This window comes from Pantoea sp. X-Soil-ISGK-259, from assembly GCF_059730705.1.
On sequence record NZ_AP035986.1, the window covers coordinates 3616165 to 3669594 of the forward strand.

The 53430-nt window shown below is 53.2% G+C and carries 72 protein-coding genes and 1 pseudogene (1 of these 73 only partly in view); 13 read left to right on the forward strand and 60 right to left on the reverse strand.

Features of this window, described 5'->3' with window-relative positions; all coding sequences use genetic code 11:
* Positions 1-4 precede the first annotated feature (4 nt).
* The 3 genes from rsmB to mscL all read left to right on the forward strand — a co-directional run bounded on the left by rsmB (position 5) and on the right by mscL (position 3236).
* Positions 5-1306, forward strand: coding sequence for a 16S rRNA (cytosine(967)-C(5))-methyltransferase RsmB (gene rsmB, locus AC6I77_RS17175; RefSeq protein ID WP_003852352.1), 1302 nt, complete (start codon positions 5-7; stop codon positions 1304-1306).
* Positions 1307-1324: 18 nt separating this feature from the next.
* Positions 1325-2701 (forward strand): Trk system potassium transporter TrkA, encoded by a 1377-nt coding sequence (trkA, locus tag AC6I77_RS17180; RefSeq protein WP_008927128.1) that lies wholly within the window; start codon positions 1325-1327, stop codon positions 2699-2701.
* A 124-nt stretch (positions 2702-2825) separates the two neighbouring features.
* A complete protein-coding gene (mscL, locus tag AC6I77_RS17185; protein WP_039660534.1) occupies positions 2826-3236 on the forward strand; it encodes a large-conductance mechanosensitive channel protein MscL in 411 nt (136 codons plus the stop codon).
* Here the strand turns inward: mscL and AC6I77_RS17190 are convergent.
* The 32 genes from AC6I77_RS17190 to rpsJ form a co-directional block, all read right to left on the reverse strand.
* Positions 3183-3470 carry an alternative ribosome-rescue factor A gene (locus AC6I77_RS17190; RefSeq protein WP_008927129.1) on the reverse strand — a complete coding sequence of 96 codons (288 nt, stop codon included), beginning with the start codon at positions 3468-3470 and terminating at the stop codon, positions 3183-3185. The two genes, mscL and AC6I77_RS17190, sit on opposite strands and share 54 nt — an antisense overlap.
* Before the next feature lie 59 nt (positions 3471-3529).
* On the reverse strand, positions 3530-3946 hold the full coding sequence (zntR, locus tag AC6I77_RS17195; RefSeq protein WP_039660532.1) for a Zn(2+)-responsive transcriptional regulator: 417 nt from the start codon (positions 3944-3946) through the stop codon (positions 3530-3532).
* Entirely contained in the window at positions 3947-4318 is a 372-nt protein-coding gene (locus AC6I77_RS17200) for a DnaJ family domain-containing protein (protein WP_039660531.1), read from the reverse strand. It abuts the gene before it with no gap.
* A 95-nt stretch (positions 4319-4413) separates the two neighbouring features.
* Positions 4414-4800: a 50S ribosomal protein L17 gene (gene rplQ / locus AC6I77_RS17205; RefSeq protein WP_003850180.1), complete on the reverse strand. Its 387-nt coding sequence runs from the start codon at positions 4798-4800 to the stop codon at positions 4414-4416.
* Positions 4801-4840: 40 nt separating this feature from the next.
* Positions 4841-5830 (reverse strand): DNA-directed RNA polymerase subunit alpha, encoded by a 990-nt coding sequence (locus AC6I77_RS17210; protein WP_003850179.1) that lies wholly within the window; start codon positions 5828-5830, stop codon positions 4841-4843.
* A 25-nt stretch (positions 5831-5855) separates the two neighbouring features.
* Positions 5856-6476: a 30S ribosomal protein S4 gene (rpsD, locus tag AC6I77_RS17215; RefSeq protein ID WP_008927131.1), complete on the reverse strand. Its 621-nt coding sequence runs from the start codon at positions 6474-6476 to the stop codon at positions 5856-5858.
* 33 nt (positions 6477-6509) lie between these two features.
* Positions 6510-6899 (reverse strand): 30S ribosomal protein S11, encoded by a 390-nt coding sequence (gene rpsK, locus AC6I77_RS17220; protein WP_004160563.1) that lies wholly within the window; start codon positions 6897-6899, stop codon positions 6510-6512.
* 16 nt (positions 6900-6915) lie between these two features.
* The gene (rpsM, locus tag AC6I77_RS17225) at positions 6916-7272 is read right to left on the reverse strand and encodes a 30S ribosomal protein S13 (protein ID WP_003850176.1); all 357 of its coding nucleotides are present in this window, start codon (positions 7270-7272) and stop codon (positions 6916-6918) included.
* 146 nt (positions 7273-7418) lie between these two features.
* Complete coding sequence (gene rpmJ / locus AC6I77_RS17230; RefSeq protein ID WP_004160566.1) at positions 7419-7535, reverse strand: 50S ribosomal protein L36; 117 nt, start codon at positions 7533-7535, stop codon at positions 7419-7421.
* A gap of 32 nt (positions 7536-7567) precedes the next feature.
* Entirely contained in the window at positions 7568-8899 is a 1332-nt protein-coding gene (secY, locus tag AC6I77_RS17235) for a preprotein translocase subunit SecY (RefSeq protein WP_003850175.1), read from the reverse strand.
* Positions 8900-8906: 7 nt separating this feature from the next.
* A complete protein-coding gene (gene rplO, locus AC6I77_RS17240) occupies positions 8907-9341 on the reverse strand; it encodes a 50S ribosomal protein L15 (RefSeq protein ID WP_003850168.1) in 435 nt (144 codons plus the stop codon).
* A gap of 3 nt (positions 9342-9344) precedes the next feature.
* Positions 9345-9524: a 50S ribosomal protein L30 gene (rpmD, locus tag AC6I77_RS17245; RefSeq protein WP_003850166.1), complete on the reverse strand. Its 180-nt coding sequence runs from the start codon at positions 9522-9524 to the stop codon at positions 9345-9347.
* A gap of 5 nt (positions 9525-9529) precedes the next feature.
* Complete coding sequence (gene rpsE / locus AC6I77_RS17250) at positions 9530-10030, reverse strand: 30S ribosomal protein S5 (protein ID WP_003850164.1); 501 nt, start codon at positions 10028-10030, stop codon at positions 9530-9532.
* 14 nt (positions 10031-10044) lie between these two features.
* Positions 10045-10398, reverse strand: a complete 354-nt coding sequence (gene rplR / locus AC6I77_RS17255; protein ID WP_003850163.1) for a 50S ribosomal protein L18 — start codon at positions 10396-10398, stop codon at positions 10045-10047.
* Positions 10399-10407: 9 nt separating this feature from the next.
* The gene (gene rplF / locus AC6I77_RS17260) at positions 10408-10941 is read right to left on the reverse strand and encodes a 50S ribosomal protein L6 (protein ID WP_003850161.1); all 534 of its coding nucleotides are present in this window, start codon (positions 10939-10941) and stop codon (positions 10408-10410) included.
* Positions 10942-10954: 13 nt separating this feature from the next.
* On the reverse strand, positions 10955-11347 hold the full coding sequence (gene rpsH, locus AC6I77_RS17265) for a 30S ribosomal protein S8 (protein WP_003850158.1): 393 nt from the start codon (positions 11345-11347) through the stop codon (positions 10955-10957).
* Between the two features lie 32 nt (positions 11348-11379).
* Positions 11380-11685: a 30S ribosomal protein S14 gene (rpsN, locus tag AC6I77_RS17270; protein ID WP_008927132.1), complete on the reverse strand. Its 306-nt coding sequence runs from the start codon at positions 11683-11685 to the stop codon at positions 11380-11382.
* A gap of 14 nt (positions 11686-11699) precedes the next feature.
* Positions 11700-12239 (reverse strand): 50S ribosomal protein L5, encoded by a 540-nt coding sequence (rplE, locus tag AC6I77_RS17275; protein WP_003850155.1) that lies wholly within the window; start codon positions 12237-12239, stop codon positions 11700-11702.
* Between the two features lie 14 nt (positions 12240-12253).
* Positions 12254-12568, reverse strand: coding sequence for a 50S ribosomal protein L24 (rplX, locus tag AC6I77_RS17280; protein ID WP_003850150.1), 315 nt, complete (start codon positions 12566-12568; stop codon positions 12254-12256).
* 10 nt (positions 12569-12578) lie between these two features.
* Complete coding sequence (gene rplN / locus AC6I77_RS17285; RefSeq protein WP_006120590.1) at positions 12579-12950, reverse strand: 50S ribosomal protein L14; 372 nt, start codon at positions 12948-12950, stop codon at positions 12579-12581.
* Between the two features lie 248 nt (positions 12951-13198).
* The gene (locus AC6I77_RS17290; protein WP_039660528.1) at positions 13199-14551 is read right to left on the reverse strand and encodes an 8-oxoguanine deaminase; all 1353 of its coding nucleotides are present in this window, start codon (positions 14549-14551) and stop codon (positions 13199-13201) included.
* A gap of 388 nt (positions 14552-14939) precedes the next feature.
* Positions 14940-15194 carry a 30S ribosomal protein S17 gene (gene rpsQ, locus AC6I77_RS17295; protein ID WP_003850147.1) on the reverse strand — a complete coding sequence of 85 codons (255 nt, stop codon included), beginning with the start codon at positions 15192-15194 and terminating at the stop codon, positions 14940-14942.
* Entirely contained in the window at positions 15194-15385 is a 192-nt protein-coding gene (gene rpmC / locus AC6I77_RS17300; protein WP_003850146.1) for a 50S ribosomal protein L29, read from the reverse strand. The genes rpsQ and rpmC overlap by 1 nt, the downstream gene beginning before the upstream one ends.
* Complete coding sequence (rplP, locus tag AC6I77_RS17305) at positions 15385-15795, reverse strand: 50S ribosomal protein L16 (RefSeq protein ID WP_008927134.1); 411 nt, start codon at positions 15793-15795, stop codon at positions 15385-15387. The genes rpmC and rplP overlap by 1 nt, the downstream gene beginning before the upstream one ends.
* A 12-nt stretch (positions 15796-15807) precedes the next feature.
* Positions 15808-16506, reverse strand: coding sequence for a 30S ribosomal protein S3 (rpsC, locus tag AC6I77_RS17310; RefSeq protein WP_008927135.1), 699 nt, complete (start codon positions 16504-16506; stop codon positions 15808-15810).
* Positions 16507-16523: 17 nt separating this feature from the next.
* Positions 16524-16856 carry a 50S ribosomal protein L22 gene (gene rplV / locus AC6I77_RS17315; protein WP_008927136.1) on the reverse strand — a complete coding sequence of 111 codons (333 nt, stop codon included), beginning with the start codon at positions 16854-16856 and terminating at the stop codon, positions 16524-16526.
* A 13-nt stretch (positions 16857-16869) separates the two neighbouring features.
* The gene (gene rpsS / locus AC6I77_RS17320) at positions 16870-17148 is read right to left on the reverse strand and encodes a 30S ribosomal protein S19 (RefSeq protein WP_001138115.1); all 279 of its coding nucleotides are present in this window, start codon (positions 17146-17148) and stop codon (positions 16870-16872) included.
* Positions 17149-17164: 16 nt separating this feature from the next.
* The gene (rplB, locus tag AC6I77_RS17325) at positions 17165-17986 is read right to left on the reverse strand and encodes a 50S ribosomal protein L2 (RefSeq protein WP_008927137.1); all 822 of its coding nucleotides are present in this window, start codon (positions 17984-17986) and stop codon (positions 17165-17167) included.
* A gap of 17 nt (positions 17987-18003) precedes the next feature.
* A complete protein-coding gene (gene rplW / locus AC6I77_RS17330) occupies positions 18004-18306 on the reverse strand; it encodes a 50S ribosomal protein L23 (protein ID WP_003850708.1) in 303 nt (100 codons plus the stop codon).
* Entirely contained in the window at positions 18303-18908 is a 606-nt protein-coding gene (rplD, locus tag AC6I77_RS17335) for a 50S ribosomal protein L4 (protein WP_003850711.1), read from the reverse strand. The genes rplW and rplD overlap by 4 nt, the downstream gene beginning before the upstream one ends.
* A gap of 10 nt (positions 18909-18918) precedes the next feature.
* Complete coding sequence (gene rplC, locus AC6I77_RS17340) at positions 18919-19548, reverse strand: 50S ribosomal protein L3 (protein WP_003850712.1); 630 nt, start codon at positions 19546-19548, stop codon at positions 18919-18921.
* 32 nt (positions 19549-19580) lie between these two features.
* Complete coding sequence (gene rpsJ / locus AC6I77_RS17345) at positions 19581-19892, reverse strand: 30S ribosomal protein S10 (protein WP_001181005.1); 312 nt, start codon at positions 19890-19892, stop codon at positions 19581-19583.
* 393 nt (positions 19893-20285) lie between these two features.
* Between rpsJ and AC6I77_RS17350 the strand changes: the two genes are divergently transcribed.
* Positions 20286-21059, forward strand: a complete 774-nt coding sequence (locus tag AC6I77_RS17350) for a prepilin peptidase (protein ID WP_003850715.1) — start codon at positions 20286-20288, stop codon at positions 21057-21059.
* Here the strand turns inward: AC6I77_RS17350 and bfr are convergent.
* From bfr to fkpA, 11 genes are all read right to left on the reverse strand, one after another.
* The gene (gene bfr / locus AC6I77_RS17355; protein ID WP_008927139.1) at positions 21046-21519 is read right to left on the reverse strand and encodes a bacterioferritin; all 474 of its coding nucleotides are present in this window, start codon (positions 21517-21519) and stop codon (positions 21046-21048) included. The two genes, AC6I77_RS17350 and bfr, sit on opposite strands and share 14 nt — an antisense overlap.
* Before the next feature lie 99 nt (positions 21520-21618).
* Complete coding sequence (bfd, locus tag AC6I77_RS17360; protein ID WP_008927140.1) at positions 21619-21813, reverse strand: bacterioferritin-associated ferredoxin; 195 nt, start codon at positions 21811-21813, stop codon at positions 21619-21621.
* Between the two features lie 171 nt (positions 21814-21984).
* Complete coding sequence (tuf, locus tag AC6I77_RS17365; protein WP_105099977.1) at positions 21985-23169, reverse strand: elongation factor Tu; 1185 nt, start codon at positions 23167-23169, stop codon at positions 21985-21987.
* Between the two features lie 68 nt (positions 23170-23237).
* On the reverse strand, positions 23238-25352 hold the full coding sequence (gene fusA / locus AC6I77_RS17370; RefSeq protein ID WP_003852908.1) for an elongation factor G: 2115 nt from the start codon (positions 25350-25352) through the stop codon (positions 23238-23240).
* An 87-nt stretch (positions 25353-25439) separates the two neighbouring features.
* Positions 25440-25910, reverse strand: coding sequence for a 30S ribosomal protein S7 (gene rpsG, locus AC6I77_RS17375; protein WP_003852909.1), 471 nt, complete (start codon positions 25908-25910; stop codon positions 25440-25442).
* Positions 25911-26006: 96 nt separating this feature from the next.
* Positions 26007-26381, reverse strand: a complete 375-nt coding sequence (rpsL, locus tag AC6I77_RS17380) for a 30S ribosomal protein S12 (protein WP_003852912.1) — start codon at positions 26379-26381, stop codon at positions 26007-26009.
* Positions 26382-26505: 124 nt separating this feature from the next.
* Positions 26506-26793 carry a sulfurtransferase complex subunit TusB gene (gene tusB / locus AC6I77_RS17385; RefSeq protein WP_003852914.1) on the reverse strand — a complete coding sequence of 96 codons (288 nt, stop codon included), beginning with the start codon at positions 26791-26793 and terminating at the stop codon, positions 26506-26508.
* A gap of 9 nt (positions 26794-26802) precedes the next feature.
* Positions 26803-27162: a sulfurtransferase complex subunit TusC gene (gene tusC, locus AC6I77_RS17390; RefSeq protein ID WP_008926258.1), complete on the reverse strand. Its 360-nt coding sequence runs from the start codon at positions 27160-27162 to the stop codon at positions 26803-26805.
* Positions 27162-27548 carry a sulfurtransferase complex subunit TusD gene (tusD, locus tag AC6I77_RS17395; RefSeq protein WP_008926259.1) on the reverse strand — a complete coding sequence of 129 codons (387 nt, stop codon included), beginning with the start codon at positions 27546-27548 and terminating at the stop codon, positions 27162-27164. Before tusD ends, tusC begins: the two co-directional genes overlap by 1 nt.
* Positions 27548-28270 (reverse strand): helix-turn-helix transcriptional regulator, encoded by a 723-nt coding sequence (locus AC6I77_RS17400; RefSeq protein ID WP_003852919.1) that lies wholly within the window; start codon positions 28268-28270, stop codon positions 27548-27550. The genes tusD and AC6I77_RS17400 overlap by 1 nt, the downstream gene beginning before the upstream one ends.
* A gap of 166 nt (positions 28271-28436) precedes the next feature.
* Positions 28437-29282 (reverse strand): FKBP-type peptidyl-prolyl cis-trans isomerase, encoded by an 846-nt coding sequence (gene fkpA / locus AC6I77_RS17405; RefSeq protein ID WP_497817168.1) that lies wholly within the window; start codon positions 29280-29282, stop codon positions 28437-28439.
* Positions 29283-29551: 269 nt separating this feature from the next.
* On the opposite strand from fkpA, the gene AC6I77_RS17410 reads away from it, so the two are divergent.
* Positions 29552-29770 (forward strand): SlyX family protein, encoded by a 219-nt coding sequence (locus AC6I77_RS17410; RefSeq protein ID WP_497817169.1) that lies wholly within the window; start codon positions 29552-29554, stop codon positions 29768-29770.
* A gap of 95 nt (positions 29771-29865) precedes the next feature.
* Here AC6I77_RS17410 and slyD read toward each other — a convergent pair whose 3' ends face one another.
* From slyD to kefG, 4 genes are all read right to left on the reverse strand, one after another.
* On the reverse strand, positions 29866-30432 hold the full coding sequence (gene slyD, locus AC6I77_RS17415; protein WP_003852924.1) for a peptidylprolyl isomerase: 567 nt from the start codon (positions 30430-30432) through the stop codon (positions 29866-29868).
* A 197-nt stretch (positions 30433-30629) separates the two neighbouring features.
* A complete protein-coding gene (locus AC6I77_RS17420) occupies positions 30630-30824 on the reverse strand; it encodes a YheV family putative zinc ribbon protein (protein ID WP_003852926.1) in 195 nt (64 codons plus the stop codon).
* Between the two features lie 23 nt (positions 30825-30847).
* Positions 30848-32656, reverse strand: coding sequence for a glutathione-regulated potassium-efflux system protein KefB (kefB, locus tag AC6I77_RS17425; RefSeq protein ID WP_003852928.1), 1809 nt, complete (start codon positions 32654-32656; stop codon positions 30848-30850).
* The gene (gene kefG / locus AC6I77_RS17430) at positions 32657-33208 is read right to left on the reverse strand and encodes a glutathione-regulated potassium-efflux system ancillary protein KefG (RefSeq protein WP_003852930.1); all 552 of its coding nucleotides are present in this window, start codon (positions 33206-33208) and stop codon (positions 32657-32659) included.
* A gap of 112 nt (positions 33209-33320) precedes the next feature.
* Here kefG and AC6I77_RS17435 point away from each other — a divergent pair, with 112 nt between their 5' ends.
* Complete coding sequence (locus tag AC6I77_RS17435) at positions 33321-35225, forward strand: ABC transporter ATP-binding protein (RefSeq protein WP_003852931.1); 1905 nt, start codon at positions 33321-33323, stop codon at positions 35223-35225.
* A gap of 30 nt (positions 35226-35255) precedes the next feature.
* Here the strand turns inward: AC6I77_RS17435 and tauD are convergent, their stop codons facing one another.
* Genes tauD through tauA form a run of 4 tightly spaced genes read right to left on the reverse strand, consistent with a single transcriptional unit; the run spans position 35256 to position 38670 of the window.
* Positions 35256-36095, reverse strand: a complete 840-nt coding sequence (gene tauD / locus AC6I77_RS17440; RefSeq protein ID WP_003852933.1) for a taurine dioxygenase — start codon at positions 36093-36095, stop codon at positions 35256-35258.
* Positions 36092-36919, reverse strand: coding sequence for a taurine ABC transporter permease TauC (gene tauC, locus AC6I77_RS17445; RefSeq protein ID WP_110410952.1), 828 nt, complete (start codon positions 36917-36919; stop codon positions 36092-36094). The genes tauD and tauC overlap by 4 nt, the downstream gene beginning before the upstream one ends.
* Positions 36916-37683, reverse strand: a complete 768-nt coding sequence (gene tauB, locus AC6I77_RS17450) for a taurine ABC transporter ATP-binding subunit (RefSeq protein ID WP_039660809.1) — start codon at positions 37681-37683, stop codon at positions 36916-36918. Before tauB ends, tauC begins: the two co-directional genes overlap by 4 nt.
* A gap of 9 nt (positions 37684-37692) precedes the next feature.
* On the reverse strand, positions 37693-38670 hold the full coding sequence (gene tauA / locus AC6I77_RS17455) for a taurine ABC transporter substrate-binding protein (RefSeq protein ID WP_082040849.1): 978 nt from the start codon (positions 38668-38670) through the stop codon (positions 37693-37695).
* A gap of 236 nt (positions 38671-38906) precedes the next feature.
* On the opposite strand from tauA, the gene AC6I77_RS17460 reads away from it, so the two are divergent.
* Complete coding sequence (locus tag AC6I77_RS17460; protein ID WP_105099974.1) at positions 38907-39887, forward strand: LacI family DNA-binding transcriptional regulator; 981 nt, start codon at positions 38907-38909, stop codon at positions 39885-39887.
* Between the two features lies 1 nt (position 39888).
* Here the strand turns inward: AC6I77_RS17460 and AC6I77_RS17465 are convergent, their stop codons facing one another.
* Positions 39889-40491 (reverse strand): LysE family translocator, encoded by a 603-nt coding sequence (locus tag AC6I77_RS17465; protein WP_003852942.1) that lies wholly within the window; start codon positions 40489-40491, stop codon positions 39889-39891.
* 57 nt (positions 40492-40548) lie between these two features.
* Between AC6I77_RS17465 and AC6I77_RS17470 the strand changes: the two genes are divergently transcribed.
* The 3 genes from AC6I77_RS17470 (at position 40549) to AC6I77_RS17480 (ending at position 42719) form a co-directional block, all read left to right on the forward strand.
* Positions 40549-41565 carry a hydrolase gene (locus AC6I77_RS17470; protein WP_154926859.1) on the forward strand — a complete coding sequence of 339 codons (1017 nt, stop codon included), beginning with the start codon at positions 40549-40551 and terminating at the stop codon, positions 41563-41565.
* A gap of 4 nt (positions 41566-41569) precedes the next feature.
* On the forward strand, positions 41570-41788 hold the full coding sequence (locus tag AC6I77_RS17475) for a YheU family protein (RefSeq protein ID WP_003852945.1): 219 nt from the start codon (positions 41570-41572) through the stop codon (positions 41786-41788).
* Between the two features lie 61 nt (positions 41789-41849).
* Complete coding sequence (locus AC6I77_RS17480; RefSeq protein WP_003852946.1) at positions 41850-42719, forward strand: phosphoribulokinase; 870 nt, start codon at positions 41850-41852, stop codon at positions 42717-42719.
* Positions 42720-43232: 513 nt separating this feature from the next.
* Here the strand turns inward: AC6I77_RS17480 and AC6I77_RS17485 are convergent.
* The gene (locus AC6I77_RS17485) at positions 43233-43637 is read right to left on the reverse strand and encodes an OsmC family protein (protein ID WP_003852949.1); all 405 of its coding nucleotides are present in this window, start codon (positions 43635-43637) and stop codon (positions 43233-43235) included.
* A gap of 303 nt (positions 43638-43940) precedes the next feature.
* On the opposite strand from AC6I77_RS17485, the gene crp reads away from it, so the two are divergent.
* Positions 43941-44573: a cAMP-activated global transcriptional regulator CRP gene (gene crp, locus AC6I77_RS17490; protein ID WP_003852956.1), complete on the forward strand. Its 633-nt coding sequence runs from the start codon at positions 43941-43943 to the stop codon at positions 44571-44573.
* A gap of 57 nt (positions 44574-44630) precedes the next feature.
* Positions 44631-46706 (forward strand): YccS/YhfK family putative transporter, encoded by a 2076-nt coding sequence (locus tag AC6I77_RS17495; RefSeq protein WP_497817170.1) that lies wholly within the window; start codon positions 44631-44633, stop codon positions 46704-46706.
* A gap of 1 nt (position 46707) precedes the next feature.
* On the opposite strand, the gene argD is transcribed toward AC6I77_RS17495, so the two are convergent.
* The 5 genes and pseudogenes from argD to ppiA form a co-directional block, all read right to left on the reverse strand.
* The gene (gene argD, locus AC6I77_RS17500) at positions 46708-47928 is read right to left on the reverse strand and encodes a bifunctional acetylornithine/succinyldiaminopimelate transaminase (protein WP_003852959.1); all 1221 of its coding nucleotides are present in this window, start codon (positions 47926-47928) and stop codon (positions 46708-46710) included.
* Between the two features lie 81 nt (positions 47929-48009).
* Positions 48010-48585, reverse strand: coding sequence for an aminodeoxychorismate/anthranilate synthase component II (locus AC6I77_RS17505; RefSeq protein ID WP_008926263.1), 576 nt, complete (start codon positions 48583-48585; stop codon positions 48010-48012).
* A 44-nt stretch (positions 48586-48629) separates the two neighbouring features.
* Positions 48630-49220 (reverse strand): annotated as a pseudogene (locus AC6I77_RS17510) (putative adenosine monophosphate-protein transferase Fic); the annotation flags it as partial.
* Complete coding sequence (locus AC6I77_RS17515) at positions 49210-49380, reverse strand: YhfG family protein (protein ID WP_003852968.1); 171 nt, start codon at positions 49378-49380, stop codon at positions 49210-49212. The pseudogene AC6I77_RS17510 and the gene AC6I77_RS17515, both read right to left, overlap by 11 nt.
* A 99-nt stretch (positions 49381-49479) precedes the next feature.
* Complete coding sequence (gene ppiA / locus AC6I77_RS17520) at positions 49480-50052, reverse strand: peptidylprolyl isomerase A (RefSeq protein WP_337028770.1); 573 nt, start codon at positions 50050-50052, stop codon at positions 49480-49482.
* Between the two features lie 261 nt (positions 50053-50313).
* Between ppiA and tsgA the strand changes: the two genes are divergently transcribed.
* Positions 50314-51492, forward strand: a complete 1179-nt coding sequence (gene tsgA, locus AC6I77_RS17525) for an MFS transporter TsgA (protein ID WP_003852972.1) — start codon at positions 50314-50316, stop codon at positions 51490-51492.
* A gap of 35 nt (positions 51493-51527) precedes the next feature.
* On the opposite strand, the gene AC6I77_RS17530 is transcribed toward tsgA, so the two are convergent.
* Together AC6I77_RS17530 and trpS are read right to left on the reverse strand one after the other, a co-directional pair.
* A complete protein-coding gene (locus AC6I77_RS17530) occupies positions 51528-52805 on the reverse strand; it encodes a cytosine deaminase (protein ID WP_497817171.1) in 1278 nt (425 codons plus the stop codon).
* A gap of 404 nt (positions 52806-53209) precedes the next feature.
* On the reverse strand, positions 53210-53430 hold the final stretch of the coding sequence (gene trpS, locus AC6I77_RS17535; RefSeq protein WP_003852975.1) for a tryptophan--tRNA ligase. Its footprint extends 781 nt past the window's final position; 221 of the gene's 1002 nt are visible here — the last part of the coding sequence; its start codon lies off the right edge, out of view; the stop codon is at positions 53210-53212.

The following is a 53430-nucleotide window of genomic DNA, read 5'->3' on the forward strand; positions in this document are numbered from 1 at the left end:
CCCTATGACTAAATCAATCAACCTGCGTAGCCTCTCCGCCCAACTTATTGAGCGCGTTGTCGACAAGGGCGAATCCCTGAACACGGCACTGCCTGCCGCTCAGAAAAAACTCTCTGACAAAGATAGCGCGTTAGTGCAGGAGATCTGTTTTGGCGTGTTGCGTACATTACCGCAGCTTGAAGCGCTAATCGGTAAACTGATGGCGCGTCCCCTTACCGGTAAACAGCGGGTTCTGCACTATCTGATCATGGTCGGGCTTTACCAGCTGGAATATACACGCGTGCCTGCTCACGCCGCACTGGCAGAAACTGTCGCAGGGGCCGAAGTCCTGAAGCGCACCAGCCTGAAAGGCTTATTAAATGGTGTATTACGCCAGTTTCAGCGCCAGCGCGAAGAGCTGCTCGCCAGCATTCAGGATGGCCCGCAGCGGTATCTGCATCCGGGATGGCTGCTAAAGCGATTGCAGCATGCCTGGCCAGAACAGTGGCAGCAGATCGTCGAAGCCAATAACCAGCGTCCGCCGATGTGGTTGCGGGTTAACCAACAGCACCACGAACGTGATGCATGGCTGGCCCTGCTGACTGAAAGTGGCAGGAATGCACAGCCTGCTGACGATGTGCCGGATGCACTGCGGCTCGATGCCCCTGCTCCGGTCAGTCAGTTACCAGGCTTCGGGCAGGGTTGGGTGACCGTGCAGGATTTGTCCGCTCAGCGCTGTGCTTTGCTGCTTGAACCCCAAAACGGCGAACAGATTCTGGATCTATGTGCTGCACCCGGCGGTAAAACGACCCATATTCTCGAAATCGCGCCGGAAGCAGAAGTCATGGCCGTCGACGTAGATGCACAGCGCCTTAAACGCGTTGAGGAAAATCTGCAGCGACTGGGCATGAAAGCAGATGTTAAACAGGGTGATGGACGGACGCCGCAGCAGTGGTGCGGTGATCGGCAGTTTGACCGAATTCTGCTGGATGCCCCCTGCTCTGCTACCGGCGTGATCCGACGTCATCCAGACATCAAGTGGCTGCGTCGCGATCGTGATATCGCCGAGCTGGCAAAGCTTCAGTCTGAAATTCTTGATGCTGTCTGGCCGCACCTGAAACCAGGCGGTACGCTGATTTATGCTACCTGTTCCATCCTGCCTGAAGAGAATCATCAGCAGATAGATGCTTTCCTGCAGCGCCAGCACGATGCACAAGCCGTTCCCCTCAGGGATGCACTCGCGAATGGCCTACAGGTATTCCCGCAAGCCGAAGGCGGAGATGGTTTCTTCTACGCTAAGCTGATAAAGAAATCGGGTACAAACTGAGATGAGTATTGATAAGCGATGAAAATAATCATTCTGGGCGCAGGTCAGGTTGGCGGTACCCTGGCAGAAAATCTGGTCGGTGAAAACAACGATATCACGGTGGTGGATACCGACTCTTCACGCCTGCGTCATCTGCAGGATAAATTCGATCTGCGCGTCGTGCAGGGTCATGGTTCTCATCCGCGCATTTTGCGGGAAGCAGGCGCGGAAGATGCCGACATGCTGGTAGCCGTTACCAACTCCGACGAAACCAACATGATTGCCTGTCAGATTGCTTATTCGCTTTTCAATACGCCGAACCGTATAGCCCGGATTCGCGCGGCCGACTATCTGCGTGATGCGGACAAGTTATTTATTCCTGAAGCGGTGCCCATTGATCACCTGATCTCACCGGAACAGTTGGTCATCGAAAATATCTACCGTTTAATCCAGTATCCTGGCGCGTTGCAGGTGGTTAACTTTGCTGAGGGCAAAGTCAGCCTTGCGGTGGTGAAAGCCTATTATGGTGGACCACTGGTGGGCAATCCGCTCTCCATCATGCGTGAGCATATGCCACACATCGATACCCGCGTAGCCGCTATCTTTCGTCAGGACCGGCCCATTCGTCCGCAGGGCTCAACCATTGTAGAAGCGGGTGATGAAGTCTTTTTCATCGCCGCCAGCCAGAACATTCGTGCCGTAATGAGCGAGATGCAACGGCTGGAGAAACCCTACAAGCGGATTATGCTGGTGGGTGGCGGTAACATTGGTTTCGGTCTGGCACAGCGTCTTGAGAAACATTACAGCGTTAAGCTGATTGAACGTAATGCTCAGCGCGCAGCCGAACTTGCAGAACATCTGCATGACACGGTAGTTTTTTATGGCGATGCGTCCGATCAGGAGTTGCTGGCGGAAGAGCACGTTGAGCAGGTTGATCTGTTTATTGCCGTCACCAATGATGATGAAGCCAACATCATGTCAGCCATGCTGGCAAAAAAGATGGGGGCGAAGAAAGTTATGGTGCTTATACAGCGTCGTGCGTATGTCGATCTGGTGCAGGGCAGCGTCATCGATATTGCTATTTCACCTCAGCAGGCCACTATCTCTGCTCTGCTGGGCCATGTGCGCAAAGCAGATATCGTGGGTGTATCGTCACTGCGACGCGGTATTGCAGAGGCAATCGAAGCAATAGCGCATGGTGACGAATCCACTTCACGCGTGGTCGGCCGTTCAATTGATGATATCAAATTACCGCCAGGGACCATTATCGGCGCAGTGGTTCGCGGTGACGATGTGATGATTGCCAATGATAATCTGCGTATTGAACAAGGAGATCATGTCATCATGTTCCTCACCGACAAGAAATTTGTCTCAGACGTTGAACGTCTCTTTCAGCCGAGTCCATTTTTCCTGTAAATGCCGCATTTACAGGCATAAAAAGTACGAGACGCGTGAAAGTGCCGCTTAAATCGCTGAGTTGATGGCAAAAACAGTAAGGTTTGTTAAACTTTATGGCATTGGCTTAGGCAAGGAGATAAGTATGAGTTTAATCAAAGAGTTTCGCGATTTCGCGATGCGCGGTAATGTGATGGATCTCGCCGTCGGTGTTATCATCGGTGCGGCCTTCGGGAAAATCGTTTCATCGCTGGTCGCCAACATCATTATGCCACCATTGGGCTTGCTGATCGGTGGTGTCGACTTTAAATCATTCCAGTGGGTACTTAAGCCCGCAGTTGGTGATGCGCCAGCCGTTGTAATGCAATACGGTATCTTCCTTCAGACCATCTTCGATTTCGTCATCATCGCTTTCGCAATCTTCATGGCGATCAAGTTAATGAACCGTCTGTATAAGAAAAAGGAAGTTGAAAAGCCCGTTGCGAAACCAACGAGCGAAGAATTACTGCTGACTGAAATCCGCGATCTGCTTAAACAGCAAAACACGCGGGTATAGTTGATAAGCCGCCGCACAGGCGGTTTTTTTAACCGTAAAAGCAGAAGGGCAGTGATAAGACGCTTTCTTATCACTGCCCTCCCATCCCGTCCCCTTTCCATGTTTCTCTTTCCGTTTAAAACTGCCTTTACCCTTTTGCTTCTGCTCGATGCGCTGCCGAAATAACGGGTCGTGTAAGAGGGCCTGAATCGCGTTGTCGCGAATTTGCCCTTTGGTGTGCTGATATTTACTCATGATGCCTCCTGTTTATAAGGCCTGATACTTTATTCTTTTGCAGCAAAATAACAATATCCTTATTTGCTTAAAGCCTCTCCCCGCTCCAGTGCCTCAAGAATTGAGCACGAAACGCTAGTGTGGCTGTCTCCACAACAGGCATCCGAGAGATGTCGCAGAGAACGCTGCATCGTTTCTAATTCTGCGATCATTTGAGCAACTTCATTCAGCCGTTTTTCAACGATCGCTTTTGATTCCTGACAGGTGTGATGCACAGGATCGACCCGGATCGAGAGCAGCTCTCTGATGGCTTCAAGGCTAAAGCCGAGTTTGCGCCCGTAGCGAATAAATTTCAGACGCTGAAGATCACTCTCGCTATAAAGTCGAAAACCGCCTTCTGTCCGACCATCATGATCCATCATCTGTTGTTTTTCATAGAAGCGAATCGTGTCTGGCGTGACATCTGCAAGCTTAGCTAGCTGGCCAATGCGAAACATTTACTTCTCCTCACGGAAATGATTGTGGATGGCTGCGGCATAACGGCCATGAAGAAAATCGGTGCTCATTCCAGCCTGGCGTAATCTCAGTGTCAGCACCTGAAGTCGATTACGCTGATCCTGATATCGGGGATCGGCAGGATCGAGCTGACAAATAAGATCGTTAACTTCCATGGCTTCGCGTCTTAACTCAAGTTCAGGCGGCAGAAATCCTGAATTTTTGAGCAACCGGTAACCTGCTCTTAATTCGGGCGGAACATGGCTGTCATCATCCAGCTGCAGTGGCTTACCTGAGCCAGGAAGATTACTCAGCTCGCCTTTTTCTAACGCTGCTTTGATATGCTGTTCAGCAAGTTCATCAACCAGCCACATAGTTAGCTCCTTTGAACATGAAAGACTACGTTCTAAGGTAATAAATTGCAGGCAATAAAAAACCCGCCGAAGCGGGTTTTTTACGTTGCTACAGATTACTCTGCAGCTGCTTCTGCTTGAGCTTCTGGACGATCAACGAGCTCGATGTAAGCCATCGGAGCGTTGTCACCAGCACGGAAGCCACACTTCAGAATACGAGTGTAACCACCGGCACGGCTCGCGAAACGCGGGCCTAACTCATTAAACAGTTTTGCCACGATCTCGTTATCACGAGTACGGGCGAATGCCAGACGACGATTAGCTACGCTGTCGGTCTTGGCAAGAGTAATCAGCGGCTCAACTACGCGACGCAGTTCTTTGGCTTTCGGCAGAGTCGTTTTGATGATCTCATGACGAACCAGAGAACCGGCCATGTTGCGGAACATAGCCTGACGATGGCTGCTGTTGCGGTTCAGTTGACGACCACTCTTACGATGGCGCATGACCTTATCCTTCTCAGTGAAACCTTAACCTGTGATCTGATTATTCATCAGCAATGCTTGCTGGCGGCCAGTTCTCAAGGCGCATGCCCAGAGAAAGACCACGCGAAGCCAGCACATCTTTAATCTCGGTAAGAGATTTTTTACCAAGGTTAGGCGTTTTAAGCAGCTCAACCTCGGTACGCTGTACCAGATCACCGATGTAGTGGATAGCTTCTGCCTTAAGGCAGTTAGCAGAGCGGACAGTCAATTCCAGATCGTCAACAGGGCGCAGCAGGATCGGATCGAATTCTGGTTTCTCTTCTTTAACTTCCGGCTGACGTACATCACGTAAGTCAACGAAAGCTTCAAGTTGTTCAGCCAGAATGGTTGCCGCACGACGAATCGCCTCTTCAGGATCGATTGTGCCGTTGGTTTCCATTTCGATGACCAGCTTGTCCAGGTCGGTGCGCTGCTCTACACGCGCTGCTTCAACATTGTAGGCGATACGGTCTACAGGGCTGTAGCAAGCGTCAACTAACAGGCGGCCGATTGGGCGCTCATCTTCTTCCGAATGAATTCGGGCAGAAGCCGGCACATAGCCACGTCCACGCTGAACTTTGATACGCATGCTGATAGCAGCGTTCTCATCGGTCAGATGGCAAATGACATGCTGAGGCTTGACGATTTCGACATCACCATCATGGGTAATGTCGGCTGCAGTCACAGGGCCAATGCCAGATTTATTCAGGGTCAGAATAACTTCATCTTTACCCTGAACTCTTACCGCCAGCCCTTTCAGGTTGAGCAGGATTTCCAGGATATCTTCCTGTACGCCCTCTTTGGTGCTGTACTCATGAAGTACACCATCAATTTCAACCTCGGTCACCGCGCAACCCGGCATGGATGAAAGCAGAATACGGCGCAGTGCGTTACCAAGAGTATGGCCAAAGCCACGCTCTAAAGGCTCAAGGGTCACCTTGGCGTGCGTCGAACTCACTTGCTCGATATCTACCAGGCGCGGTTTTAGAAACTCTGTCACAGAACCCTGCATTGTGTCCTCTCTTTGGTACTAAGCCTTACTTGGAGTAAAGCTCGACGATCAGGTGTTCGTTAATGTCCGCAGACAGATCAGTACGTTCAGGAATACGCTTGAACACACCTTCCATCTTAGTCGCATCAACTTCCAGCCAGGTTGGCTTTTCACGCTGCTCAGCCAGCTCCAGAGCGGCCTTCACGCGAGATTGCTTTTTGGCTTTCTCACGGATGCTAACGACATCATTCGGAGATACCTGATAAGAAGCGATGTTAACAACGCGGCCATTTACCAGAACAGACTTATGGCTCACCAGCTGACGTGCTTCTGCACGAGTGGCACCAAAGCCCATACGATAAACTACGTTGTCCAGACGACCTTCCAGCAGAGCCAACAGGTTTTCACCGGTGTTGCCTTTCAGACGAGCTGCTTCTTTATAATAGTTACGGAACTGACGCTCCAGCACGCCGTAGATACGACGAACTTTCTGCTTTTCACGTAACTGACCGCCGTAATCAGACAGACGCGGTTTACGCGCACCATGCTGACCAGGGGCTTGTTCAATCTTACACTTGGAATCAATCGCGCGAACGCCAGACTTAAGGAATAAGTCAGTGCCCTCACGACGGCTCAGCTTGAGCTTAGGACCCAAATATCTTGCCATTTTCTTTCTCCAACTATCCTAAAAAAACGGGCGTTATACGCGACGTTTTTTCGGCGGACGACAACCGTTATGAGGGATCGGAGTCACATCAGTAATATTAGTGATGCGGAAACCAGCGGCGTTCAAAGCACGAATCGTAGATTCGCGTCCTGGACCCGGACCCTTTACCATAACTTCCAGGTTCTTAATTCCGTAATCTTTTACCGCTTCTGCACAGCGCTCTGCAGCGACCTGAGCAGCAAACGGAGTGGATTTACGTGAACCGCGGAAACCGGAACCACCGGCGGTTGCCCAACCCAGTGCGTTACCCTGACGATCAGTAATGGTAACGATGGTGTTGTTAAAAGAAGCATGGACATGAGCCACGCCATCTGAGACTTGTTTTCTTACACGCTTGCGTGCACGAACTGGTGCCTTTGCCATTATTTACTCACCCCGATTATTTCTTGATCGGTTTACGCGGACCCTTACGGGTACGTGCGTTGGTCTTAGTACGCTGACCGCGAACCGGAAGACCACGACGATGGCGCAAACCACGGTAGCAACCAAGGTCCATAAGACGCTTGATGCTCAGGGTGATTTCACGGCGCAGATCACCTTCTACAACGAATTTCGCAACTGCATCACGCAGCTGATCAATTTGTTCTTCAGACAGCTCACTGATCTTAACATTTTCAGCAATACCCGTTGAAGCGCAGATGGCTTTTGAACGGGTTTTACCGATACCGAAGATCGAAGTTAATGCGATAACGGTATGTTTTTGATCAGGAATGTTAATGCCTGCTATACGGGCCACTATGCACTCCTATAATTAAACAAGCACGTCCCATGCTGAAAAGCCCGTTTTCAGGATACTCAAATGGAAACGCACTGACATACAAAAGATTGGCTGGCTAATCTAGCCAGCTCAACCCGACTTTGCAAGAAAAATATGTGACAAAATCAGCCTTGGCGCTGTTTATGCTTAGGCTCGGCGCTACAAATCACACGGACGACACCGTCGCGACGAATGATTTTGCAGTTACGACATAATTTCTTGACGGAAGCACGAACTTTCATTTTTACTCTCCGTAACTTCTCAACCAACTGAATTAACGGCCGTAGCCTTTCAGGTTAGCTTTCTTCAGTGCCGACTCGTACTGACTTGACATCATCAGAGTTTGCACTTGAGCCATAAAGTCCATGATGACGACAACTACGATAAGCAGTGACGTACCGCCAAAGTAGAAGGGAACCTTCATCGCATCACGCATGAACTCCGGGATAAGGCAGATAAACGTAATGTACAGGGCGCCGATTAAGGTCAGTCGCGTCATTACTTTATCAATATACTTCGCCGTTTGCTCTCCCGGACGAATTCCCGGTACGAATGCACCAGACTTCTTCAGGTTATCTGCTGTTTCACGTGGGTTGAAAACCAACGCCGTATAGAAGAAACAGAAGAAGATGATTGCAGTCGCATAGAGTAGCACATAAAGCGGCTGTCCTGGCTGCAAATACAGCGAAATTGTTGTCAGCCAGTTCCAACCGGTACCGCCCCCAAACCACGATGCAATCGTTGCCGGGAACAGAATAATGCTGGAAGCGAAGATAGCTGGAATAACACCCGCCATGTTCACTTTCAACGGTAAATGTGTGCTCTGTGCAGCGTAAACGCGACGACCCTGCTGACGTTTTGCGTAGTTCACCACAATGCGGCGTTGACCACGTTCAACGAAGATAACAAAGAAGGTCACTGCGAATACGAGTACTGCAACCAACAGCAACAGAAGGAAGTGCAGGTCGCCTTGCCGCGCTTGCTCGATGGTATGGCCAATGGCCGGCGGGAGACCCGCAACAATACCTGCGAAGATAATGATCGAAATACCGTTACCGATACCACGTTCAGTAATCTGTTCGCCCAGCCACATCAGGAACATCGTTCCCGAGACCAGACTCACAACAGCGGTAAAGTAGAAAGCAAAGCCTGGATTCATTACCAGGCCTTGCATCCCTGGCATATTCGGCAGACCGGTAGCAATACCGATCGACTGGAATATGGCCAATACCAACGTACCGTATCGGGTGTACTGGCTAATCTTACGACGGCCAGCCTCCCCTTCTTTCTTAATTTCCGCTAACGCTGGATGAACCACCGTTAATAACTGGATAATAATCGATGCCGAAATATACGGCATGATGCCCAGTGCGAAAATAGAAGCACGGCTGAGAGCACCACCAGAGAACATGTTAAACATTTCAATGATGGTGCCACGCTGTTGCTCAAGCAGTTTGGCAAGTACAGTGGCATCAATACCAGGGATTGGAATAAAAGAGCCAATACGGAAGACAATGAGTGCGCCGATTACAAACAGCAGTCTGCGTTTCAGCTCACCAAAGCCACCTTTGGCACTTTGAAAATCTAATCCCGGTTGTTTAGCCATCTGCTACTTATTCCTCGATTTTACCGCCAGCAGCTTCGATTGCAGCACGTGCACCTTTGGTGACACGCAGACCGCGAACCGTTACCGGTGTAGAAACTTCACCAGACAGAATTACTTTAACGAATTCAATCTGAACACCGACAATGTTGGCTGCTTTCAGCGCGTTCAGGTCGACGATACCGCCTTCAACTTTCGCCAGATCAGACAGACGAATCTCTGTGGTGATCATTGCTTTGCGAGAGGTGAAACCGAACTTCGGCAGACGACGGTACAGAGGCATCTGACCACCTTCGAAACCGCGACGTACGCCACCGCCAGAACGTGAGTTCTGACCTTTGTGACCACGACCACCGGTTTTTCCGAGGCCAGAACCGATACCACGACCCAGACGCTTGGTAGCGTGCTTAGACCCTTCGGCCGGAGACAGAGTATTTAAACGCATCTCTTACTCCTCCACTTTAACCATATAGGAAACCGCGTTGACCATACCGCGTACTGCTGGCGTGTCTTCACGCTCAACGGTGTGGCCAATACGACGCAGACCCAGGCCAACCAGAGTGGCTTTATGCTTAGGCAAGCGGCCGATTGAACTACGGGTTTGAGTGATTTTAATAGTCTTAGCCATCGTGATTACCCCAGAATTTCTTCAACGGATTTACCACGCTTAGCAGCGACCATTTCCGGAGATTTCATATTGCCCAGGCCATCGATAGTTGCACGAACCACGTTAATCGGGTTTGTAGAACCATACGCTTTTGCCAGTACGTTATGAACTCCAGCGACTTCCAGAACGGCGCGCATTGCACCACCGGCAATAATACCGGTACCTTCTGAAGCCGGCTGCATGAACACGCGGGAACCCGTGTGTGCACCTTTAACTGGGTGCTGCAGGGTGCCGTTGGTCAGCGCGACGTTAACCATGTTGCGACGGGCTTTCTCCATCGCTTTCTGGATCGCTGCTGGAACTTCACGCGCTTTACCGTAACCAAAACCTACGCGACCATTACCATCGCCTACCACAGTCAGTGCTGTGAAGGAGAAGATACGACCACCTTTAACAGTTTTAGAAACACGGTTTACCGCGATCAGTTTTTCCTGCAGTTCGCCAGCTTGTTTCTCGATGTGTGCCATCTTAGACCTCTACCTTAGAACTGAAGGCCAGCTTCACGGGCAGCATCTGCCAGTGCCTGGACGCGACCATGATATTGGAAACCGGAACGGTCGAAAGAAACACCAGTGATGCCTTTTTCGATTGCGCGTTCTGCGATAGCTTTACCTACTGCAGCTGCGGCTTCTTTATTACCGGTATACTTCAGTTGTTCAGTGATAGCTTTTTCTACAGTAGAAGCAGCGACCAGAACTTCGGAACCGTTCGGGGCGATTACCTGTGCGTAAATATGACGCGGGGTACGATGTACCACCAGGCGAGTAGCACCCAGCTCTTTGAGCTTGCGACGTGCACGGGTCGCACGACGGATACGAGCAGATTTCTTATCCATAGTGTTACCTTACTTCTTCTTAGCCTCTTTGGTACGCACGACTTCGTCGGCGTAACGGACACCCTTGCCTTTATAAGGCTCAGGACGACGGTAGGCGCGCAGGTCCGCTGCAACCTGACCAATCAGCTGTTTATCAGCGCCTTTCAGCACGATCTCAGTCTGAGTTGGACATTCTGCAGTGATACCCGCGGGCAGCTGGTGATCGACTGGATGAGAAAAGCCCAGAGACAGGTTGACCACGTCGCCTTTAACGGCTGCACGATAACCTACACCAACCAGCTGCAGCTTCTTAGTGAAGCCTTCGGTAACACCGATAACCATTGCGTTCAGCAGCGCGCGAGAAGTACCCGCCTGCGCCCAGCCGTCAACGAAACCTTCGCGCGGAGCGAAAGTCAGAGCGTTGTCAGCATGCTTAACTTCAACAGCATCATTGATAGTACGAGTCAGCTCGCCGTTTTTACCTTTAATCGAAATTACCTGACCGTTGAGTTTTACCTCTACGCCGGCAGGAACAACGACAGGTGCTTTAGCAACACGAGACATATGTATCCTCCGATTACGCTACGTAGCAGATAATTTCGCCACCAAGACCTGCCTGGCGCGCTGCACGATCAGTCATGACACCTTTAGATGTAGAAACTACAGCGATGCCCATACCGGCCATTACCTTTGGCAGCTCATCTTTTTTCTTATAGATGCGCAGACCAGGACGGCTTACTCGCTGAATGCTTTCTACAACAGCTTTGCCCTGGAAATACTTGAGAGTAAGTTCCAGTTCCAGCTTGATGTCGCCTTCGATTTTGAAATCTTCAATATATCCTTCTTCCTTCAGAACGTTGGCAATTGCCAATTTCAGCTTGGAGGAAGGCATGGTGACCGCAACTTTGTTTGCGGCCTGACCGTTACGGATACGGGTCAGCATATCCGCGATCGGATCTTGCATGCTCATCTGTGTTACTCCCGTGATTCAATTGGTGACAATTACCAGCTAGCCTTTTTCAGGCCCGGGATTTCACCGCGCATGGCGGCTTCGCGGACCTTGATACGGCTCAACCCAAACTTCCGCAGGAAACCGTGCGGACGACCTGTTTGACGGCAGCGGTTACGCTGACGCGAAGGGCTGGAATCACGCGGCAGACTCTGCAGCTTCAGAACAGCATCCCAACGATCTTCGTCGGAAGCGTTCACATCAGAGATGATCGCTTTCAGTTCAGCGCGTTTAGCGAAGAATTTGTCTGCTAATTTTGCACGCTTAACTTCGCGTGCTTTCATAGATTGCTTAGCCATTAAGTAACCCTACCTTACTTACGGAACGGGAAGTCAAAGGCAGCCAGCAGAGCACGGCCTTCATCATCAGATTTCGCAGTAGTGGTAATGGTGATATCCAAACCACGAACGCGATCGACTTTGTCGTAGTCGATTTCTGGGAAGATGATCTGCTCACGTACACCCATGCTGTAGTTGCCACGACCATCGAATGACTTAGCGGACAAGCCACGGAAGTCACGGATACGTGGAACAGCAATGGTGACCAGACGCTCAAAGAACTCCCACATGCGCTCGCCACGCAGAGTTACTTTACAGCCGATCGGATAGCCCTGACGGATTTTGAAGCCTGCAACTGATTTGCGTGCTTTGGTGACCAGCGGTTTTTGACCGGAGATTGCTGCCAGGTCAGCTGCTGCGTTATCCAGCAGTTTCTTGTCAGCGATCGCTTCACCAACACCCATGTTCAGGGTGATCTTCTCGACCCGAGGGACTTGCATGACAGAATTGTAGCCAAACTCTGTCATGAGTTTCTGGACTACTTCGTCTTTGTAGTAATCATGCAGTTTCGCCATCGTACTACTCCAAATTACTTGATAGTTTCGCTGTTAGACTTGAAGAAACGGACTTTTTTGCCGTCTTCGAATCTAAAGCCTACACGGTCAGCCTTACCAGTTGCCGCGTTGAACAGTGCAACGTTAGAAACCTGAATAGCAGCTTCTTTTTCAACGATGCCGCCTGGTTGGTTCAGGGCCGGGACCGGCTTCTGATGTTTCTTAACCAGGTTGATACCTTCAACGATGACCTTACCAGAAGACAGGACATTCTTAACTTTACCGCGCTTACCTTTATCTTTACCGGTTAACACGATAACTTCGTCGTTACGACGGATTTTAGCTGCCATTGTTCGCTCCTTAGAGTACTTCTGGTGCCAGAGAGATAATTTTCATGAACTTTTCAGTACGAAGTTCACGAGTTACCGGCCCAAAAATACGCGTACCGATAGGCTGCTCACTGTTATTGTTCAGAATAACGCATGCATTACCATCGAAGCGAATGACAGAACCGTCCGGGCGACGAACACCCTTCCTGGTGCGCACCACTACCGCCTTCAGGACATCACCTTTTTTGACTTTACCACGAGGAATTGCTTCCTTGATGGTAACTTTGATGATGTCACCGACGCCTGCGTAGCGACGGTGCGAGCCACCCAGAACCTTGATACACATTACGCGACGTGCACCGGAGTTGTCGGCGACGTTCAGCATAGTCTGTTCTTGGATCATTTTAGTGCTCCGCTAATGTCAACTACTACTTCGGGACCTAAACCTCAGGTCGTTAGAAAGCCCCATAATTGAGGGCGCGGCATTGTAACACCGGTTCTCACAGATGGGTAGAAAAAATAAACGGCTCTCAATCGAGCCGCTGATTTTCCCTGATGACAGGGAGGGCGTATTCTAGGGAATAGTGCGAACAGTAGCAAATGTAATCTGCCTTATTTTTCGTCGCCTTCCAAATTAAGTGCCCTTCTGACTCAATCAACCAGCTTTCTGGCTAGTTGGTTATGCTGACGCAGTACGGCTGGCAGGTCAATTCCGGCCAGTTCTCCGTTACGCACCCTGACTTTACCGTTAATGATGCTGTAAGCGACCTGGCCGGGATTACAGAATACCAGCGCAGCAACGGGATCGTGCCCTGCCCCGGCAAGACCAATGCGATTGAGGTCAAAAATAGCCAAATCAGCCATCATGCCCGGCGCAATAGCGCCCACGTCATTGCGATTCAGCACTTTTGCTCCCCCCAGCGTCGCCAGTTCGAGTGCCTGACGCGCCGTCATCGCATCCGGGCCGAACCCCACGCGTTGCAGCAGCATGGCCTGACGTACTTCTGCCATCATATCTGCGCTGTCATTGGAGGCAGAACCATCCACCCCCAAACCGACATGTACTCCGGCATCGCACATGTGCCTTATCGGCGCAATGCCCGAGCCGAGACGCATGTTTGAGCACGGACAGTGCGCGATACCTGTCCCTGTACGCGCAAATAACTCAATACCGGGCTGATCCAGTTTGACGCAGTGTGCATGCCAGACATCCGGGCCTACCCAGCCGAGGTCTTCAACATACTGCGCGGGTGTCATGTTGAACTTTTCGCGGCTATATTGGATATCACTGTCATTCTCCGCCAGATGCGTATGCAGAGAGACGTTGAAGCTGCGTGCCAGTGCTGCGGATTGCTTCATCAGCTCACGGCTGACCGAGAACGGTGAACATGGCGCAACCACAATGCGTAGCATCGAGCCATAGCTGTCATCGTGATAGCGCTCAATCACCCGCTGCGTATCCTTCAGAATGGCTGCTTCACTCTCAACCAGCGAATCGGGCGGCAGGCCACCCTGGGATTGACCGACACTCATGCTGCCCCGGCTCGCATGGAAACGCATACCCATTAAGGATGCGGCTTCAATGCTGTCGTCAAGCTTACAACCATTAGGGTAAACATAGAGGTGGTCACTGGTGGTGGTGCAGCCGGAGAGGATCAGCTCGGCCATTGAGACCTGCGTTGACACCTGAATCATCCCGGGCGTTAAATTCTGCCACAGTGGATAGAGGTGAGTCAGCCAGTTGAACAGTTCACCATTTTGCACCGCAGGAATAGCGCGGGTCAGGCTCTGGTACATATGGTGATGCGTATTGATCAGGCCTGGAATAACAATGTGTCCCTGGAGATCAATCACCTCGTCGGCGTTATCAGGTAATGAGTCTGCTTCTCCAACCGCAGCAATTTGATTTCCTTTTATCAAAATACTGGCGTGTCGTATTTCCTGACGGTCAGCATCCATGCAGACCACATAGTCGGCATTCTTCAGTAACAGCGTTCGTGTCATAAACTTGCCTGTGGGTTGTCAGTGGTTATGTGCTATCCGATATTAGCGGCAAGTTTTTGGCTGAGACAATAGCAGGCAGTGCAGTGACAGTTGCTGGGGTGACAGGTAGTGCGGTGAACGGTGAAAACGTTCAACGGTAGCCGACACAATCAATCATGACTCTCCATTTTCAAGACTCATCACTTCCCTGGCGATGATAAACCGCTCGCTCCCGTGTGGCATTTTCAGGTCGCATTGACTGATGAACCGCAGGACCCACGGGCTCCCCGTTAAATTTGTGAACGCTCTCAGACTTGTACAACCACTGGCATGAATGGAACAGGCGAGATACCAGGCAAAAAAAAACCCCCTGCCGAAGCAGAGGGTTTCTCAGAAAAAACAATTCTTATTACAGAACCGCTTTCTCGATTACGCGAACCAGGGTCCAGGATTTAGTCTTGGACAGTGGACGGCATTCGCGGATTTCTACCACGTCACCAATTCCACATTCATTGTTCTCGTCATGGATGTGCAGCTTAGTCGTACGTTTGATGAATTTGCCGTAGATCGGGTGTTTCACAAAACGTTCGATAGCAACAACTGCAGATTTCTGCATTTTGTCACTTACTACACGACCCTGCAGAGTACGGATTTTATCGGTCATTACGAACCCGCCTTCTCAGTCAGTAAAGTCTTAACGCGTGCAACATCACGGCGCACCTGTTTCAGCAGATGGGTCTGCTGCAGTTGGCCAGATGCTGCCTGCATGCGCAGGTTAAATTGCTCACGCAGCAGATTAAGCAGCTCAGTGTTCAGCTCTTCAACGCTTTTTTCACGCAGCTCTGTTGCTTTCATTACATCACCGTCTTAGTTACAAAGGTGGTTTTGATAGGCAGTTTTGCTGCTGCCAGCTTGAATGCTTCACGGGCCAGCTCTTCTGGTACGCCGTCCATTTCATACAGGACTTTACCAGGCTGGATCAGGGCAACCCAATACTCTACGTTACCCTTACCTTTACCCATACGCACTTCCAGCGGCTTCTCGGTGATCGGTTTGTCCGGGAATACTCGGATCCAGATCTTACCTTGACGCTTAACTGCACGGGTCATAGCACGACGTGCTGCTTCGATCTGACGAGCAGTCAGACGACCACGGCCAACAGCTTTCAGACCGAAAGTACCGAAGCTGACATCCGTACCCGCAGCCAGACCGCGGTTACGGCCTTTGTGCACCTTACGGAATTTCGTACGCTTTGGTTGTAACATCAGCGACTCTCCTTACTTACGGCCTTTACGCTGCTGCTTTTTAGGTTGAGCAGCCGGTTCCGGTTGTTCAACAGCAGCCATACCACCCAGGATCTCACCTTTGAAGATCCATACCTTAACGCCGATTACACCATAAGTGGTGTGCGCTTCAGAGGTGTTGTAGTCAATGTCAGCACGCAGTGTGTGCAATGGCACGCGACCTTCACGATACCATTCGGTACGTGCGATCTCGGCGCCACCCAGACGGCCGCTAACTTCGACTTTAATACCCTTCGCGCCAAGACGCATGGCGTTCTGAACCGCACGCTTCATAGCACGACGGAACATCACACGACGCTCCAGCTGTGAAGTGATGCTGTCAGCTACCAGTTTCGCGTCCAGTTCCGGCTTGCGGACTTCGGCGATATTAATCTGTGCAGGAACGCCAGCGATTTTCGCGACGACCGTGCGCAGTTTTTCTACATCTTCGCCTTTCTTACCGATGACGATGCCCGGACGAGCGGTGTGAATAGTCACACGGATGCTCTTCGCAGGACGCTCGATAACGATACGAGAGACAGATGCTTTAGCCAGTTCCTTAGTCAGGAACTGACGTACTTTAAAATCGCTGTCCAGGTTGTCAGCGAATTCATTGGTGTTCGCAAACCAGGTAGAGTTCCATGGTTTTACAATACCCAGGCGAATACCATTAGGATGTACTTTCTGACCCATTGCTAGTCTCCAGAGTCTCAGCGATCGGACACAACCACAGTAATGTGGCTGGTGCGCTTCAGGATGCGATCTGCACGACCTTTGGCACGCGGCATAATGCGTTTCATGGTCGGACCTTCATCAACGAAAATTTTCGTGATTTTCAGATCGTCGATATCAGCGCCATCGTTGTGTTCGGCGTTAGCAATGGCAGATTCCAGAACTTTTTTGACCAGTACAGCCGCTTTCTTATTGGTGTAGGTCAAAATGTCCAGTGCCTGCGACACTTTCTTACCGCGAATCAGGTCAGCAACAAGGCGAACCTTCTGAGCAGAAGAACGAGCGTGGCGATGTTGAGCTAAAGTTTCCATCTCTTCCTCCTACTTATTTCTTCTTGGCTTTTTTATCAGCCGCGTGACCGCGATAAGTACGTGTCGGCGCGAATTCACCCAGTTTGTGACCAACCATTTCGTCGGAAACAAAGACAGGAACGTGCTGACGACCATTATGGACAGCGATGGTCAAACCGATCATGTTAGGAAAGATCGTTGAACGACGGGACCAAGTGCGCAAAGGCTTCTTGTCACCGCTTTCCACCGCTTTCTCTACCTTCTTCAGCAAGTGCAGGTCAATAAAAGGACCTTTCTTGAGAGAACGTGGCATGGCTTATCCTCTAATATTATTTGCTACGGCGACGTACGATAAACTTATCGGTACGCTTGTTGCTACGGGTCTTCTTACCTTTGGTCTGAACGCCCCACGGAGTTACCGGGTGCTTACCAAAGTTACGACCTTCACCACCACCGTGCGGGTGATCAACTGGGTTCATCGCGGTACCACGAACGGTCGGACGAACACCACGCCAACGGGCTGCACCGGCTTTACCCAGAACGCGAAGCATGTGCTCAGCGTTGCCGACTTCGCCCAGTGTTGCGCGGCAGTCAGACTCGACTTTACGCATTTCACCTGAACGCAGACGCAGGGTAACGTAAGAACCTTCACGAGCAACGATCTGCACGTAAGCACCAGCTGAGCGAGCAATCTGACCGCCTTTGCCTGGTTTCATTTCTACGTTATGCACGGTTGAACCCACCGGGATGTTACGCATCGGCAGAGTGTTACCTGCTTTGATCGCAGCATCAACGCCAGATTGAATCTGGTCGCCGGCTTTCAGGCCTTTAGGGGCCAGGATGTAACGGCGCTCGCCGTCTTTGTACAGAACCAGTGCGATGTTCGCAGAGCGGTTCGGATCGTACTCAAGACGTTCAACAACTGCCGGGATACCATCTTTGTTGCGTTTGAAGTCAACAATACGGTAAGCCTGCTTGTGACCACCACCGATATGACGGGTAGTGATACGACCATTGTTGTTACGGCCACCGGATTTGCTGTTTTTTTCTACCAGCGGGGCGAATGGTTTGCCCTTGTGCAGCTCCGCGTTTACCACTTTAACTACATGGCGACGACCCGGAGATGTCGGTTTACATTTAACAACTGCCATTGTCTTTCTCCTCCGACTTACTCAGCGCCGCCAGCGAAGTCCAGATTCTGGCCTTCTTTCAGGGTGACGTAAGCTTTTTTCCAGTCGCTACGACGACCGATACGCTGTCCTTGACGCTTAACTTTGCCCTTAACTACCAGGGTGTTTACGTCTTTAACTTCTACTTCGAACAGTTTCTCAACAGCAGCAACGATCTCTGCTTTGGTCGCGTCATTAGCAACTTTGAGAACGATGGTATTGGTTTTTTCCATCGCGCTAGATGCTTTTTCAGATACGTGCGGCGCGCGCAGTACTTTCAGCAGACGTTCTTCACGGATCATGCCAGCATCTCCTCAACTTGCTTAACTGCATCAGCAGTCATAACGACTTTGTCGAAGGCGATCAGGCTAACTGGGTCGATACCGGATGCATCACGCACGTCAACCTTGTACAGGTTACGCGCAGCCAGGAACAGATTCTCATCCAGTTCACCGGTGATGATCAGCACGTCTTCCAGAGCCATGTCTTTCAGTTTCTGTACCAGCAGCTTGGTTTTCGGTGCTTCTACAGCAAATGATTCGACAACGATCAGACGATCTTGACGTACCAGTTCGGACAGGATGCTTTTCAGCGCGCCGCGGTACATCTTTTTGTTAACTTTTTGACTGTGGTCCTGTGGCTTCGCAGCAAAGGTCACACCACCTGAACGCCAGATTGGGCTCTTTACAGAACCTGCACGCGCACGGCCGGTGCCTTTTTGACGCCATGGCTTTTTGCCTGAACCAGTTACTTCGGCGCGAGTTTTCTGCGCACGAGTACCCTGGCGGGCGCCAGATGCGTAAGCAACAACAACCTGGTGAACCAGCGCTTCGTTGAAATCACGACCGAAGGTAGTTTCGGAAACAGTCAGCGCGCTCTGCGCGTCTTTCAATACTAATTCCATTGCTATCCCCTTACGCCTTCACAGCTGGTTTAACGATCAGGTCGCTACCGGTAGCACCGGGAACTGCACCTTTAACCAGCAGCAGGTTGCGCTCAGCGTCAACACGTACCACGTCCAGACTCTGAACGGTTACGCGCTCATTACCCAGCTGACCTGCCATTTTCTTGCCTTTGAACACTTTGCCCGGAGTCTGGTTCTGACCGATTGAACCCGGAACGCGGTGAGACAAGGAGTTACCGTGAGTAGCGTCCTGGGTACGGAAGTTCCAGCGCTTAACGGTACCGGCGAAACCTTTACCTTTTGAGGTACCGGTTACGTCAACTTTTTTAACTTCAGCGAAAATTTCAACGCTGATGCTCTGACCTACAGAGTATTCTTCACCTTCAGCGGTGCGGAATTCCCACAGGCCACGGCCAGCTTCAACGCCAGCTTTAGCAAAATGACCAGCTTCAGGTTTGGTCACACGGTTTGCTTTTTTAGCACCGGTGGTAACCTGAATTGCCTGGTAACCATCGTTTTCCAGGCCTTTGACCTGAGTAACGCGGTTCGCTTCAACTTCGATTACGGTGACGGGGATAGAAACGCCATCTTCAGTGAAGATGCGGGTCATGCCCACTTTTTTACCGACTAAACCAATCATTGTTTCAACCTCTCAATCGCTCGATGACCTGATTAACCCAGGCTGATCTGCACGTCAACACCGGCAGCCAGATCCAGACGCATCAGAGCATCAACGGTTTTTTCAGTTGGCTCAACGATGTCTACCAGACGCTTGTGAGTGCGGATTTCGTACTGATCACGCGCATCTTTGTTAACGTGCGGAGAGATCAGAACAGTAAAACGCTCTTTGCGGGTTGGCAGCGGGATTGGACCACGAACCTGCGCACCAGTGCGCTTGGCGGTCTCAACGATTTCCGCGGTTGATTGATCGATCAGACGATGATCAAACGCTTTAAGACGGATACGGATTCTTTGGTTCTGCATGAGACCAGAGCTCCAAACTTTTTATAGACGAAAAAAATTACTACTCGAGCCCATTACGATTGATGGGAGAGTGTAATCGTTCAGCATATAACTCCACAATTGGGAGTATTGTCAGGCGGCCTAAAATTCAGCCGTCTGCGATTCTGCTCGAATCGCGCCTGCAATATCTGCAGGCCCGCGCATTATACGTAAATCTGTTCAGGAAGCAACCCGTGTTGCGCTTTTCCCTGCTAAATAGTGGCCGACGTGTGAGGCGCGCGTCGCAGTGAACTGCTTTAAGGCTGATAAATCATGGATTCAATTGTGAGCACATTTCCGGGGTTCCTCATTCGCAGATGACACAGAACAGCAAGCCGGTGAGAGTGTTCGTCACCTTTTACCTGGAGCATAACCATGTCCCTGCCCTTTATTACTCAAATCGCTGTTCTGGCTGGCGGAGGTGCATTAGGAAGCTTTCTGTCTCTGGCCTGTGCGCGCTTCTCTCCTGCCCTCCCTCCTGACCAGTGGTTTGCCTCACTCTGCTTCCCCGGGTCACGGTGCACCCATTGTCAGCAGCGCCTGCTATGGCGCGATAAACTGCCTCTGGTCAGCTGGCCAGTCTTAAAAGGACGGTGTCGTTTCTGCAATCAGCTATTCAGCGAATCGAGCTTTGTCATGGAATGTCTGACTGCAATGCTCTGTCTGCTGGTGCTACAAAGCTTTACCCATTCTGCAGACGCGATTTTTATTATTGCGGCCTCTGGCCTGTTGCTACTGGTGGCGGCTATTGATTGTCGCCACTACTGTATACCCGACCCGCTGAGCTATCTGCTGCTCTGGCTGGGATTACTGCACGCCTCACTAACCGGAAATGAAACAGCGGCGATATGGGGCGCCCTGACTGGATACTGTGCGTTGTGGCTGCTTGCCTGGGGCTATCGGCTGGTAAGGGGGTTTGAAGGATTAGGCTATGGCGATATCAAGCTTTTTGCAGCGCTAGGTGCCTGCTGTGGCTGGCAGGCATTACCCTGGATTGCGCTGGGTGCTACAGTTCTGGCGTTAGCGACCATCGTGATGTTGCAACGACGGGGCGTAGTCCAGATGGACAGCCCGCTACCCTTTGGGCCGTTCCTGGCCATTGCGGGCTGGGTGATGCTTGTACTTCAGGCGCGGTTCACTCTTCTTTGATTTGAGCCTGCAAATAGTTCTGGATGCCCATCCTCTGGATGAGCTCAAGCTCCGTCTCAATCCAGTCGATGTGGTGTTCTTCATCCGCCAGGATTTCAATCATCATGTCACGGCTGACGTAATCATGAACTTTATCAGCATAGGAGATCGCTTCACGAAGATCTTTAGCGCCTTCCAGCTCCAGATTCAGGTCTGAACTCAGCATCTCCTCAACGTCTTCTCCAATACGCAGACGTCCCAGATCCTGAAGATTTGGAATGCCTTCAAGAAAAAGAATGCGCTCAATATATTTGTCAGCATGCTTCATCTCATCGATTGATTCGTGATACTCCACATCATTGAGGCGCATCAGTCCCCAGTTTTTAAACATGCGTGCATGCAGAAAGTACTGGTTGATAGCAACCAGTTCATTTCCAAGCAGTTTATTGAGATGACTAATAACTTTGATATCACCCTTCATTGTTAACCCTCCGCGTCTGATTTATTAGAGCGTAGATGCGGTTAAAAAGAAGTCAAAAAAGCGTGACAGATATTGTGGGTATTCACACACCGATGTTCGTCAGGCTATCTCTTTATAGAGTGGCGGATTTTGCATCTCTTCATCCAGGATTTCACGCGCAGCACGAACGCATTTGCCGCATTGTTTGCCTACTGGCACAAACTGACGCAGTTGCTGGATAGACTCAGGCTGATAGCGACGCACGACTTCACGAAGGGTTTTATCACTGATGGCATTACAAAGGCAGACGTACATTGATTCATCACTCTGGTACATTTTCTATACACAGTGTAAATGCGAATAGTTTTTATTTCAAACCCACCCTTTGCAGGGTTATGGCTTATTCAGAGCAAAAAAAAAGAGCACCGAAGTGCTCTTTTATCTGTGTTGCAGTGGCCGTTTGCACGACTACAGCAGATATCACAATTAAGCGATAACTTTAGCAACAACACCCGCGCCAACGGTACGGCCACCTTCGCGGATTGCGAAGCGCAGACCTTCGTCCATTGCGATTGGGTGGATCAGGGTAACAACCATTTTGATGTTGTCGCCTGGCATGACCATTTCAACGCCTTCTGGCAGCTCTACTGAGCCGGTTACGTCAGTTGTACGGAAGTAGAACTGTGGACGATAGCCTTTGAAGAACGGAGTATGGCGACCACCTTCGTCTTTAGACAGAACGTAAACTTCTGACTCGAACTGGGTGTGTGGCTTGATTGAGCCTGGCTTAGCCAGAACCTGGCCACGCTGGATGTCTTCACGCTTGATACCGCGCAGCAGAACACCACAGTTTTCGCCTGCCTGACCCTGGTCCAGCAGCTTACGGAACATCTCAACACCGGTACAGGTTGATTTCGCAGTATCTTTGATACCAACGATTTCAACTTCGTCGCCGACTTTAACGATGCCGCGCTCAACACGACCGGTAACAACAGTACCACGGCCAGAGATTGAGAATACGTCTTCGATTGGCAGCAGGAACGGCATGTCGATCGCACGCTGTGGTTCTGGGATGTAGTTATCCAGATGCTCAGCCAGTTCGATGATTTTCGCTTCCCACTCAGCTTCGCCTTCCAGCGCTTTCAGAGCAGAACCACGAACGATTGGAGTGTCGTCGCCTGGGAAGTCATATGCTGACAGCAGGTCACGAACTTCCATTTCTACCAGTTCCAGCAGCTCTTCATCATCAACCATGTCACACTTGTTCAGGAACACGATGATGTAAGGAACGCCAACCTGACGACCCAGCAGGATGTGCTCACGGGTCTGTGGCATTGGGCCATCAGTCGCAGCAACAACCAGGATCGCGCCGTCCATCTGCGCAGCACCGGTGATCATGTTTTTCACATAGTCGGCGTGGCCTGGGCAGTCAACGTGCGCATAGTGGCGGGTTGGGGTTTCATACTCAACGTGTGAAGTGTTGATGGTGATACCACGTGCTTTCTCTTCTGGTGCGTTATCGATCTGATCGAATGCACGAGCCTGGCCGCCGTAAGTTTTAGACAGTACGGTGGTGATAGCTGCAGTCAGGGTGGTTTTACCGTGGTCGACGTGACCGATGGTGCCCACGTTTACGTGCAGTTTGTTACGCTGAAATTGCTCTTTCGCCATGGCGATAATTCCTTACGTTGTGCCTTCACCCTTTAGGTAAAGGCATCAGTTCAAATTTAAACCGTAGCTTATTTGCTACGAGCTTCAATAACGGCCTGCGCTACGTTGTTCGGCGCATCGTCATACTTCAGGAACTCCATGGAGTAAGAAGCACGACCTTTGGTCAGAGAACGCAGCTGAGTTGCGTATCCGAACATCTCAGACAACGGAACTTCAGCGTGAATCTGAACGCCAGTAGCGTTAGATTCCTGCCCTTTAAGCATACCACGACGACGGCTAAGGTCACCGATGACATCACCCGTGTTCTCTTCTGGCGTTTCAACTTCAACCTTCATGATAGGCTCAAGCAGGACTGGTGTCGCTTGTTTAAAGCCTTGTTTGAAGGCAATAGACGCGGCCAGTTTGAACGCCAGTTCTGAGGAGTCAACATCGTGGTAAGAACCGAAGTGCAGACGCACGCCCAGATCCACAACCGGATAGCCGGCCAGAGGGCCTGATTTCAGCTGTTCCTGAATACCTTTGTCAACCGCAGGGATGTATTCACCAGGAATCACACCACCTTTGATATCGTTGACGAATTCGTAACCTTTCGGGTTAGAACCTGGCTCCAGTGGGTACATGTCGATAACAACATGACCGTACTGACCACGACCACCAGACTGCTTGGCGTGTTTACCTTCAACATCGGTAACTTTGTTACGAATCGCTTCACGATAAGCAACCTGTGGTTTACCCACGTTCGCTTCAACGTTGAACTCACGCTTCATACGGTCAACGATGATGTCGAGGTGCAATTCACCCATACCAGCGATGATGGTCTGGTTAGATTCTTCATCAGTCCATACGCGGAATGATGGGTCTTCTTTCGCCAGACGGCCCAGAGCCAGACCCATTTTTTCCTGGTCAGCTTTGGTTTTCGGTTCAACGGCGATAGAGATTACCGGCTCCGGGAACTCCATGCGCTCAAGGATGATGACGTTATCTGGGTCACACAGGGTGTCACCAGTGGTCACATCTTTCAGGCCGATCGCAGCTGCGATATCACCCGCACGAACTTCTTTAATCTCTTCACGCTTGTTAGCGTGCATCTGAACGATACGGCCCAGACGCTCACGGTTTGATTTAACCGGGTTGAATACGGTATCACCCGTGTTAACAACACCAGAGTAAACGCGGAAGAACGTCAGGTTACCCACGAATGGGTCGGTAGCGATTTTGAACGCCAGTGCAGCAAACGGCTCGTTGTCATCAGAGTGACGAACAGCCGGCGTGTCTTTACCGTCGTCCAGCATACCGTTAATCGCGGTAACGTCAGTCGGTGCTGGCAGATATTCAACAACTGCATCCAGCATCGCCTGAACACCTTTGTTCTTAAATGCAGAACCACAGGTTACCAGGATGATTTCGTTGTTCAGAACACGCTTACGCAGAGATGTTTTGATCTCTTCTTCAGTCAGTTCTTCACCACCGAAGAATTTCTCCATCAGCTCATCAGAGCCTTCAGCAGCGGCTTCAACCAGCTTCGCATGCCATTCTTCAGCCAGTTCCTGCATATCAGCTGGGATATCTTCGTAGTCGAAGGTTACACCCTGATCTGCGTCGTTCCAGTTGATTGCTTTCATTTTCACCAGGTCAACAACACCGGTGAATTTCTCTTCTGCGCCGATAGCCAGCTGCAGAGGAACTGGAGTCGCGCCCAGACGAACTTCCATCTGTTTAACAACTTTCAGGAAGTTAGCACCCATGCGGTCCATTTTGTTAACGAACGCAATGCGTGGAACTTTATATTTGTTAGCCTGACGCCATACGGTCTCAGACTGTGGCTGAACGCCACCAACTGCACAGTAAACCATTACCGCGCCATCAAGCACACGCATAGAACGTTCAACTTCGATGGTGAAGTCAACGTGTCCTGGGGTGTCGATGATGTTGATGTGGTGTGGTTCGAACTGCTTTGCCATACCAGACCAGTAACAGGTGGTCGCAGCGGAAGTGATGGTAATACCACGTTCCTGTTCCTGCTCCATCCAGTCCATGGTTGCTGCGCCGTCATGTACTTCACCGATTTTGTGGTTTACACCGGTGTAGAACAGAACGCGTTCGGTAGTGGTAGTCTTACCGGCGTCGATGTGCGCACTGATACCGATGTTACGGTAGCGGGCAATGGGTGTTTTACGAGCCATTTGATTCCTCTGATTCTCGGGCGTTCAAGGTAAGTCGACCCCAGCGGGTTGGCTAATTGAGCGCCCGCTGGTTTAACTACGTGGTAATTACCAACGGTAGTGTGCGAACGCCTTGTTGGCTTCTGCCATGCGGTGAACGTCTTCACGTTTCTTCACTGCAGTACCTTTGTTCTCTGCAGCATCAGAAAGTTCGTTCGCCAGGCGAAGAGCCATTGATTTATCACCGCGTTTACGAGCAGCATCTACGATCCAGCGCATTGCCAGAGCATTACGACGAACCGGGCGGACTTCAACTGGTACCTGATAAGTAGAACCACCAACGCGACGTGACTTAACTTCGACAGTCGGACGCACGTTTTCCAGGGCTACTTCAAAAGATTCCAGTGCGTTTTTACCTGAACGCTGAGCCAGGGTCTCGAGCGCGGTATAAACGATTGATTCTGCAGTAGATTTTTTACCATCTACCATCAGGATATTTACAAATTTGGCCAGCAGCTCTGATCCGAACTTAGGATCTGGCAGAATTTTACGCTGACCAATGACGCGACGACGTGGCATGGAAATACTCCGTTGTTAATTCAGGATTGTCCAAAACTCTATGAGTTTATTATGACATTTAATTTAAAACGTTTGGCCTTACTTAACGGAGAACCATTAAGCCTTTGGCTTCTTCACGCCGTACTTGGAGCGAGCCTGCTTACGGTCTTTAACACCTGAGCAGTCAAGCGCGCCACGAACGGTGTGGTAACGCACACCTGGCAGGTCTTTTACACGACCGCCACGGATCAGGATCACGGAGTGTTCCTGCAGGTTATGACCTTCACCACCAATGTAGGAGGTAACTTCAAAACCGTTGGTCAAACGCACACGGCAGACTTTACGCAGTGCGGAGTTTGGTTTCTTAGGAGTGGTGGTGTACACACGAGTACAAACGCCACGTTTTTGCGGGCAAGCTTCCAGCGCCGGCACGTTGCTCTTTGCAACTTTGCGGACGCGTGGTTTGCGAACCAGCTGGTTAACTGTTGCCATTAAATAGCTCCTGGATTTGCTTTTGCTTCGTAAACACGTAATAAATCGCCTCGTAGAATTACGAGGAGGCAGAATTTTAGGGCTGAGTCAAAGGGGTGTCAAGAAATAACCAGGTTTTAGCCGATTACCACACGATTTGTTGCTGATGCCTGATCGTTAGCGTGACAAAGCCATTATAGTCTATTGACTGTACGCTGCTCGAAATTTGTCCAGCGAGACCTCGAGCCTGAACATCTTCGTCCAGCACCCACAGCGTCAGGCCGCTCTCTGAGAGCCGCATTAATGCACGGCTTCCGGTTAAGGCGGCCAGCACTCCATCCTGCAACAGCAGCAGGTCATCTCCGGCGCCCGCCATTAAAAGCAGAGTATCAAGATCACTGTAGGCCGGTGAGTGCATTAAAGTGTGCAGCATTAACGTCTCTTAGAAAGTAAGAATGCGATCGTAGCTGGCCAGCATCTGCCGCAGTGCCGGCGCGTCCAGCAGGGTAACATCCAGCAACCGGTCAGCGTCAACCTTTAACCCTCGCGCAATCAGGGAGTCCTGGCAGAGATAGCACTGTTCAATGTCATACAGCGGCAGCACGCCAAAGGTCGCGGCATAGTGACGGCTCTTAATCGTCTCTGGTTGCTGATGAAGATTAAGCTGCAATACGCCATCACCAATAAAAAACAGGCCGATATCGTCACTGAGCGCGCCCGTGGCCAGCGCGGCATCCAGCCCTTCGCGCCCTGCACTGCTGCCGTGCGGCGCACGAGTAAAAACAAATGCGACACGATTCATCAGAACTGCACCATGCGTTCACAGCTCAGCGCGGCTTCCGCCAGCGCACCCAACCCACTCAGGGTAAAACCCGGCTGCAGGTTACTGCCCGCCAGCTGGAGCCGGTCCGCTTCCTGCGAATCGCTGACGCCGCGACGCAGCGCGGCCGCGACACAGATGTTCAATGCCACACCGTGCTCCTGATGCAAGGCCTGCCACGCACGTACAAGGTCAAATTCATCACTGGCAGGCGCGGTGAGCTGATTAGCATTCAGCACCCCTTCGCGATAGAAGAACACGCTGTCGAGTTGATGGCCCGCCGTCAGCAGTGCACGGGCGAACAGGTATGCACTGGTCGCCTGTTGCGTCCCATAAGCCGGGCCGGTCACCATCAGGGTGTAGCGCATTACCGATCCTGTCCCACAAAGTCGCCATTTTTAAACTGACGGATGTAGAGATAGACAGTGTGTTTCGAAATGTTCAGCCGATCCGCAACCTGGTTGATGGCATCTTTGATGTCGAAGATCCCCTTCTCATACAGGTTCAGCACAATCTGACGATTCTTGGCGTTGTTCGATACATTGCGGTCAGCACTCACCTCTTCAATGGTGAACTCCAGCGTCTGCATCACCAGATCATCAACCGAACTGGCGAAGTTGACATTGGAGTCAACCTGCTGCATCTCGGGTGGCATAAAGGTCGACATGATTTGTGAAAACGGCACATCAAGGTTCATGTTGATGCAGAGCAGGCCAATGACCCGTTGCTGACGGTTGCGAATCGCAATGGTGACAGACTTCATCAGCACGCCGCTTTTGGCGCGCGTAAAATAGGCACGGGAGACATTGCTGTCCGCGCCATGCATGTCGTGCAGCATACGCAGGGCTAAATCAGTGATAGGCGAACCGACTTTACGACCGGTGTGTTCTCCATTGGCGATACGTACGGCCGAACACTTAAGATCTTCAAGCGAATGCAGGACAATTTCACAATGCGAGCCGATCAGCATCGCCAGGCCATCCACGACAGCCTCGTACGATTTCAGAATATCGTAATCGGATTGTTCGAACGGGCGCTGCTCCAGAAGATCGAAGTCGCTCAGTTCACCCGGATTGAATGGATTAGACATTGAAGAGTATCACCCTGAATGGCTGGAGCCTGTCACAGCGGCTTATGGGCAGACTCAATATTGGGATAATTAGGCAGGCATTAGTCTGGCAAATGTCGTCGGCTTATGCCAGAGGTTTGTCGTGAAGCTAAAATGAAACCGCCGCACGGAGGCGGCGGTCAGCAGATTACTGCGCTTTTTCTGCCCCAGCAGGCGCAGGCGCCTGTGCTTTTTCATCTGCTTTAGGCGCTGGTTTGATATCAAGCAGTTCAACATCAAATACCAGGGTGGAGTTAGCCGGGATGCCCGGAACGCCATTTTTGCCGTAAGCCAGATTTGGTGGGATCACCAGCTTGATCTTGCCGCCTTTCTTCACATGCTTCAGACCTTCGGTCCAGCCTGGGATAACACCATCCAGACGGAACGAGAGTGGCTCACCACGGGTATAAGAGTTGTCGAATTCAGTACCATCAATCAGCGTACCTTTGTAGTTCACCACTACGGTATCGCTGTCTTTAGGTGCGTCGCCGGTCCCTTCTTTCTCAACTTTATACAGCAGGCCGCTTTCGGTTTTCTTCACGCCGCTCTCTTTAGCAAATTTGGTCGCGAACGCTTCACCCTTTTCAGAGTTCTCTTTCGCATCTTTTTCCATTTTCGCTGAGGCTGCGCCTTTCACGCGGCCTTCAAAGGATTGCAGCGTCTGCTCAATCTCTTCATCAGACAGTTTGCTCTTACCACCAAATGCATCCTGAACACCAGCAATCAGCTGCTGCTTATCCAGTTTGATGCCCAGTTTTTCCTGCTCCTTCAGGGAGTTGTCCATGTAGCGACCCAGTGAAGCACCCAGTGCGTAGGCAGACTGCTGGTCTTCATCTTTGAAAGCAGCATTCTTAGGTGCCTGTGGCGCGGACTGTGGCGCAGCAGCGGGTGCAGCCTGTGGGGCCGCAGCGGTGTCTGCCGCCATTGCCAGCGGAGCATTCAGTGCAACAGCCATGGTGGTAGCTAACAATGTGACTTTAAACAGTGATTTCATCCATTCTCCAAAACCGAAGCGTCTAACCTCGGGAAACATTGCGGACTTCAGGGTCCACACTATAACTTTACGTGGCAGTGGCGAACACTCCCACAATGTAATTACCCGGTCTACCTCCGACCTTTATAACATCGGGAAGTTTCATCAGAGATGATGCCGCGCAGCCTTTTTTCAAGCGCAACGCTGGAGGTAGTGAAAAAAACAGGTGATTCCTGGCATTCAGGTCGTAGAATCACGCCCCGAGTCGCACCTTAACAGAGGAACAGGTCATGCAACAATCTGAGTGGGAACAGCGTCTGGAGACGTTAGAGAGTAAACTGGCCTTTCAGGAGATGACGATCGATCAGCTAAACAGCGCAGTGGTTCAGCATGAGCTTGAGATGAATCAAATGCGTGAACAGATGCGCATTTTGACTGACAAGCTCAAAGCGAATGCGCCCTCGATGGTCGCCTCACAGTCTGAAGAGACGCCACCCCCGCACTACTGATCGCGGGCCATCTGGCCCCGGTTCAGCCGGGCTGAACCAGAGTAACGACCAAAAGAAAGGCCACCCGGAGGTGGCCTTTAAAGGACTGTTGAGACTTAGTGGCTGCAACCGCAACCGCCAGTTCCGCAACCGCCTTTACCGTGATCATGGTCGTGGTCGTGATCATGGCCGTGATCGTGGTCATGATGATGGCCATCTGCACCGTGAACATGGCCATGAGCCAGTTCTTCTGGTGTGGCTTCACGGATAGCAACCACTTCAACGTTGAAGTTCAGGTTCTGACCCGCCAGCATGTGGTTACCATCAACCACGACGTGTTCATCTTCAACTTCAGTGATTTCTACTGGCACCGGACCCTGATCGGTCTCTGCCAGGAAACGCATGCCAACCTGCAGTTCATCAACACCCATGAACACGTCTTTAGGAACGCGCTGCACCAGGTTGTCGTCATACTGACCGTAAGCATCGTTTGCCGGGATATGCACGTCAAACTTGTCGCCGGCAATGTGGTTTTCCAGCGCATTTTCCAGACCAGAAATCAGGGAACCATGACCGTGCAGGTAGTCTAACGGTGCACTCACCGGTGACTCGTCAACTAACACGCCGTCTTCTGTACGTACCTGATAGGCCAGGCTTACCACCAGGTCTTTTGCTACTTTCATGATATCTCCTAACCGTTGAGAGCTGAGATCCCGTCTCATTGGTCTATTCTTGCGTGCAATAACACCAACCAGAAAGGTTCGGGGCTGAGTACAAGAGGGATTTCACATTCTCTTGCGACTTAAGCCTTAATGGCGGTAATTGTAACGGAATTCAATCCCGCTGTAAGTTCAAGCGTAAAAAAAGCTGCCCGATTCCGCTACTCAGGATGGAAAATGCCAATAACCTGTTCATTTGAGCGAACCTGATCGCGCGCCTGCTTATCCGCCTCGCGCATCTGATGACCACACTTCACGCACTCCACCACATCAACATTATTTTCACGCCACATCGCCAGCGTGTCCTTTTCCTGACAGTGCGGGCATGTCGCACCGGCAATAAAACGTTTACGCATTAGCTTCTGCCTGTTTTAAGAGATTATTGGTCATCGTCCCAGCCGTCGAACTGCCGCTTCTCGTGCTGCATTTCGCGCTGGAAGATATCTTCCAGTTCACGCCGTGCTTCACGGACTCGTGAAGCCTGCGCCGCACTTTCAGAGAGATTAGGCATCAGCTCACGCAACATCCGCATATCAAGCCGGCGGAAATGTTGCTGGGCGCGGTGCGCCTGATGCGGATGCATCCCCAGCGTCATCAATGTTTTACGTCCCAGCTCCAGCGCACTGGAGAAGGTCTCACGCGAGAACTGCGTGACGCCTGCCTGTAACAGCTCATGGGCTTCGACGCGGCCACGGGCGCGCGCCTGAATCTGCAGCTGCGGAAAATGCTGCTGGCACAGATGCACGATCGTCATCACATCTTCAGGTTCATTGCAGGTGATGACAATTGACTGCGCGTTGGCTGCACCGGCTGCCCGAAGTAACTCCAGTTCGGTCGCATCGCCGTAATAGACCTTATAGCCATATTTCCGCATCAGACTTACCACACTGATGTCGCGCTCCAGCACGGTGATGCGTTTATTGTTCGCCATCAACAAGCGTCCCACCACCTGACCGAAGCGACCAAAGCCCACCACAATCACCTGTGGCTGATCATCTTCAACAAAGTGTTTTTCTGCATCTTCATCCGTCTCGTTGAAGCGGCGTGCCAGCAGACGATCGACTCCCTTCATCAGCAGCGGCGTGGTCATCATCGACAGCGTCACCGTCACCAGCAGCATCGGCAGTTGCTCGCCTGAGAAGAGCTTTGCGGAGGATGCCGCTGAAAATAGCACAAAGGCGAACTCACCACCCTGACTCAGCACACCCGCGAACTGCTGTCGCTCTGAACTGCGCAGGCCATAAATACGCGCCAGCACATAGAGCACCCCTGTTTTCACCGCCACCAGCGTCACCACACCCAGCAGGATGGTCACAATATGGGTATAGAGCACACCGAGATTGAGCGCCATGCCTACCGAAATAAAGAACAGGCCCAGCAGTAAACCTTTGAACGGGTCGATAGCCACTTCCAGCTCATGGCGGTATTCGCTCTCCGCCAGCAGGATCCCGGCAATAAACGTACCCAGCGCCATCGACAGGCCCAGCGCATCCATAAACAGCGCGGAACCCAGCACCAGCAGCAGCGACGCCGCGGTAAAGACCTCGCGCACGCCCGATGCGGCGATGTAACGGAAGATTGGTCGCAGCAGATAGCGTCCGCCTACCAGCATGCCGGCAAACGCCAGCACTTTCATGCCAACCTTCATCCAGTCGATATGGCCGCTGTCGGTCCCGGCCAGCAGCGGGATCAGCGCCAGGGCAGGAATAACCGCGATATCCTGGAACAGCAGCACCGAAAAGCCCAACTGACCCGCTTCGCTGCGGTTCATGCCTTTATCCATCATCAGCTGCAGCGCCATGGCGGTCGAGGACATCGCCAGGCCAATCCCACCGATGATCGCCGCCTGCCAGCTAAAATGGGTCAGCCACAATAAGCCGCCGAGAATGGCTGCGGAGAAGATGACCTGCGCCGCGCCGACCCCAAAAATGGAGCGGCGCAGCGCCCACAGCTTTGCCGGGTTCAGCTCCAGCCCGATAATAAACATCAGGAAAACCACGCCGAGCTCAGAGAAGTGAAGAATCTCGTCGACGTCGCTGATAAAACCTAATCCCCACGGGCCGATGGCGATACCCGCCACCAGATAACCCAGAACTGCACCAATACCGAGGCGAGCCGCCACCGGTACAATCAAGACCGCCGCGACCAGATAAATCACCCCCGCGGTCAGCAGCGTTTGCCCTTCCATCTATACCCCTCCATTCAGCAGCGGTGCCGCGAGCCAGTCACCATAAGCGCGGGCGTAATTTTTCAATAATTCAGGACTCTGACGACGTGCCATGTAAACAATCATCGGCGGCATCCAGTGCATACGGCACATCCGGGCGGTCAGCTCAAAAGGCCGCATAATGTCATTGAGCGAATAGCGGTTCAGACCCTGCTGCTTAAAGGCACTTTCCGGTTCGCCGGTCGTCACCACGCTGCGCCAGTATTTACCTTCAAGTGCATTGCCATCCACGCCATTGGCGAAGCCGCGGGACAGAACCCGATCCAGCCACTCTTTCAGCAATGCCGGACAGCTGTAGGTATAGAGCGGATGCTGAAAAATGATCACGTCATGTTCGCGCAGTAACTGTTGTTCATGATGAATATCGATAAAAAAATCCGGATAGGCCGCGTACAGATCGTGCACGGTGACGTGTTCCAGTGCCTGAGCCGGCTGTAACAAAATCCGATTCGCGATCGAATCCTGTGATTCCGGATGAGCATAAAGCAGCAAAACCCTGGGTGGCTGCGACATCCTTTCCCTCCAAAGCGTCGTCATTGGTGCGGTTTTCAGCTACCATGCACGACGCAGCAAAATCTCATTATGTTGCCAGTAAATTAACATATTCTGACGATACGGCGCTTACATGATTGTCTTCTCAGCCTTACAAATTCGCCGCGGCATCCGCGTCCTGCTCGACAATGCCACCGCCACCATTAATCCCGGTCAGAAGGTCGGGCTGGTGGGTAAAAACGGCTGTGGGAAATCCACGCTGCTGTCGCTGTTAAAAGGTGAAATCACCAGCGATGCCGGCACCGTCACGTTCCCCGCTCACTGGGCGCTGGCCTGGGTGAATCAGGAAACGCCAGCGCTGGATAAAGCCGCGCTGGAGTACGTGATTGATGGCGATCGCCAGTTTCGTCAGCTTGAAGCCGAGCTGGCGGACGCCAATCTGCGTGACGATGGCAATGCCATTGCGCTGCTGCATGGCCAGCTGGACGCGGTGCAGGCGTGGAGCATTCATGCGCGCGCCTCAAGCCTGTTGCACGGCCTGGGCTTCAGTCAGGAGCAGTTGCAACGGCCGGTCAGCGACTTTTCTGGTGGCTGGCGCATGCGCCTCAATCTGGCACAGGCGTTGATTTGCCGTTCCGATCTGCTGTTGCTGGATGAACCGACCAACCACCTCGATCTCGATGCGGTGATCTGGCTGGAGCGCTGGCTGAAAAGTTATGAAGGCACACTGATCCTGATCTCGCACGATCGTGACTTCCTCGATCCGGTCATCGACAAAATTATTCATATCGAACAGGAGTCGATGTTCGAATATACCGGCAACTACAGCTCCTTTGAACGGCAGCGCGTCGCCAAGCTGGCTCAGCAGCAGGCGCTGTATGAGAGTCAGCAGGAGAAAGTCGCGCATTTGCACAGCTACATTGATCGCTTCCGCGCCCAGGCGACCAAGGCGAAACAGGCACAGAGCCGCATCAAGATGCTGGAGCGCATGGAGATGATTGCGCCCGCCCATGTTGATAATCCATTCAGCTTCACCTTCCGCAAGCCGGAAAACCTGCCTAATCCACTGATGAAGATGGAGAAGGTCACCGCAGGTTATGGCGATCGAATCATTCTCGACGCGATCAAGCTCAACCTGGTGCCAGGCTCACGCATCGGCCTGCTGGGGCGTAACGGAGCCGGTAAATCCACCCTGATTAAGCTGCTGGCAGGTGAGCTGGAGGCGATGCATGGCAAGATGGGGCTGGCGAAAGGGATCAAGCTTGGTTACTTCGCCCAGCATCAGCTGGAGTACCTGCGGGCCGATGAGTCACCGCTGCAGCATCTGTCGCGCATTGCGCCTGACGTGCTGGAACAGCAGCTGCGCGACTATCTGGGCGGCTTCGATTTCCGCGGCGACAAAGTCACGGAGAACACTGAGCGCTTCTCCGGCGGTGAGAAAGCGCGACTGGTGCTGGCGCTGATTGTCTGGCAACGCCCTAACCTGCTGTTGCTCGATGAACCAACCAACCACCTGGATCTTGATATGCGCCAGGCGCTGACCGAAGCGCTGATCGACTTCGAAGGTGCACTGGTGGTGGTCTCGCATGACCGTCACCTGCTGCGCGCGACCACGGACGATCTCTATCTGGTGCATGATGGCAAAGTGGATGTGTTTGAGGGCGACCTCGAAGATTATCAGCAGTGGCTGAGCGATCTGCAGAAACAGCAGGCGCAACAGGATGCCGCGCCGAAACTGGATAACGGTAACAGCGCCCAGGCGCGTAAAGATCAAAAGCGACGTGATGCCGAACTGCGCACCCAGACCCAGCCGCTGCGCAAAGAGATAGAGAAGCTGGAAAAGCAGATGAGCAAATGGCAGAGCCAGCTGGCCGATGCCGAAGCGCAGCTCGCAGACAGTGCGATTTATGATCAGAGCCGAAAAGCGGACCTGACCACTGCACTCAAGCGGCAGGCGGAAAGTAAATCTGCGCTGGAAGAGGTTGAGATGGCGTGGCTGGAAGCACAGGAACAGCTCGAACAGATTATGGCCTCATAAAAAATCTCCCCGCTTGCGGGGAGATGCTTTTTAACGGGGTTTGTCGCCCAGTACCGTTGCCCGCTGCATGATCCGACGGGCCGGATAATAGTCGGCATTGGCATAATGCTGCGTGACCCGATTATCCCAGATAGCCAGATCGTCTGGCTGCCAGCGCCAGCGCACCTGAAACTCCGGTTTGGTGGCGTGCGCAAACAGGAAGCCCAGCACCGCATCACTCTCCTTCTCGCTTAAATCCAGGATCCGCGTGGTAAAGCCTTCATTCACAAACAGCGCTTTTTTGCCGCTGACCGGATGCGTGCGGATTACCGGATGCTGCACGGGTGGATGTTTTGCCACCGCCTGCTGCCAGCGCAGATGTTCTTCCTCCGTTTTGCGGTACTTATACTCCTGGAATGATTTTTTAAAATCATGCTCGGCGCGGAGACCCTCCAGCAACTGCTTAAAAGGCACTGACAGCGCCTCGTAAGCGGCGATGCCACTGGTCCAAAGCGTGTCACCGCCCGCTTCCGGTAAGACTTTGGAGGCCAGCAGCGCGACAGCCGGCGGTGTTTCGATAAAGGTGACATCGGTGTGCCAGTTGTCATTATCCGGCGGATTATCCTGATGGGTATCGAGCACGATAATCTCTTCGACGCCCTCCGCATGGGGATAGACCGGATGGATATGCAGGTCGCCAAAACGGATCGCCAGTGCGCGATGCTGTTCCGGCGTTATTTTCTGGTCCCGCAGAAACAGCACCTGATGACGCAGCAAGCCATGATACAACTGCTCAAACTGCGCATCACTCAATGGCCGTGAGACATCCAGGTTTGAGACCTGCGCGCCTATGTAAGGGCCAAGCGGGGTAAAACTCAGACGTTCATTCATGATTGTTCTCCACTCCAGGGCGTCAGACGGCGCTGCAACGCACGAAGCCCGAGTTCTAAGCTAAAAGCGATAAAAGCGATCACGGCGATACCCGCCAGCACCACATCGGTGGCGAGGAATTCTCCCGCTGACTGCACCATAAAACCGAGGCCACGCGTGGCGGCAATCAGCTCCGCCGCCACCAGCGTTGACCAGCCCACCCCGAGCCCAATGCGCAGGCCGGTCAGAATCTCCGGCAGCGCGCCCGGCAGAATCACCCAGCGCAGCAGCTGCCAGCGGTTAGCTCCCAGCGAGCGCGCCGCACGAATCCGTACCTGCTGGGTGTTACGCACCCCGGCCAGCGTGGAGAGCGTCACCGGCGCGAAGATGGCCAGGCTGATCAGCAGGATTTTCGACGTCTCACCAATGCCAAACCAGATCACCATCAGCGGCAGATAGGCAAGTGGCGGAATCGGGCGATAAAGCTCAATAAGCGGATCAAGCAGACCGCGAGCTACCGGGCTGAGGCCCATCATAATCCCCACCGGAATGCCGCTGACGGCCGCCGCGGTCAGCGCAATCAGCATCCGCGTCAGGCTGGCGGCCAGATGCTGCCACAGCGTGGCATCCATAAAGCCCTGGGCGCTGGCAATCAGCAGCAGCTTGCTGAACACCTGCTGTGGCGACGGCAGGAACAGCGGAGCAATCAGGCCCAGCGCGGTCACGCCCCACCAGAGCAGCAACAGCAGAGAGAGACTCAGCATGCTCAGCGTGAACGTGGTTGAAAATGGCCAGCGCAAACGACGGCGCACCGGCAGAGACTTGTCGTGGATTAACGCGCTCATGCAAACGCCTCCCGCTGGTCAAATACGCGGCTCAGCACATATTCGCGCTGGGCGATAAACTGCGGATCGGATTTTATGCTGCGGCACGACTCACCTGCGGCAAAGCGCTGACCAAAGCCGGGCCGCAAGCGTTCCACGATGCGGCCGGGTCCTGGCGACAGCAGAATCAGTTCGCTGGCCAGGAAAATAGCCTCTTCTATATCGTGCGTAATCAGCAGGATCTGTTTACCGCTGTCGCGCCACAGCGTCAGCAGCAGGGTCTGCATCTGCTCGCGGGTAAAGGCATCCAGTGCGCCAAATGGCTCGTCAAGCAGCAGCAGTTGCGGATCGGTCGCCAGCGCGCGTGCAATGCCGACCCGCTGCCGCTGACCGCCTGACAACTGCCAGATGGCGCGCTTCTCCGCCCCTTCCAGCCCCACCTGCCTGATGAGCTTCCGTGCGATGGCCTCGCGCGCCGGACGCGACATCCCCGCCAGCTGCAGACCAAAGGCAACGTTATCCAGCACGTTACGCCATGGCAGTAAGCCTTCATGCTGAAACACCACGCCGCGCTCCGCACCAGGCCCCGTCACTGGCTGGTTATCCAGCGTGATGCTGCCCGACTCCACCGGCAGAAATCCGGCAACCAGATTGAGCAGCGTGGTTTTGCCGCAGCCGGAGGGGCCGAGCACCACCAGCAGTTCATGGCTATCCAGCTGCAGATTGATATCCTGCAACACCGGTTGTCCGGCATAACGGGCATGAAGATGAGCGATACGCAGCATCGTGCCTCCTTAGGGTTTAACTAATGGTGCGACGAAACGGGAGGTCACATAGCTGCTGTAGTCGTTATCCGCCTGCGGCACCCGGCCCTGTGCTTTCAGAAACTGCGCAGTATCGACGATCGCTTTATTGACCGGTTTGCCCAGCTGCTCAACCTGCTGCTGCGCCGTGAGGTAGGTATTGCCCTTCACCAGATCCGGCACCTGCGCTTCCGGCACACCGCTAAGGCGGGAGAGTTTGCTGAGATTATCGGGCTGCTTCAGCCAGCTATCGGGGCTGTTAAGATAGGCCTGCTGCGCATCAAGCGCGCTGCGGGCAAATGCGGTCACGATCTCCGGATGCTGCTCAGCGAAATCTTTGCGGACCACCCAGACATCCAGCGTCGGCGATCCCCAGCTCCCCACTGCCGCCGAGTCGGTCAGCACTTTGCCCTGTTTTTCCAGTTCATTCACCGCAGGCGCCCAGACGTAAGCGCCATCAATGTCGCCACGCTGCCACGCCGCGATAATCGCAGGCGGCTGCAGATTAACCAGCTGTACCTGCGACGGCTTGATGCCCCAGTGTTTCAGTGCAGCAAGCAGGCTGTAGTGAGTGGTAGAGATGAACGGCACCGCGATGCGCTTGCCGATGAGATCGTTGGGAGTGATGATGTTCTTCTTTACCACCAGCGCTTCAGAGTTGCCCAGCTGTGAGGCAAGCAGAAACGCTTCGATTGGCAGCTTTTGCGCCGCTGCGACCGCTAACGGACTGGAGCCGATATTGCCAATCTGGACGTCGCCGGACGCCAGCGCGCGCAATACGCCTGCACCGCTGTCAAACTTACGCCAGTCGACGCTGGCCCCGCTCTCTTTGGCAAAACTGCCATCAGCCTGTGCCACTTTCGCCGGTTCGGCAGAGGTCTGGTACGCAACGGTGACATTGACTGCATCAGCCCGAAACGCCAGCAGCGCCATCGCTGCGGCTAAGAAAGTTAAACGTGTTGCTGCCATGATCACTACCCCACCGGTTTTATCGTGGAGGCAGTGTCTCTGCACGCAATAGTTTCATAAAGGAATTAAAAATTATCCCTAATAGAAATAAGTTCTTAGATTACTATCTGCAAAACTAAGCTGAAAATCGCAAATGCTGAAAATAGCTAAAGTAAGCAAAAATGTCAGGCGCTCACATTGTGCCTGTGTTATTGATATGCGTTCCCAATTATTGCCTGTTAAGGTCTTTAAATCCGATGTCGATCGAGAAAGTCGCTCAGCTGGCTGGCGTTTCCAAAGCCACGGTATCGCGGGTTCTCAACGCGCATCCCGGCGTAAAGCCCGATACGCGTGAGAAAGTTCTGGCGGCAATCTCTGCCTGCGACTATCAGCCCAACTTACTGGCACGTCAGCTGCGGACGGCACAAAGCCACATGCTGCTGGTGCTGATCTCGGATATTACCAACCCCTTCTGTTCGCGCGTGGTTCAGGGCATTGAAGCCGAAGCAGAACTGCACGGCTATCACATTCTGCTTTGCAACTCCGCCTCGCAGCTTCAGCGTGAAGCCGCCTATCTTTCGCTGCTGACCGGAAAAGTGGTGGATGGTGTAATAACGATGGATGCCGCATCAGGGTTGCAGGATTTGCAGGCGCTGATCGCCGGGGCGCCCTGGGTGCAATGCTGTGAATTTGATCCGGATATTCCCGCCTCCTCGGTCAGCATTGATCACCTTGAAGCCGCGCGTGACACCATCCATTACCTCGCGGGTAAAGGGCGGAAACGCATTGGGCTGGTCAATGGCGACATGCGTTACCTCTACTCGCATCATCGTGAAAAGGGCTACCGCCAGGCCATTGAGGAGCTGGGCTATGCGTGGTCCGCCGTCTCCTATACCTATGAAATCTCCCCAGAGGCAGGCATTCAGGCGATGAAGGAATTAATGGCATTGCCGGAACCGCCGGATGCGGTGTTTGCGGTTTCAGATGTGCTGGCGATGGGCGTGGTGCATGCGGCGCTGGAAGCGGGTCTGCGCGTGCCGGAAGATCTGGCGGTGGTGGGGTTTGACGGAGTGCCCTTTACCCGCAGCCTGAATCCGCCACTGACTACCATTGAACAGCCGATGAATCAGCTGGGCGCACGCAGCGTACAGCTGCTGCTGCAGAAGATCCGCAACCCGAACGCGCCGGTGATGCGTGAGGTGCTGCCCTGGACGCGCGTTGAACGCGCATCCAGCTGACTCAGTGCCAGATTAATAGCACGCAGGCAGCGGTCAGCAGCCCCATGGCGAGGTTAAATATTCTCCAGGCGCGGCGACTGCGCAGAATGCGACCAATCATCGCGCCAAATCCCATCCAGATGACGCCCGACACCAGATTAACCAGAAACATACCGACGCTTATGGCCATCACGGAATGACGATACGCATCACCGGCCAGACTGAAGCTGGCGACCGCGCCCAGCGCCATCAGCCAGGCTTTGGGGTTGATCAGCTGTAGCAGCCCGCCCTGCCAGAACGGCATTGGCGCATCCGGTGCCTGGTCAGTTTCCAGCTTTGCATAGCTGGCGGTGGCTATCTTCCACGCCAGCCAGAGCAGATAGAGGCTACCGGCGATTTTCAGCATCAGATGCAGCGAGGGATAGAGCAGGATCAAACCGCCTACGCCAAAGGCCACCATCAGCAGCATCACCTGCATGCCGATCATGATGCCGATCATCAGCGGAATCGTGCGCAGAAAGCCAAAATTAGCGCCCGAGGCGGTGAGTAACATATTATTGGGGCCTGGCGTAATGGCCGCGACCCACAGAAATCCCAACATTGATAAGAAAAGACTCAGTTCCATGGCAATCGGGTACTCCTTACCCTGCAATAAAAAACTTATCGAAGCTAACAGTGTGATATGGAACAGACAAGCTTTTACCACATGAAATTTACCGGCCCGGAAAACGAGCAGTTCAGACCACCTGACACGCTGCGTAACGCGCATCTGCAGACGATGCTGCCGCGCCTGTTACGTCGCCGTATCACCTTCGCTCCTCACTGGCAGCGTCTCGATCTGCCCGATGGCGATTTCGTCGATCTCGCCTGGAGCGAAGATCCGCAGCTGGCGCAGCATAAACCGCGCGTGGTGCTGTTTCATGGACTGGAGGGCAGCTTTCAGAGTCCCTATATTCATGGCCTGATGGCGATCTGCCGCGCACGCGGCTGGCTGGCAGTAGTGATGCATTTTCGCGGCTGCAGCGGCGAACCTAACCGGCTGAACCGCATCTATCACTCCGGCGAAACTGAAGATGCCCGCTTCTTCCTGCGCTGGCTGCGCACCCGCTGGGGTCATGTGCCTACCGCCGCCGTGGGTTTCTCGCTGGGCGGCAACATGCTGGGCTGCCTGCTCGGCCAGCAGGGTGCCGCAGCGGAGGTAGATGCCGCCGTGATTGTCTCCGCCCCGCTGCTGCTGGAACCGTGCAGCGTGAAACTGGAACGCGGCTTCTCGCGCTTCTATCAGTACTACCTGCTGGCGCAGCTCAAGAAAAATGCCCGCCGCAAACTGCATGCCTGGCCGGACACCCTGCCGGTTAATCTGGCACAGCTCAAAGCGATGCGGCGACTGCGCGATTTTGATGATGCGATTACAGCCCGCGCCCACGGTTTTGTCGATGCAGCAGATTACTATCATCGTGCCAGCGCCATGCCCTGGCTGAAACACACAGAGAAACCGCTGCTGATTATCCACGCCAAAGACGATCCCTTTATGAGTGATGAGGTGATCCCGCACAGCAGCCAATTATCTGCCACTATTACTTATCAACTGACACCCCACGGCGGCCACGTCGGTTTTGTCGGCGGAACGCTACGCCAGCCTGAAATGTGGCTGGAACAGCGCATCCCGCAGTGGATCGCCCCTTTTCTGGATAACTGATCTTGTGATTATTCCCTGGCAACAGGTCTCACCTGAGACCCTTGAAAATCTGATTGAAACCTTTGTGCTGCGTGAAGGCACAGACTACGGCGAGCAGGAACGCAGCCTGCTGGACAAGGTAGCTGATGTGCGACGCCAGCTGGAAACCGGTGAAGTGGTGCTGGTGTGGTCGGAACTGCATGAATCGGTCAATATCATGCCGCGCAAAGAATTTCGTGGCTGATGCACCCGGCATCATTTCATGATAACAATGCTCATCGCCCGACCTCACAGGGAGCTTTTCTATGTCTGCACGTCATCCCATTATCGCGGTGACCGGTTCCAGCGGTGCAGGAACCACCACCACCAGCCTCGCGTTTCGTAAAATCTTTCAGCAGCTCGATCTTCATGCTGCTGAACTTGAAGGCGACAGCTTTCACCGCTTTACCCGCCCTGAAATGGATATGGCGATTCGTAAGGCGCGCGATTTAGGACGTCACGTCAGCTACTTTGGCCCGGAAGCCAATGACTTTGGTCTGCTGGAGCAGAGCTTTAAAGAGTATGGTCAAAGCGGACAGGGCCAGTCGCGTAAATATCTGCACACCTACGATGAAGCCGTACCGTGGAATCAGGTGCCCGGCACCTTTACGCCCTGGCAGCCGCTGCCGCAGAACACTGACATTCTGTTCTATGAAGGACTGCACGGCGGCGTGGTGACGGCGCAGCATAACGTGGCGGAACAGGTTGATTTGCTGGTGGGCGTTGTGCCCATTGTTAACCTGGAGTGGATTCAGAAGCTGGTGCGCGACACCGGCGAGCGCGGTCATTCACGCGAAGCAGTGATGGATTCCGTGGTGCGTTCGATGGAAGATTACATCAATTTCATCACGCCACAGTTCTCGCGCACCCACATCAACTTTCAGCGCGTCCCGACCGTCGACACCTCAAACCCGTTCGCTGCCCGCGCCATTCCGTCACTGGATGAGAGCTTTGTGGTGATTCATTTCCAGGCGCTGGAAGATATCGACTTCCCCTACCTGCTGGCGATGCTGCAGGGTTCGTTTATCTCGCACATCAATACGCTGGTCGTGCCCGGCGGCAAAATGGGTCTGGCGATGGAGCTGATCATGGGTCCGCTGGTGAAGCGGCTGATGGAAGGTAAGCGGATAGAGTAAGAGGTCAGCAAAAAAAACGCAGAGAGCAGAGGCCTTTCGCAAAGAGGTAAAACTGGCATTTCTGCGGGGAAAGGCTTACTGCTGAGCTGGCTTCAGGGAGCATACACCTTTCGCAAAGACGCAAAACCGCCATCCCTGGCAGGCTCAGCGCGGGCCATCCCTGGCCCGCTATGCTTTGCTACAGGCATATGCTCCCTTCGCTTCACGTCCGGCAGCCACATCCGTTTTCAGAAAGGTCGCCACTGAAAAAACCTGGTGACAAAGAATCTGACAGCAACACCTAAGCTCAACACGCCGGGAACCGGGTCAGAAGAGGAAAGCGTCCCGCGACTGGGACAAAAACGCCGGGAGCGTTTTTGAACAACGCAAAGCGTTGGCCCGGTATGGGCGCACCTCAGGGATGAGGTGCGTAATAGCGCGGGCACAGTCTTAAAGCGGACTCTCTATGCAGGAACGGCCCGACACCAGACCGACTCCGAATTGGCCCGCGACTTTAAAATGCCCTTCAGCCTGTTACAGCTCAATCACTTCATAGCTATGCGTAATCGTCACACCTTTACCCAGCATGATGGCCACCGAACAATATTTTTCAGCAGAAAGATCCACCGCGCGTGAGACCGCTTTATCCTGGAGCGCTTTACCACTCACGATAAAGTGCAGGTTGATGTGCGTAAAGATTCGCGGCGCCTCTTCACGACGTTCTGAGGTCAGTTTTACTTCACAATCAGCCACATCGTTACGGCCTTTTTGCAGAATTGATACCACGTCAATCGCGCTGCATCCGCCGGCCGCCATCAGCACCATCTCCATTGGGCTGGGCGCTTTATCGCCCGAATTTCCATCCATCAGTATCTGATGGCCGGATGAGGATTCTCCGAGGAATGTCAGTCCTTCTACCCACTTCACTCTTGCCTGCATGATTTTTGCTCCGGAATACGCTGTTTTGTCGCCAGAGTACGCTTTCGCCTGGTAAACAGCAATCCAGAGAAATCCGCCTGTAGCTGAAGCGAGACAACACAAGACAGTCGGCAAAAGCTGTGCTACAAACAGTGCTGAAAATATTTTTCGTCACCCGATGGCGAAGCCGGGAAGAATGATGCGCACTGCGCCTGATGCGGCCCGAATAATTTCCTGAAAGGGAAACGCTTGAAGCTTTCACCGCCTGACAGGGAAAACTGCCCCCTGTATTTTGGGCACGATTACAACAGAGGATAATAGCGAATGGTTCTCGGCAAACCGCAAACAGACCCTACACTCGAATGGTTCCTGTCCCATTGCCATATTCACAAGTATCCATCCAAAAGTACGCTGATTCACCAAGGTGAAAAAGCAGAAACGCTTTACTACATCGTGAAAGGTTCCGTCGCGGTTCTGATTAAAGATGAAGAAGGCAAAGAGATGATTCTTTCCTACCTGAATCAGGGCGATTTCATTGGTGAGCTTGGCCTGTTCGAAGAAGGCCAGGAGCGCAGCGCCTGGGTACGTGCGAAAAGCGCGTGCGAAGTGGCGGAGATTTCTTACAAGAAATTCCGTCAGCTGATTCAGGTTAATCCCGACATCCTGATGCGACTCTCCTCGCAGATGGCGCGTCGCCTGCAGGTCACGTCTGAAAAAGTGGGTAACCTCGCTTTCCTCGACGTCACCGGACGCATTGCACAGACCCTGCTCAACCTGGCGAAGCAGCCAGATGCCATGACGCATCCCGACGGCATGCAAATTAAAATCACTCGTCAGGAAATTGGCCAGATTGTGGGTTGTTCACGCGAAACCGTGGGCCGTATTTTGAAGATGCTGGAAGATCAGAACCTGATCTCCGCACACGGCAAAACCATCGTCGTTTACGGCACCCGCTAATTCCTGTCACCCACGGCGTGATGGCAACATCACGCCGTTATTGTTTGTGTTGGGCCGATGTGGCGTCGAATTATTTACCATCCTGAAGTCAACTACGCCTTGCGGCAAACGCTGGTGCTTTGTCTGCCCGTCGCGCTGGGCTGGCTGGCTGGCGACCTGCAAAAAGGTCTGCTGTTCTCGTTAGTGCCTGCCTGCTGCAATATTGCCGGTCTGGATACCCCGCATAAACGCTTTTTCAAACGCCTGATTGTGGGTGGCAGCCTGTTTGCCCTCGGCAGCTTCCTGATTCAGTGGCTCACACTGCATGCCATTCCGCTACCGCTCATCCTGTTCGCCATGCCCCTGCTGCTCGGCGTGACGGGTGAGATCAGCCCGCTGCATGGTCGTCTGCTGCCCGGCACGCTTATCGCCGCCATTTTTACCCTGAGCCTCATTGGCCGCATGCCCATCTATGTTACCCCGCTGCTCTACATCGGCGGCACGCTCTGGTATGGGCTGTTTAACTGGTTCTGGTTCTGGCTGTGGAAAGAGCAGCCGATGCGCGAAAGCCTCAGCCTGATCTACCGCGAGCTGGCTAACTACTGCGACGCCAAATACACCCTGCTGACGCAGCTGACCGACCCGGAAAAGGCACTGCCGCCGCTGCTGGCGCGTCAGCAGAAAGTGGTCGATCTGATTAACACCTGCTATCAGCAGATGCACATGCTGTCGGCAAGCCGCGATCACAGCCATAAGCGGCTGACGCGCGCCTTTCAGGTGGCGCTGGATCTGCAGGAACACATCTCGGTTAGTCTGCATCGGCCGGAAGAGGTGCAGAAGCTGGTCGAACAGAGCCATGCCGAAGCGGTGATCCGCTGGAATGCCAAAACCATTTCGGCCCGGCTACGGGTGCTGGCGGATAACATCCTTTATCACCAGCTACCCGATCGCTTTGCGATGGACAAACAGCTTGGCGCGCTGGAGAAGATCGCCCATCAGCATCCCGACAATCCGGTGGGTAACTTCTGTCTTTACCACTTCAACCGCATTGCGCGGGTGCTGCGCACGCAGAAACCGCTGTATCAGCGTGACCTGATGGCGGATCGTCAGCGCCGTCTGCCACTGTTACCGGCGCTGCGCAGTTATCTCTCTTTTCGCTCGTCAGCGCTGCGCACCGCCGGACGCTTTGCGGTAATGCTGATGCTGGGCAGTGCACTGGCGCTGTTCTTCAACATCCCCAAACCTTACTGGATCCTGATGACCATCATGTTCGTCAGCCAGAACGGTTACAGCGCTACGCGTGTTCGCATCCAGCACCGTGCGCTGGGCACCTTTGCCGGTCTGGTGATTGCGGCCGCCACGCTGCGGCTGGCGGTGCCGGAGTCGCTGGTGCTGCTGATCATGCTGGCAATAACCTTTATCAGCTATCGCTTTACGCGCCAGTTCTATGGCTGGTCAATGATTGGCTTTACGGTCACGGCGGTTTACTCGCTGCAATTGCTGTCGCTGAATGGCGCGCAGTTTCTGCTGCCGCGACTGATGGATACGCTGATGGGCTGTCTGATCGCCTTTGGCGGGATGCTGTGGCTGTGGCCTCAGTGGCAGAGTGGCTTACTGCGACAGAACGCCCATGATGCGCTGGAAGCCGATCAGGACGCACTGAGATTGTTGCTGGGTAACGAACAGTCACCTGAGAAACTGGCGTATCAGCGCGTGAAGGTGAATCAGGCGCACAATGCGCTGTTTAACTCGCTGAATCAGGCGATGCAGGAACCCGCGTTTAACTCCCGCTATCTGAGTGATATGCGGCTCTGGGTCACGCACAGTCAGTTTATTGTTGAGCACATTAATGCCATAACGATTCTGGCGCGGGAGCACACTATGCTGACCGACTCGCTGGCACAACGCTATCTGCAATCCTGTGAAATCGCGCTACAGCGGTGTCAGCAGCGGCTGGAATATGATGGTGAAAGCTCACAGGTTAATCTGCTGGATGATCTTGAGAACATCAGTGAGGGACCTGTCACGGTGGTGGAACAGCATGTGCGACGTATTCTTGACCATCTGAGCGTGATGTACACCATCTCCTCACTGGCATGGAACCAGCGACCACAACATGGCCGCTGGCTGATCAGACGCTTACGTAAAAACTAGCCTAGCCGTTAAGCACCTTGCCGACGGCGGTGGCGAAGCGGCGCATGCCCTCTTCGATATCGGCCGGTTCGATAATCAGTGACGGCGCAAAACGCATCACGTCGGTGCCGGCAACCAGCACCATCACGCCCTCAGCGGCGGCGGCATTCAGTATGTCGCGTGACTTCCCGGCATGCTGAGGTTTAAGCGCGGCGCCAATCAGCAACCCCTTGCCGCGAATGTCACTGAACAAGTCATACTTCGCATCAATGGCCTGCAGCGCTGTGACAAAGTGCTCACGCCGCATATCGACACCCGCCAGCACGTCCGGCGTATTGATAATATCCAGCGCCGTTTCAGCGATGGCGCAGGCCAGCGGATTGCCGCCATACGTGGTCCCATGCACGCCTGGTGCCATGGTCGAGGCGATCTCGTTAGTGGTCAGCATGGCGCTGACCGGGAAACCGCCGCCCAGCGCTTTGGCTGAGGTCAGAATATCGGGCTGGACGCCATAATGCTCATAGGCGAACAGTTTGCCGCTGCGTCCCATGCCACTCTGCACTTCATCCAGCACCAGCAGCGCCTGATGCTGATCGCAAAGCTCGCGCAGTCCCTGCATAAATTCCTGCGTCGCGGGCACTACGCCGCCTTCGCCCTGAATCGGTTCAACCACGATGGCGCAGGTGTGGTCGTCGATTACCGCTTTCACTGCATCAAGGTCATTAAACGGCACGTGGACGATATCCGCCGGTTTCGGCCCGAACCCGTCGGAATATTTTGGCTGTCCGCCGACCGTAACGGTAAACAGCGTCCGGCCATGAAAGGCGTTATGGAAGGCGATGATTTTACTTTTAAACGGGCTGTGACGTTTGCAGGCGTAGTAGCGCGCCAGCTTAAACGCGGCTTCGTTGGCTTCGGCACCGGAGTTGGCAAAGAAGACGCGATCGGCAAAGGTCGCCTGGATTAACTTACTGGCAAGGCGCAGCGCCGGTTCGTTGGTGAAGACGTTGCTGGTGTGCCACAGCGTCTCGCCCTGGCTTTTCAGCGTCTCCACCAGCGCAGGATGGCAGTGTCCAAGTGCGGTGACGGCGATACCACCCGAGAAATCGATATACTCTTTGCCCTGCTGATCCCATACACGGCTGCCCTTGCCTTTTACCGGCACGAACTGCGCAGGTGCATAAACAGGCAAAATAACGTTATCGAACGTCTCCCGCGTGACCGCAATTTTTTCCGCTGCCATTGATGACCCCATTTAAATGATTATTGTGCAAACATGAAATAATAATCACAAAATATGCATAAAAAATCACTCAAAGGCAACTTATTGCTCAAGGAAATTGCGCAGCAGCAGATGTCCCTGCTCGCTGAGAATGCTCTCGGGATGGAACTGTACGCCTTCCAGCGCCAGAGTTTTGTGGCGGAATCCCATAATTTCGTCAGGCTCGCCGTCACGCATCGTCCAGGCCGTCACCTCGAACGCCTCGGGCAGAGTATCGCGCTGCACAATCAGCGAGTGATAGCGGGTCACGGTAAGGGGATTATTGAGATTGCGAAACACGCCCTGGCCGGTGTGCTGAATGGCAGAGGTTTTGCCGTGCATCACCTGACGCGCACGTACCACCTGCGCGCCATACGCCTGCGCAATCGCCTGATGGCCCAGGCAGACGCCCAGCACCGGCAGCTGTCCGGCGAAGTGCCGGATTGCCGCCAGCGAGATGCCTGATTCCGACGGCGTGCAGGGGCCAGGCGAGATGACCAGATGGGTCAGTGGCAGCGCCGCCATCTGCTCCAGCGTGATGGCATCATTGCGCACCACCTGAACCTGCGCGCCCAGCTCGCAGAAATATTGATAGAGATTCCAGGTAAAGGAGTCGTAATTGTCGATAAGCAGCAGCATGACGTGTCCAGAATGATAAACCGCGCCGCTATTCTACGCGGTGAGGCCGCCTCACTCACCACTTTCGCAAAGACCTGCTCCAGCGGGACCAAATCTCCGGCTACACCGGCCTGATTCGCCGCTTTCCAGCTTTCAGCATCCGTCTCTTCCCAGTTCAGCAGATATCCGGCATGCAGTGCAAGCTGTTCAAAGAAAATCCGCTGCGCCCGACCATTTCCGTGGCGGAAAGGATGCAGCATATTGATTTCGCAATAGTAGTGAGCGAGGCGCTGAATAAATTCGTCACGCGGCAAATCAGCTAACCCCTTCTCTTCTTCCAGCGCGGCCATCAGGGCATTGCCTTCCTTTTCGATATATTCGAAATGACAGAACGGCGTCTCATCACGCCAGATATCAATGGTGCGCAGTTCCCCCGCCCAGCTGTAGACATCCTGGAACAGCGTGCGATGGATCTGGCGCAGGTAAGGCAGCCCGGGATTACGCGGGCCCAGCTCCAGCGTAGCGGCGCGTGCCGCACTAAAGCTCAGCTCTGCCTTGCGCAGCTGCGCAGCGTCATGAATATCGGGCAGGTTTTTCAGCACGTTGTCGTGCTGCCACAGGTAGGGATCCTGGCTGACGGCGGTATTAGAGTCCATATTGCCTCCTCAGTGACGCCAGACGTGCGGCTGCATCATCGCTGTTAACACTGGTTTCATTTGGCATGAAACCTTCCAGCCGACAGCTGGCCTGATAGCTGGCGCTACGTCGCTGTTGCCACAGGGTGACCTTCTGTTTTTCGGTGAGTTTGTTCGCCATGCCGCCTCCTGCTCAGGTTTTTGCCCTAAGTATAAGAGCAATTTCTGGCTTTGCCGGAGGCGACAGACGGTCGCCATCCGCAGATGGCGACGAAAAGCGTTAAGGCAGGACTTTAGCGGAGAGGATAACTACCGGTTTGGACGGAACATTCTGGTAAGGACCCACATCTTTGGTCGGAACCTGAGAAATTTTTTCAACCACATCCTGACCTTTCACAATCTTGCCAAATACGGCATAGCCAAAATCGCGCTGTCCGTGGTCGAGGAAGGCATTATCCGCGACGTTGAGGAAGAACTGGCTGGTCGCACTGTCTTTATCGGCGGTACGCGCCATAGAGATGGTGCCGCGCAGGTTACGCAGGCCATTGTCCGCTTCGTTTTTAATTGGCGCGTTGGTCTGCTTCTGCTGCATGTCTGTGGTGAAGCCCCCACCCTGCACCATAAAGCCCGGGATCACGCGGTGAAAAATGGTGTTGTTGTAAAAACCATTGTTGACGTAATCAACGAAGTTTTTCACAGAAAACGGCGCTTTTTGGTTATTCAGTTCGAGTTCAATATTGCCGGCGGAGGTGGTGAGCAGAACGTGGGTGTCACCTTTTGCGGCCAGCGCCTGGGCGGAAACGGAAGAGAGCGCTAACAGGGTGATGGCCGCTGTTAAAGTACGTTTAAACATGAAAGATTCCTTACCTGGGAGAGCGGGCACAAAAACGTGATTGATTGTAAAGAGACTCTATTCCATGAGCCAGCGTTTTACCTATATTTACGCTGTTGCAGCAAAAGGTCTGAGCAAACGTTAAACACCCGCAATTGCGTGATTAAAATCACACAATACATGAAATATGGATCTGTAGTTTCACTGCTTGTTTATTAAGATCACAGTTCCGTTTACACTTTCTGACACTTTTTGCCACCCGGTTCTCAACAGGTTCAGAACATGACAAACCGTAATCGTATTGGCCTCACCTGGATAAGCTTCTTCTCCTATGCACTGACCGGCGCGCTGGTGATCGTTACCGGCATGGTAATGGGCGATATCGCAAAAGATTTCCAGATCCCCATCTCCAGCATGAGTAATACCTTCACCTTCCTCAACAGCGGCATTTTAGCTGCGGTCTTCCTGAACGCCTGGCTGATGGTCATTGTGCCGCTGAAGCGCCAGCTTATTTTCGGCTTCGTCCTGATGGTGCTGGCGATAATCGGATTGATGACCAGCCGCGATCTCACTGTCTTCTCGCTCTGCATGTTTGTACTGGGTGTGGTGAGCGGCATTACCATGTCGATCGGCACCTTCCTGATTACCCACATGTATGAAGGTCGTCAGCGTGGTTCACGCCTGCTGTTCACCGACTCCTTCTTCAGCATGGCGGGCACACTGTTTCCGGTGCTGGCAGGGATTCTGCTGGCGCGTCAGTTGCCGTGGTACTGGGTCTACGTCTGCATCGGCTTTATCTACGTCGCCATCTTCATCATGACGCTGTTTGTTGAGTTCCCGGTGCTGCGTAAGCCTGAAAACAGCCCGACGGTTGAGAAAGAAAAATGGGGTGTGGGCGTGCTGCTGCTGGCAGTGGCGGCACTCTGCTACATTCTGGGCCAGCTCGGCTTTATCTCCTGGGTGCCGGAATATGCCACCAAAGTCATGGGCATGAACATCAATGACGCAGGACAACTGGTGGGCAGCTTCTGGACGGCGTATATGGTGGGTATGTGGGCCTTCAGCTTCCTGCTGCGTTTCTTCGATCTGCAACGCATTCTGATGGTGCTGGCAGGCCTGGCGACCGTGCTGATGTACTGGTTCGTCAGCAGCAGCGATGCTGGCATGCTGAAGTGGATCATCATGATTCTTGGTTTCAGCTCAAGTGCTATCTACACCACCATTATCACTCTGGGTTCACTACAGACCAAAGTGGCTTCACCGAAGCTGGTGAACTTCATCCTGACCTGCGGCACCGTCGGCACCATGCTGACCTTTGTGGTCACGGCACCTATCGTTGAGAAAAGTGGTGTGCATACCGCACTGGCGACGGCTAACGCGCTCTACGCCGTGGTGTTTGTAATGTGTGCCCTGCTCGGCTTTGTCAGCCGTCATCGTACTCACGGTCACGTCACGCATTAATCCTTCAGAGCGGCGAGTCATCGCCGCTCTGCTTTCTACCGCCGGAAGTCGATGCGCTCCCGTTCCCGCCAGTAAATCTCGCTTTCTGCGGGCTTTGTCTCTGCCACCACGACACCACGACGCAATGAATAGCGCACCGGCACCTGCCTTCTGACCGCATCAAAACCGCTTTCCGCTGGCAGAATGATCAGGCTGGCCTCGTTGCCGCTCTGAATGCCATAACCTGACAGCTGCATCGTCTTCGCGCTGTTATGCGTAATCAGATCCAGACCCGCATCAATCTGCTCATAGCCCATCAGCTGACAGACATGTAATCCCATATGCAACACCTGAAGCATATTGGCGGTGCCCAGCGGATACCAGGGATCAAACACATCGTCGTGGCCGAAGCAGACGTTAATCTCTGCCTCCAGCATCTCTTTTACGCGCGTTATCCCGCGCCGCTTAGGATAGGTGTCAAAGCGACCCTGCAGATGAATATTGACCAGCGGATTGGCAATAAAGTTAATGCCCGACAGTTTAAGCAGCCGGAACAGCCGTGAGGCGTACGCGCCATTGTAAGAGTGCATTGCGGTGGTATGACTGGCCGTCACACGTGCGCCGTTGCCATCGCGATGTGCCAGCGCCGCCACGGTTTCCACAAAACGCGACTGTTCATCATCAATCTCATCGCAGTGAACATCGATCAGCCGGTCGTAGCGGTTAGCCAGCGCAAAGGTTTTATGCAGCGACTCGACGCCATATTCGCGGGTGAATTCGTTGTGCGGAATGGCGCCGACCACATCCGCGCCCAGCCGTAACGCCTCCTCCAGCAATGCTTCGCCGTTGGGATAAGAGAGAATGCCCTCCTGAGGAAACGCGACAATCTGAAGGGTGATCCATGGGGCCATCTCCGCTTTCAGCTCCAGCATCGCTTTCAGCGCCGTCAGTGACGGATCGGACACGTCAACGTGAGTGCGGACAAACTGGATACCGTTGGCGATCTGCCACTTCAGCGTCTGCAACGCCCGCTGTTTAACATCTTCGTGGCTGAGCAGCGCCTTGCGTTCGGCCCAGCGCTCAATGCCTTCAAACAGCGTCCCGGATTGATTCCATGCCGGTTCACCCGCCGTCTGGGTGGTATCCAGATGAATATGAGGCTCAATAAAGGGCGCGCAGGCTATGCCGCCCTCACCGTCCAGTGATTGATCCGCGGGTGAAGGCTGCTGCGGCTGAGCTGAAATGCGGGCAATTTTTCCGTCGGCGATTTCGATTTGCCACAATCCTTCCCGCCAGGGTAAACGCACGTTATTGATCCACTTGGGTGACAACATGGCTGATTCCTTATCCGGTTAACCTGAGTGGTTAAAACTAGCACGATTCATACCACGCACGGCAATGCAGGATATTCAGCAGGTTAGCCTCACCAGATAAACTTAATTAAAATCAAAAACATACCTCTTAATAGGTATATAGGACCGTGGTTGATGTATATCAATAAGCGTCAGAAATGGCGCGCTATTGTAGCCGCAGATATCGCAAATTTGAGGCAAAAATGAGCAAGCACAATGTCGTCGTTATTGGTAACGGCATGGTCGGCCAGCCGGAGAGGTGACCAGTCCCAGCCTGATGATCATCGGCAGCGTGGTGAGTCTGCGTGAAAGCCTGCGCTGGTTTTAAATCCTGCAAATAAAAACGGCGGGCACAAAGCCCGCCGCGTTGTTTGTCTGCTCAGCCATTATGGCATCGCGACAAAGCCTACCGCCTGATAAACCTTCTTCAGCGTTTCCTGCGCCTGTGCGCGTGCTTTGGCCGCGCCATCACGCATTACCTGCTCCAGCAGGGCTTCATCGTTGCGGAAGCGATGATAACGCTCCTGAAGCTCAGAGAGCATGCCCGACACAGCATCGGCTACCGCGCCTTTCAGATGACCATACATTTTGCCTTCGAACTCCTGCT

Excerpts from the sequence above, each read along its gene's own strand:
- tauC (WP_110410952.1), bottom strand. The coding sequence starts at position 36,919 with ATGAGCGCGTTAATCCACGACAAGTCTCTGCCGGTGCGCCGTCGTTTG.
- AC6I77_RS17515 (WP_003852968.1), bottom strand. The coding sequence starts at position 49,380 with ATGGCGAACAAACTCACCGAAAAACAGAAGGTCACCCTGTGGCAACAG.
- rplE (WP_003850155.1), bottom strand. The coding sequence starts at position 12,239 with ATGGCGAAACTGCATGATTACTACAAAGACGAAGTAGTCCAGAAACTC.
- AC6I77_RS17505 (WP_008926263.1), bottom strand. The coding sequence starts at position 48,585 with ATGCTGCTGCTTATCGACAATTACGACTCCTTTACCTGGAATCTCTAT.
- trkA (WP_008927128.1), top strand. The coding sequence starts at position 1,325 with ATGAAAATAATCATTCTGGGCGCAGGTCAGGTTGGCGGTACCCTGGCA.
- tusD (WP_008926259.1), bottom strand. The coding sequence starts at position 27,548 with ATGCGCTACACCCTGATGGTGACCGGCCCGGCTTATGGGACGCAACAG.
- argD (WP_003852959.1), bottom strand. The coding sequence starts at position 47,928 with ATGGCAGCGGAAAAAATTGCGGTCACGCGGGAGACGTTCGATAACGTT.
- rpsH (WP_003850158.1), bottom strand. The coding sequence starts at position 11,347 with ATGAGCATGCAAGATCCGATCGCGGATATGCTGACCCGTATCCGTAAC.
- rpsK (WP_004160563.1), bottom strand. The coding sequence starts at position 6,899 with ATGGCAAAGGCACCAGTTCGTGCACGCAAGCGTGTAAGAAAACAAGTC.
- fkpA (WP_497817168.1), bottom strand. The coding sequence starts at position 29,282 with ATGAAATCACTGTTTAAAGTCACATTGTTAGCTACCACCATGGCTGTT.
- tauD (WP_003852933.1), bottom strand. The coding sequence starts at position 36,095 with ATGAATGAACGTCTGAGTTTTACCCCGCTTGGCCCTTACATAGGCGCG.
- rplD (WP_003850711.1), bottom strand. The coding sequence starts at position 18,908 with ATGGAATTAGTATTGAAAGACGCGCAGAGCGCGCTGACTGTTTCCGAA.
- ppiA (WP_337028770.1), bottom strand. The coding sequence starts at position 50,052 with ATGTTTAAACGTACTTTAACAGCGGCCATCACCCTGTTAGCGCTCTCT.
- rpsE (WP_003850164.1), bottom strand. The coding sequence starts at position 10,030 with ATGGCACACATCGAGAAACAAGCTGGCGAACTGCAGGAAAAACTGATC.
- rpmJ (WP_004160566.1), bottom strand. The coding sequence starts at position 7,535 with ATGAAAGTTCGTGCTTCCGTCAAGAAATTATGTCGTAACTGCAAAATC.
- AC6I77_RS17465 (WP_003852942.1), bottom strand. The coding sequence starts at position 40,491 with ATGGAACTGAGTCTTTTCTTATCAATGTTGGGATTTCTGTGGGTCGCG.
- rplV (WP_008927136.1), bottom strand. The coding sequence starts at position 16,856 with ATGGAAACTTTAGCTCAACATCGCCACGCTCGTTCTTCTGCTCAGAAG.
- tauB (WP_039660809.1), bottom strand. The coding sequence starts at position 37,683 with ATGCTGCGTATCGCTCATCTTCATGCCCGTTATGCCGGACAACCGGTG.
- zntR (WP_039660532.1), bottom strand. The coding sequence starts at position 3,946 with ATGTTTCGCATTGGCCAGCTAGCTAAGCTTGCAGATGTCACGCCAGAC.
- tuf (WP_105099977.1), bottom strand. The coding sequence starts at position 23,169 with ATGGCGAAAGAGCAATTTCAGCGTAACAAACTGCACGTAAACGTGGGC.
- rplF (WP_003850161.1), bottom strand. The coding sequence starts at position 10,941 with ATGTCTCGTGTTGCTAAAGCACCTGTCGTTGTTCCTGCCGGCGTAGAG.
- tsgA (WP_003852972.1), top strand. The coding sequence starts at position 50,314 with ATGACAAACCGTAATCGTATTGGCCTCACCTGGATAAGCTTCTTCTCC.
- rplW (WP_003850708.1), bottom strand. The coding sequence starts at position 18,306 with ATGATCCGTGAAGAACGTCTGCTGAAAGTACTGCGCGCGCCGCACGTA.
- rplC (WP_003850712.1), bottom strand. The coding sequence starts at position 19,548 with ATGATTGGTTTAGTCGGTAAAAAAGTGGGCATGACCCGCATCTTCACT.
- rpsS (WP_001138115.1), bottom strand. The coding sequence starts at position 17,148 with ATGCCACGTTCTCTCAAGAAAGGTCCTTTTATTGACCTGCACTTGCTG.
- rplO (WP_003850168.1), bottom strand. The coding sequence starts at position 9,341 with ATGCGTTTAAATACTCTGTCTCCGGCCGAAGGGTCTAAGCACGCTACC.
- rpsN (WP_008927132.1), bottom strand. The coding sequence starts at position 11,685 with ATGGCTAAGCAATCTATGAAAGCACGCGAAGTTAAGCGTGCAAAATTA.
- fusA (WP_003852908.1), bottom strand. The coding sequence starts at position 25,352 with ATGGCTCGTAAAACACCCATTGCCCGCTACCGTAACATCGGTATCAGT.
- rpsG (WP_003852909.1), bottom strand. The coding sequence starts at position 25,910 with ATGCCACGTCGTCGCGTCATTGGTCAGCGTAAAATTCTGCCAGATCCT.
- rplR (WP_003850163.1), bottom strand. The coding sequence starts at position 10,398 with ATGGATAAGAAATCTGCTCGTATCCGTCGTGCGACCCGTGCACGTCGC.
- rpsC (WP_008927135.1), bottom strand. The coding sequence starts at position 16,506 with ATGGGTCAGAAAGTACATCCTAATGGTATTCGCCTGGGTATTGTAAAA.
- kefG (WP_003852930.1), bottom strand. The coding sequence starts at position 33,208 with ATGTCGCAGCCACCCAGGGTTTTGCTGCTTTATGCTCATCCGGAATCA.
- AC6I77_RS17200 (WP_039660531.1), bottom strand. The coding sequence starts at position 4,318 with ATGTGGCTGGTTGATGAACTTGCTGAACAGCATATCAAAGCAGCGTTA.
- rpmD (WP_003850166.1), bottom strand. The coding sequence starts at position 9,524 with ATGGCTAAGACTATTAAAATCACTCAAACCCGTAGTTCAATCGGCCGC.
- AC6I77_RS17350 (WP_003850715.1), top strand. The coding sequence starts at position 20,286 with ATGTCCCTGCCCTTTATTACTCAAATCGCTGTTCTGGCTGGCGGAGGT.
- tusC (WP_008926258.1), bottom strand. The coding sequence starts at position 27,162 with ATGAATCGTGTCGCATTTGTTTTTACTCGTGCGCCGCACGGCAGCAGT.
- crp (WP_003852956.1), top strand. The coding sequence starts at position 43,941 with ATGGTTCTCGGCAAACCGCAAACAGACCCTACACTCGAATGGTTCCTG.
- AC6I77_RS17470 (WP_154926859.1), top strand. The coding sequence starts at position 40,549 with ATGGAACAGACAAGCTTTTACCACATGAAATTTACCGGCCCGGAAAAC.
- rpmC (WP_003850146.1), bottom strand. The coding sequence starts at position 15,385 with ATGAAAGCAACAGAGCTGCGTGAAAAAAGCGTTGAAGAGCTGAACACT.
- AC6I77_RS17485 (WP_003852949.1), bottom strand. The coding sequence starts at position 43,637 with ATGCAGGCAAGAGTGAAGTGGGTAGAAGGACTGACATTCCTCGGAGAA.
- tauA (WP_082040849.1), bottom strand. The coding sequence starts at position 38,670 with ATGGCAGCAACACGTTTAACTTTCTTAGCCGCAGCGATGGCGCTGCTG.
- AC6I77_RS17190 (WP_008927129.1), bottom strand. The coding sequence starts at position 3,470 with ATGAGTAAATATCAGCACACCAAAGGGCAAATTCGCGACAACGCGATT.
- mscL (WP_039660534.1), top strand. The coding sequence starts at position 2,826 with ATGAGTTTAATCAAAGAGTTTCGCGATTTCGCGATGCGCGGTAATGTG.
- rplB (WP_008927137.1), bottom strand. The coding sequence starts at position 17,986 with ATGGCAGTTGTTAAATGTAAACCGACATCTCCGGGTCGTCGCCATGTA.
- kefB (WP_003852928.1), bottom strand. The coding sequence starts at position 32,656 with ATGGAAGGGCAAACGCTGCTGACCGCGGGGGTGATTTATCTGGTCGCG.
- AC6I77_RS17495 (WP_497817170.1), top strand. The coding sequence starts at position 44,631 with ATGTGGCGTCGAATTATTTACCATCCTGAAGTCAACTACGCCTTGCGG.
- AC6I77_RS17530 (WP_497817171.1), bottom strand. The coding sequence starts at position 52,805 with ATGTTGTCACCCAAGTGGATCAATAACGTGCGTTTACCCTGGCGGGAA.
- rplQ (WP_003850180.1), bottom strand. The coding sequence starts at position 4,800 with ATGCGCCATCGTAAGAGTGGTCGTCAACTGAACCGCAACAGCAGCCAT.
- AC6I77_RS17460 (WP_105099974.1), top strand. The coding sequence starts at position 38,907 with ATGTCGATCGAGAAAGTCGCTCAGCTGGCTGGCGTTTCCAAAGCCACG.
- rplN (WP_006120590.1), bottom strand. The coding sequence starts at position 12,950 with ATGATCCAAGAACAGACTATGCTGAACGTCGCCGACAACTCCGGTGCA.
- rplP (WP_008927134.1), bottom strand. The coding sequence starts at position 15,795 with ATGTTACAACCAAAGCGTACGAAATTCCGTAAGGTGCACAAAGGCCGT.
- rplX (WP_003850150.1), bottom strand. The coding sequence starts at position 12,568 with ATGGCAGCTAAAATCCGTCGTAACGACGAAGTTATCGTGTTAACCGGT.
- AC6I77_RS17410 (WP_497817169.1), top strand. The coding sequence starts at position 29,552 with ATGCAACAATCTGAGTGGGAACAGCGTCTGGAGACGTTAGAGAGTAAA.
- AC6I77_RS17420 (WP_003852926.1), bottom strand. The coding sequence starts at position 30,824 with ATGCGTAAACGTTTTATTGCCGGTGCGACATGCCCGCACTGTCAGGAA.
- AC6I77_RS17290 (WP_039660528.1), bottom strand. The coding sequence starts at position 14,551 with ATGACACGAACGCTGTTACTGAAGAATGCCGACTATGTGGTCTGCATG.
- AC6I77_RS17210 (WP_003850179.1), bottom strand. The coding sequence starts at position 5,830 with ATGCAGGGTTCTGTGACAGAGTTTCTAAAACCGCGCCTGGTAGATATC.
- AC6I77_RS17435 (WP_003852931.1), top strand. The coding sequence starts at position 33,321 with ATGATTGTCTTCTCAGCCTTACAAATTCGCCGCGGCATCCGCGTCCTG.
- rpsQ (WP_003850147.1), bottom strand. The coding sequence starts at position 15,194 with ATGACCGATAAAATCCGTACTCTGCAGGGTCGTGTAGTAAGTGACAAA.
- tusB (WP_003852914.1), bottom strand. The coding sequence starts at position 26,793 with ATGCTGCACACTTTAATGCACTCACCGGCCTACAGTGATCTTGATACT.
- AC6I77_RS17400 (WP_003852919.1), bottom strand. The coding sequence starts at position 28,270 with ATGTCTAATCCATTCAATCCGGGTGAACTGAGCGACTTCGATCTTCTG.
- rpsL (WP_003852912.1), bottom strand. The coding sequence starts at position 26,381 with ATGGCAACAGTTAACCAGCTGGTTCGCAAACCACGCGTCCGCAAAGTT.
- rsmB (WP_003852352.1), top strand. The coding sequence starts at position 5 with ATGACTAAATCAATCAACCTGCGTAGCCTCTCCGCCCAACTTATTGAG.
- rpsD (WP_008927131.1), bottom strand. The coding sequence starts at position 6,476 with ATGGCAAGATATTTGGGTCCTAAGCTCAAGCTGAGCCGTCGTGAGGGC.
- AC6I77_RS17480 (WP_003852946.1), top strand. The coding sequence starts at position 41,850 with ATGTCTGCACGTCATCCCATTATCGCGGTGACCGGTTCCAGCGGTGCA.
- bfr (WP_008927139.1), bottom strand. The coding sequence starts at position 21,519 with ATGAAGGGTGATATCAAAGTTATTAGTCATCTCAATAAACTGCTTGGA.
- secY (WP_003850175.1), bottom strand. The coding sequence starts at position 8,899 with ATGGCTAAACAACCGGGATTAGATTTTCAAAGTGCCAAAGGTGGCTTT.
- slyD (WP_003852924.1), bottom strand. The coding sequence starts at position 30,432 with ATGAAAGTAGCAAAAGACCTGGTGGTAAGCCTGGCCTATCAGGTACGT.
- bfd (WP_008927140.1), bottom strand. The coding sequence starts at position 21,813 with ATGTACGTCTGCCTTTGTAATGCCATCAGTGATAAAACCCTTCGTGAA.
- rpsJ (WP_001181005.1), bottom strand. The coding sequence starts at position 19,892 with ATGCAGAACCAAAGAATCCGTATCCGTCTTAAAGCGTTTGATCATCGT.